Source organism: Thiomicrorhabdus sp. ZW0627, assembly GCF_029767005.1.
Lineage (GTDB): Bacteria > Pseudomonadota > Gammaproteobacteria > Thiomicrospirales > Thiomicrospiraceae > Thiomicrorhabdus.
The window spans coordinates 230687-288197 of the sequence record NZ_JARUQR010000001.1 but is presented as its reverse complement, the minus strand read 5'-3'; the positions used below and the strand labels follow the sequence as shown (position 1 = coordinate 288197).

The following is a 57511-nucleotide window of genomic DNA, read 5'->3' as shown; positions in this document are numbered from 1 at the left end:
TCAAGCTTTGTTTGCTCACCACCCGTATAAATAATCGCATCCTGAGTAAATTTTACATGAGGATTAAATGCGTAAGAGTAGTCGCCTTTCAAGCGTCCGATCACCTGGTCAATGTCGTCCGCTACGACATAGTTGGTAGATTGGTAACCGATACCGGCCTCCGCTCGCAATAATGTTTTTTCATCCTTGATGAACGTTTTACCCATACCGACAGTTAACATGGAATCTAAATCTAAATCCGCGAACTTATCTTCTTCAAAACGTGCCTGGATGAAGCTGTAATAATCCTTGTTCTTGGCGTAAAAACGATTGTATTGCAAATCGGCCACGTAACGTTCCTGAGTCTGCTTACCGTCTTCCGACTTATTGTTGATTTCAAATGCAGATTTGAATTCATAAACGTTCTGGATATAGTCGATTTTAAGTGCACCATAAATCGCGGAACTTTCAGTATTACCGGTTGTATTGGTATAACCGAGCTCTCCGGCCCCCTGTAGACCCAATTTATCACCCGCAAAGGCATTTGCACTCAATACGCCTGACAAAATGGCGCCGCTCATCATTAAAGGAATGTGTTTCATAATCGCTATTTCCAAATATCGTGGTTTTGTTTCTCGTTATCGACCAAGATGCAAAGCAATCTACGGAAGCGATAACCAAAATGAAGAAATTAAAGACCGAACAGTATATCAGAGTTTTCTAACATGTTTTACTTAGCAGTCTACGGAAAAACAGTCTTATGATAAAGCCAATTAAAAAAAATCAGTCATATACAGCACATGAAAATGAAGTTTGTTAAAATAGCGAGCTTATTCATATAACTATATTATGGAAATTGAGAATGAAATTAGATTTTTTAGATTTTGAGCAGCCTATTGCTGAATTGGAAGCGAAGATAGACGAGCTTCGCCACTTGGATGGCGCCGATATGAATCTCCTTCAAGAGATCGCAGCACTGGAAACCAAAAGTAAAAATCTAACCGAGTCCATTTTCAAAAACTTGAACGACGTTCAGATCGCTCAGCTCGCCAGACATTCTCAAAGACCTTATACGCTTGATTACATCAAAGAAATTTTTACTGATTTCAAAGAGCTGCATGGTGACCGTGCGTTCGCCGACGACTTGGCGATCGTCGCAGGTCTTGCACGTATTGATGGTCAACCTGTCATGGTCATTGGCCAAGAAAAAGGGCGCGACACCAAAGAGAAAATCAGACGTAACTTCGGCATGCCTCGTCCGGAAGGGTATCGCAAAGCTTTGCGCCTAATGAAAATGGCAGAAAGATTTAACCTACCGATCATCACGTTCATCGACACTCCAGGTGCCTATCCAGGAATTGATGCTGAAGAACGTGGGCAGAGTGAAGCTATTGCCCGTAACTTGATTGAAATGGCTGAACTGAGTGTACCAATCATCTGTACCGTTATCGGTGAAGGTGGTTCCGGTGGGGCTCTGGCGATTGGCGTCGGTGATGTCAGCATGATGATGCAGTACAGCACCTATTCGGTTATTTCGCCGGAAGGCTGTGCTTCCATCCTATGGAAAAACGCGGCGAATGCAAAAGATGCTGCGGAAGCCCTTGGCATCACTGCACCGCGCTTAAAGTCTCTCGGTTTAATCGACGAAATTATTCCAGAACCACTAGGTGGCGCGCATCGTGACCCTAAACTTGCTGCAGCAAACCTTAAGCAAGCTCTGAATCAACAGTTAAACAAACTTTCGGGCATTGCTACGGAAGAGTTGCTGGCCAAACGCTATCAACGCTATATGGATTATGGAAACTTTGAAGTGGCTTAAATGCCTGATTCCTGATCGCAACAAACTAAATACTGTTGAAACGAATAAATCACCGATGTATCCGGTGATTTTTTGTTTTTAAGGCTAGATTCTAATTAGTAAAGGCGTGTTTTGTGACCGATTCATTTTCGATTTTGACATCCGAGATTGAATGCTTTACCTCAGAGATGGCAGGTGAACACACTCTTGTTGTTGCTTTCAGTGGTGGGCTTGACTCAATGGTTCTACTCCACATCCTTTCACAAACTCCGTCCCTTCATGCCCGCCTACATGCTATCCATATCAATCACCAACTCCAATCCCACGCCGATGAATGGGGTGAGCATTGCAGGGAGTTCTGCCTACTTAACGGTATCGAATTCACAGAAACCAAAGTGGACATCGGACAAACTCAACGACAAGGGCTTGAGTCCGTTGCTCGTAAACGCCGCTACGAAGCACTAACTTCAGTGCTACAACCGGGTGACTTTCTTTTGACAGCTCACCACCAGCGAGATCAAGCCGAAACCTTTTTGCTGAATCTTGCTCGAGGCGCAGGTGTGAACGGCCTTGCCTCCATGCCTTATAAGAAAACCTTGTCGCTTTCCAAGGGTGGGCAGGCCTGTCTAATTCGACCTCTCATCAAAGTGCCATACGACGAATTGAGATCCTACGCGGAAACACACAGACTACAATGGGTAGAAGACCCAAGTAATAATGACACCGATTTAAGAAGAAATCTTATCCGCCACAAGATTCTTCCAGAATTCCGACAGGCCTGGTCAAATATCGATGCTCAGATCGAACGATCTGCACAACACATGCAAGAAGCTCATAGTTTGCTACAGGGGCTTGCCGAACAACAACTTCAGGCTCGCGGTTATGGCCGTTACCAAATCGACTTAAACCGATACGACGATCTTGATTGGGTGGCATTGAAGAACCTATTGCGGCACTGGAGTGAATCCGTGTGCGGATTCAACCTAGGTTTTAGTCAACTTCAGTGGATTCATAAACACGGTTTTGAACAACCTAGTACAAAAGCGACCTTAAAATTACCAGTTGGCGAGCTAAGGATTTACCGAAAAAATCTCTATTATCATATTGATTCTTATGCGGATTATTCCATTAGCCTTTCTGACTTAATGACACACTTCAATCATGAGTCATGCAATGAACCAAATTACACATTAAGATTATCTAAAACTTGGTATCAACAACACCGGAAAGACTTAATCGTTCGCAATATCCGAAAATCGGACGGCATCAACCGAAACACCTTGAAAAAATGGTTTCAGACCCATGCGATTCCACCTTGGATTAGACCTTATTGGCCTGTGCTGTGCCTAAACGACAAAATGCTGTCCATTTGGGGTATGCAAGGTGACATTCCTGAAGCTGAATTACAAAGTTCCCTGCAAAAACAAAAACATGAAGGTGAAACCATTGCAATATCTTTAGATGACGATATGATTCATACTATAACGACAAAACAAATAACGATGGAATAATGTCCGGATAGAAATTGCTGAGCCAGCAAACAGGCCTCTTAAATAAGCTAAATAACATTGATGGTTAGGTGCTTTTAGGCTATAATTCGCTTCCATTCTGAAACATCAAAATCTTGATTTCCAACCTTTCAATAAAGTGTGAATAAATGACTAAATTTATTTTTGTGACAGGTGGTGTAGTCTCATCCCTAGGTAAGGGTATTGCGGCTGCTTCATTAGGTGCCTTGCTAGAGGCGCGCGGCCTAAAAGTCAGTATGTTAAAAATGGATCCGTATATCAACGTTGATCCAGGTACCATGAGTCCGTTTCAACATGGCGAGGTTTTCGTTACTGACGACGGTGCCGAAACCGATTTGGATTTAGGCCATTACGAACGTTTTGTTCAAAGACACTTTACGAAAGGCAACAGCTTCTCGACAGGACAGGTCTATGAGCGCGTTATCCGCAAGGAACGTCGTGGAGACTATCTTGGTGGAACCGTTCAGGTCATTCCGCATATTACGGATGAAATTAAGCACCGTATCTTGAAAGCTGCGGAAGGTTATGACGTCGCACTGGTTGAAGTCGGCGGGACTGTGGGGGATATTGAATCTCTACCATTTCTAGAAGCAATCCGTCAGCTAAGCATTGAAGTAGGGCGCGACCGTGCCATGTTTATGCACCTGACGCTTCTTCCTTACATCGCAGTAGCAGGTGAAGTTAAAACCAAACCAACTCAGCACTCTGTTAAGGAGTTGCGCTCAATCGGTATCCAGCCGGATATCTTGATCTGTCGCTCCGAAATTCCGTTGGCGGAAAACGAAAAGACTAAAATTGCGCTTTTCACTAACGTTGAAGAAAAAGCCGTTATTAATTCATTGGATGCAAGAACCATTTATGAAGTTCCTCGCATGCTTCATGAACAAGGCCTGGACGACTTGGTTGTGAACCGTTTTAGGCTGGATCTGCCGGCACCTGATCTTTCAGATTGGGATGCCGTCGTCAACGCCCAACTTAACCCTAAGCGCTCGGTTGAAATTGCCATGGTCGGTAAATACGTCGACCTGACTGAAGCGTACAAATCGCTGATCGAAGCGTTGATTCACGCTGGAATTCATACCAAAACCAAAGTCAACATCCATTACATCGACTCGGAAGAGATCGAAAAATCCGATACTTCCTGCCTGGAGTACATGGACGCGATTCTGGTACCGGGTGGGTTCGGCGAACGTGGCGTGGAAGGAAAGATTTCTGCGATACAGTTCGCACGTGAAAATAAGATCCCTTATTTGGGTATCTGTCTTGGTATGCAAATGGCGGTTGTCGAATACGCCCGCCACGTCGCAGGACTCAAAGATGCGCACAGTAGCGAACTGAACCCGAACACACCACATCCGGTTGTTGCATTGATTACCGAATGGACTGATGAAAACGGTCAAAAGGTTCAGCGTGACGAAGAGACCGACCTTGGCGGTACTATGCGCCTTGGTAGCCAGAACTGCCGCTTGAACGACGGTTCTAAAATCAAGGAAATTTACGGTAGCTCAATGATCAACGAACGTCACCGCCATCGTTATGAAGTGAATGACGGCTACATTTCTAAGCTAGAAGAAGCTGGATTGGTTTTCGCCGGACGTTCAGAAGACGGAACCTTGGTTGAAACCATTGAAATCCCTGAACATCCTTGGTTCGTAGCTTGCCAGTTCCACCCGGAATTCACTTCAACTCCGCGTAACGGACACCCATTATTCACCGCTTTCGTTGAAGCGGCCAACCAGCATCAGCAATCTCAGGGAGCCTGATTTAATGAAATTATGTCACTTTGAAGCAGGCATTGATCAACCTTTATTCTTGATTGCGGGTCCTTGTGTTATCGAATCGGAACAACTCGCCATCGATACAGCTGGCCAGTTGAAAGAGATGACGGACGAGCTTGGTATCCCTTTCATTTTTAAATCGTCCTACGATAAGGCAAACCGCACATCGACCAATAGCTTTCGTGGTCTGGGAATCGAAGAAGGGCTTCGCATTCTGCAAAAAGTCAAAGACGAGATTGGTGTACCAGTTCTGACAGACGTACATGAAGATACGCCGCTTGAGGAAGTGTCGGATGTTGTAGACGTTCTACAGACACCTGCTTTTTTAGTACGCCAAACCAACTTTATTCAGCGTGTCTGTAGCCAGGGCTTGCCGGTCAATATCAAAAAGGGGCAGTTTCAAGCACCTTGGGATATGGATCAGGTTGTCGCCAAAGCGCGTGAAGTAGGCAATGAAAACATTATGGTTTGTGACCGCGGAACCTCTTTCGGTTACAACACACTGGTGTCGGATATGAGGGGCTTATCGACCATGCGCCGCACGGGTTGCCCGGTCGTATTCGATGCCACACACTCGGTACAGCAACCTGGTGGACAAGGAAGCACTTCCGGCGGTCAAAGAGAGATGGTTCCGGTTTTGGCGCGTGCAGCTACAGCGGTTGGAATTTCCGGTTTATTTATGGAAACCCATCCAAATCCGGAAAAGGCATTGAGTGATGGCCCAAACATGTGGCCGATTGGTAATTTAAAACCTTTGCTGACCACCTTGAAACATATAGATGACTTGGTTAAATCTGAAGGGTTCATTGAAAATTCAATTTGACAGTAAAATTGTCATCCGTTTGTTATATAACCGTTTTAAAATAACCAGATATAAAAAATTTAAGTTAAACAGGAAAAAAGAATGTCATTAATTAAAGATATTAAAGCGCGCCAGGTGATCGATTCACGTGGTAACCCTACCGTTGAAGCAGATGTTTATTTGGAAGATGGTTCTTTCGGACGTGGTATCTCTCCATCCGGCGCCTCTACGGGTTCACGCGAAGCGATCGAACTACGTGACGGCGACAAGTCCAAATTTGGCGGTAAAGGCGTTTTAACTGCGGTTAATAACATCAACACGGAAATCAAATCCGCTCTTATCGGTAAAGACGCTACTAACCAGTCTGATATCGATAACACCATGATCGAACTTGACGGTACCGAAAACAAGGGTCGCCTGGGTGCAAACGCTATTTTGGCCGTTTCTATCGCAACAGCACAAGCGGCAGCACAGTCAAAAGGCCTACCGCTGTATGCATACCTTAAGACAGATGATTACAAGATGCCTGTTCCGATGATGAACATTATCAACGGTGGTGAGCACGCTGATAACTCGGTTGACTTCCAGGAATTCATGATCATGCCGGTTGGCGCACCTTCTATGTCTGAAGCAATTCGCTACGGAGCAGAAGTATTCCACGCACTTAAAAAAGTATTGCACGACAAAGGCTACAATACAGCAGTAGGTGATGAAGGTGGTTTCGCGCCAGACCTTAAGTCAAACGAAGAAGCGATTACCGTTATCCTTGAAGCCATCGAAGCAGCTGGCTACAAAGCAGGCGATGACATCATGATTGCTATGGATGCAGCATCTTCCGAACTGTACAAGGACGGTAAATACTTCCTAGCTTCTGAAAACAAAACTCTGACTTCAGCTGAAATGGTTGATTTCCTAGGTGAGTGGGTTAACAAATACCCGATCATCTCGATCGAAGACGGTTTGGATGAGTCTGACTGGGACGGCTTCAAACTACAGACTGAAAAGTTCGGTGATCGTCTGCAGATCGTTGGTGACGATTTGTTCGTTACCAACCCTAAAATCCTTAAAGAAGGGATTGAAAAGGGCATCGCTAACTCTATCCTGATCAAAATTAACCAGATCGGTACTTTGACCGAGACTTTCGAAGCGATTGCAATGGCTAAGAAAGCGGGTTATACCGCGGTTGTTTCTCACCGTTCCGGTGAAACCGAAGACACTGTCATCGCCGACATCGCAGTGGCAACAGGTGCAGGACAGATCAAAACCGGTTCTTTGTCACGTACTGACCGTATCGCCAAGTACAACCAATTGATCCGTATCGAAGAAGCTTTAGGTTCAGAAGCGGTTTACCCTGGTAAAGCTGCATTCTATAACTTGAAGTAATCTGGCGCTTTGATGAGTCCATATTCAGGTCGGAACACAGAAGTTTTATGAAACGTCTTTATCTGATCTTAGGACTCATTCTTGTTATTTTATTAGCTCGCTTGCTCTCATCTAACGGTGGGGTCGGCGAGCTTTTTAGTTTGCAGAATCAACTTATGCAGCTTGAAGATCAGTTGGCCTACCAAAAGAGACAAAATTTAGAGTTGTCCCAACAAGTAAAAGACCTGCAAACCCAAGACAGCTCGGTAGAAACTTTAGCAAGACAGACGTTGGGCATGATCGCCAAAGACGAGGTTTTTGTAGAAGTGATTGAAACAAAACCCAGAAAAGAAAATAGCCTAACAGAAGAAAAGGCAGAAGCCTCGTTGCAAAATGACGGTGTGCCGACAAACAACCAAACAGTTTCACAATAATTCATTTCGAAACTTGCTTCCATTTCGAACAGGCCTGTTCGAAATAAAAATCAACTCTTCACATTAAGTCCATGTTTTAAAAGTAATATTAGCGTGCTTTTAACAGTACATACACGCTACCTGTACCACCGTCTTTAGGTTGTGCGCTACAAAATGCAATCACATTCTTCAGTTGACGAAGACGCTTATTAGCCAAGTTTTTCAGCACAGGTGCATCGGTTTTCGAGTTATACCCTTTACCATGTATGATTAAAACACTGCGCTTGTGCGCCTGATAGCAACGATGCACAAAAGCCTGAAGAGACTCGTCCGCAGAAATTTCGGTCATGCCATGCAGGTCAAGTTCGGCTTCAATCGGAAACTCACCTCGCTTAAGCCGGCTTAATTCCTGAAGACGTAAACCCTTACGGTGATACATCAAACTCTCGAACGCACCCACCGTATCAGCTGTATCAAGCGTCTCAATCACATCCACCTCGGAAACTGCCTGGCGTTGCTTCTGCCTTATTCCCTTCAAGGCTTTTCGATAACGGGCCTGTTGCTGATCGGCTTGATGATGGGACACCTTAGCATTACGGTTAAGCGGTTCCACACCGCTCATCGCTTCAGTAAATAAGGATTTATCTTCTGCTGACAACTTAGACACTATATAATCTTCTTATTATAAAAATTATGGATATGGGTTATTTTACCTGATGAACATTCTGCTCTCCAACGACGACGGTTATTTAGCTCCCGGTATTAAGGTTCTCTTTGACACTTTACGTCAACAAGTCGATTTTAAAGAGCTGGTGATGCTGGCTCCAGATCGTAACCGCAGTGCAGCGAGCAACTCCCTGACTCTACTGGAACCTTTACGCATCCAGAGCCAATCTACCAAAGAACTCCCTAATAACTGCCGCATCTTCAGCGTCAACGGCACACCAACCGATTGCGTTCATCTCGGCATCAACGGTGCTCTAGACTTTCAGCCGAATATTGTCCTTTCAGGCATAAACGACGGTGCCAACATGGGAGACGACGTCCTTTACTCTGGGACGGTCGCTGCCGCGACAGAAGGGCGTTTTCTTGGTAAACCGTCCATTGCGATTTCTTTATGCGGAGACCGTCATTACGAAACCGCAGCTTATGTACTCGTTAAATTTTTAAACCAACTTCCCTCGATCAGCTCGGACACCATTATCAATATCAACGTGCCCGACATCCCGCTAAAAGAACTGAAGGGTATCAAGATCACCCGCTTGGGTAAACGTCACTGCTCGGAACCGGTGGTGAAACAAACCGATCCGCGTGGCAAACCGATTTATTGGATCGGTCCCGCCGGTGATGCGGCCGATGCAGGCGAGGGTACAGATTTTTATGCGGTAGAGCACGGCTACGCCTCTATCACACCGCTTAAGATCGACCTTAGTCACTACGAGATGATGGAAACACTACAACAATGGGCAAAAACGAATCCTTGAACCTGAACGCACTACTGGCTCAACAATTTCTGTCGCAACCAGCGAAATACCCAAACAGCGCCTTTCAACGCCACCAAGGTGTCGGTATGACGTCTCAAAGGACGCGAGACCGTCTCATTCGCAGGCTCGTTGACCTCGGTATAACGGATCAGTCTGTACTTAATGCGATGCGTGTCGTTCCAAGGCACCTTTTTTTGGATGAAGCGATGGGAACCCGCTCTTACGAGGATACAGCTCTACCGATCGGTTACGGTCAAACCATTTCACAACCCATCGTTGTCGCCACGATGACTCAATGGCTACTCGCCGACAGAACCAATGAAACTATGAATAAGGTTTTAGAAATTGGTACCGGTTCCGGCTATCAGACGGCCGTATTATCATTGTTAGTCGATAAATTGTTTAGTGTTGAACGTATCGAGCCTTTGATGAAAAAAGCCAAAGATGTCATTGCATCCTTGGATCTGAGCAACATTACTTTCGACTTGAGTGATGGGCACTGGGGATGGCCATCCAATGCACCTTTCGACGGGATCATTTCAGCCGCAGCGCCTGAAAAGCTTCCTGAAGAACTCATCACCCAACTTAGAACCGGAGGCAGACTTGTCATGCCGATTGGCGAAAAAGAACAATTATTATATGGATTCATCAAAACTTCGACAGGTGTCAAAGAAACCTGCTTGGGCGAAGTACTGTTTGTTCCGATGAAACAAGGGATTGAAGCGTGAGCCTGTTTTCTACTCTTTACGATAAAACTATAACCTGGGCTAAACACCCGAAAGCCCCTTGGTATTTGGGCGGCATGAGTTTCGCCGAATCTTCATTCTTTCCGATTCCACCCGACGTCATGCTCATGCCGATGGCTCTGGCGAAACCGGAAAAAGCGTTCCAATACGCATGGATTGCAACCATTTTCTCACTGATAGGTGGCCTTTTAGGTTATGCCATCGGTTACTGGCTCCTAGAGCTTGTGTGGCCAATGATTCAGTCAATCGGCTACGAGGCACGCTATCATGAAGTTGAAGGATTCTTTGAGGAGTATGGCGTTTGGATCGTATTTGTAGCCGGTTTCAGCCCCATACCTTACAAACTGTTTACAGTTACCGCCGGAGCCACTAACATGGCGCTATTGCCATTTTTACTGGCTTCGTTGGTCGGTCGCGGCGCACGCTTCTTTTTGGTCGCATGGGTGATGAAAGTCGGTGGCGAACGATATCAGGAAAAAATCCGCAAATGGATCGATTGGTTGGGGTGGCTTGCTGTTGCTCTGATCGTATTTTATTTGATCGTAAAACTCACATAAACCATGGCGAAACGATGACTTTCGAATCCCTTCAATACATACGAAAATCAAAGTCCATACAAAGCAAAACGGTGGTAATGGCCTCCACCGTACTTTCCTTCTCTCTTTTGTCAGGTTGCAGCAGCACACCAAGTTCCAATGATTCGGAATATTTACGGTTAGGACAATCTCATTATAGCTCAACAGGCAATGGGCATTCCCGCTGCGGAACGCAATACAAAGTGAAGAGAGGGGATACCTTGAGTACGATCGCGGTCAAATGCAAGATCAACATGGATCAGCTTGCCTACGCAAATGATCTGCTCCCACCTTATACGATCTACCTTAACCAGAAATTAGTGATTCCGCAAAACGGTTCTACGGCAAAAAAACACTTCGAGAGGTCTTTGATTTCCAAGAAATCTGCCTCTTGGAAGTGGCCTATGGACACTAAATTACAATATCAATACAAGAGAGATCCTTCAGGATTGAATTCACTTGAAATCTACGGCGTTCCGGGACTTCCGGTCAAAGCCGTCGAACAAGGCGAGGTAGTCTACGCTGGCGACGGAATCGCGCATTTTGGTTTGCTGGTCATGATCAAGCACCCCAGTGGCTATCTGAGCACTTACGCCCATAACAGCCGCTTACTTGTCAAGGAAGGTCAAGCGGTCAAATCCGGCCAAACAATCGCTTCCCTAGGCGCCAGCGGCGAAACCGATCGACCAAAGCTTTATCTGGAAGCCCGTTATCGAGGCCGAAAGGTCGATGTGAAAAAGCTCTTCAACGGACACTGACGGCTTTCACATCAATCGTTTTCGGGCTCCATGATCAAAGCCAGAACTACCTCTCTATCCTCGGTCGTCAGCACGTTATAAGTACGACAAGCGGCGACATTGTTCATCACTTCCAGTCCGATTCCTTTACGTGCACAATGGGCAAACAGCCTCGGCTCAGGAAAAACTTGTTGTTCACCAGTTCCTAGAATGATGACTTCTGGATTCAGGGACATTAACTGATCCAGATGCCGCTCCTCCAATTTGGAAATATGGTTACAAGACCATTCCCTGACTAATTCCTTCTGATTCAGAAAACAGCTTTGATTGACGACCTGATCGTTGATTTTAACCTCTCCGGATTCGTATCGTTTTACCGCATAAACGTTCGAGTCGCGGTGTTCGGTAAATTTCATAAATTATGGTCCCGTTTTAGATATTTGAAGGCTATCTCAGCATTCGCCACAAATCCGCTATTAAAGCGGATTTAATGATGATTATCAATTGACGAAATGAAATGTTTCTGTATCATTAGTCGTTTATAAAAAATTTCTATTTTACCGCTTTTTTGCGTGGCTTACAGAAGGCTAATTTTCGTGATAGAAGAGTTCCAAAGAATTAAAAGACTTCCACCTTATGTGTTCAACATCGTCGGCGAATTAAAAGCCGAGGCTCGTAGAAGAGGTGAAGACATTATTGACTTCGGTATGGGGAACCCCGACCAAGACACTCCGAAACATATCGTTGATAAATTGATCGAAGTCGTACAACGTGAAGGGACGCATCGTTACTCAGTTTCACAGGGAATTCCGCGTTTACGTAAAGCGATCTGTAACTGGTACAAAAAAAATTACGACGTCGACTTGGATTCAAACACCGAAGCGGTCGTCACGATCGGATCGAAAGAAGGGCTGGCCCACTTGGCTTTAGCTACTGTGGATAAGGGCGATACCGTCCTTGTCCCGAATCCTGCTTATCCGATTCATCCATACGGTTTTGTAATCGCGGGTGCCGACATCCGCCATGTACGCATGACCCCGGAAGTGGACTTTTTTGATGAGCTAGAGAAAGCCATCAAGGAATCCTGGCCAAAACCTAAGATGCTGGTTTTGAACTTTCCTGGTAACCCGACAACTCAGACCGTTGAGCTGGAATTCTTTGAAAAGGTCGTTGCCATTGCTAAAGAGCACGGCATCTGGGTCATTCACGACTTGGCTTATGCAGACATTGTTTTCGACGGCTATAAGGCGCCATCGATTCTGCAAGTCGAAGGGGCGAAAGACATCGCAGTCGAGTTCTACACTTTATCGAAGAGTTACAACATGCCTGGATGGCGTGTCGGATTCATGGTTGGTAACCCGACTTTGGTCAACGCTTTGAAGCGCATGAAATCCTACCTGGATTACGGTACGTTCACGCCAATTCAGGTTGCTGCGATCGCTGCACTTGAAGGCCCGCAGGAGTGCGTTCAGGAAATCTGCGACATGTACAAGCTACGTCGCGATGTACTTTGCCAGGGATTGAACTCGATCGGCTGGAATGTCACACCGCCTAAAGCGACCATGTTCGTATGGGCACCGATTCCTGAAGAGTATAAGTCGATGGGATCGATTGAATTCTCTAAAAAATTGCTGACTGATGCCAAGGTGGCCGTCTCTCCGGGAATCGGCTTCGGTGACTACGGTGACGACTATGTCCGTTTCGGCCTGATCGAAAATGAACACCGTACGCGCCAGGCGATTCGAGGAATTCGTGACATGTTCCGCAAAGACGGATTGATTAAACAAGATTAAACAAAATCACACATAGCAAAACAAACAGGAAACAAGTAAAAATGAAAGCAGTCAAAATTGGTCTATTAGGGTTGGGTACCGTCGGTGGCGGTACCGTTGAAATCCTGCAAAAGTCATTGTCGGAAATTCAGCGACGCCTAGGCCAGACGATTGAAGTTTCCATTATTGCTGTACGTGACCTAAACCGTGCGCGTCCGGTTGACACGACCGGCATTAAAGTGACCGATCAACCAAGCGATGTCGTCAACCATCCGGATGTCGACATCGTCGTCGAACTGATGGGCGGTACCACACTTGCTAAATCACTTCTTGAAACAGCCATTCAGAACGGCAAGCATGTCGTTACCGCCAATAAAGCATTGATTGCAGAATACGGAAACGAACTGTTTGCTCTAGCTGACAAACACAACGTCATCGTTTCTTATGAAGCGGCCGTAGCAGGCGGCATTCCAATCATTAAGGCGATGAGAGAAGGACTGGCAGGTAATGAGATCGAGTGGGTAGCCGGAATCATTAACGGTACTGGAAACTACATCCTTACAGAAATGAAACAGCCGGGTGCCGACTTTGCGACCGTTTTGAAGACTGCTCAAGAACTTGGTTACGCCGAAGCGGATCCGACCTTTGACGTTGAAGGGATTGATGCAGCACACAAACTGACTATCCTGGCTTCCATCGCCTTCGGAATTGAACTTCAGTTCGACAAGGTCTATACCGAGGGCATCAGTAAGGTAAGTGCAGACGACATCCGTTTCGCCTCTCAGCTAGGTTATGAAATTAAGCACCTAGGTATGGCTAGCCGCACCGAGAATGGCTACTCGTTGCGAGTGCATCCTACAATGGTTCCTAAATCGGTACTGATCGCCAACGTTAACGGTGTAATGAACGCGGTTATGGCTTATGGCAACCATGTCGGACCGACTATGTATTACGGCCCGGGAGCCGGGGCAGGGCCGACGGCGAGCGCGGTTGTAGCTGACATTATCGATGTTATTCGCTGGCAGGATCAACCGAAAGAGGATCGTGTGCCGGCACTTGGTTTTAAGGCAGACCACCTAGAGCAGGCACCTGTTGTTTCAATTGATGAAATTGAATCGGCGTATTACATTCGTTGTTTCGCTTTGGATCACGCAGGTGTTTTAGCGAAAATCACCACGATCCTTGCCGAATACAACATCAGTGTTGAGCATATGCTTCAAGAACCGAGTACCAGCAACAAAAACGATGCAACTCTGGTTATGATCACCAATACTGTCAAAGAGTCGGATCTCAATACCGCATTGGCCTCCTTGCAGGCGCTGAAAGAAATCGACGGCGAGATCATGCGTATTCGTGTCGATTCATTAGGCTGAGCGCTTAAATCTATTTAATAGAGGCCGGTTTATAACCGGCTTTGTTATGTTGGATTCGAATTAACTGTATAATTCCCGCTAATTAATATTTTTGTGTTGGACATCTTCTTATGAACTTTATTGAAACACGTGGCAACGACGGCCAATTTCCTTTAGAGATCACTTTTTCCCAAGCGATCCTGAGCCCAATGTCATCTTTCGGAGGCCTTTATTCTCCTAAAAGCCTGCCGAAGCTGGGTCTTGCATTCCTTGAAAAGCACCTGTATTCGGACTATAAGACTCTGGCACGAGCCATTTTGGACGAATTTGAAATCGATATCGAACCGGAAATCATCACGGCCGCATTGAACCTTTACGACCATTTCGATGATCCGAAGAACCCGGTTCCTGTCGTCAAAGTCAGAGAAGACCTGTATGTCAGTGAACTTTATCACGGTCCAACACGTGCTTTCAAAGACATGGCGCTTCAACCTTTCGGAACCGTGCTTTCGGCTATCGCACAAGCCCGTAAAGAAAAATACCTGATTCTGGCGGCCACTTCCGGTGACACCGGCCCGGCTGCTCTGGATACCTTCAGAAACAAAGAAAACGTACAGGTTGCCTGTCTTTATCCGGAAGGCGGTACATCCGATGTACAACGCCTACAGATGGTAACCGAAGATGCCGACAACCTGAAAGTCATCGGCATCAAAGGCGATTTTGATGACGCGCAAAGCGCATTAAAAATGTTACTGACTTCTGAGTCATTTAAAGAGAAGCTCAAGGATAATCAGGTTTCCCTGTCAGCAGCCAATTCTGTTAACTTCGGACGCATCATCTTCCAGACCATTTATCACGTCCACAGCTATCTTGAATTGATTCGCCAGAGTGCGATTCAGCTAGGGGATAAAGTCTACCTGAACGTCCCGAGCGGAAATTTCGGTAATGCGTTGGGTGGATACTACGCTTACAAGATGGGCTTACCGGTCGAACAGATTCTGATCGCATCCAACAACAACAACGTTCTGACTAAGTTCATTCAGACCGGTGTCTATGACTTGAGAAACCTGGAAGTCATTCCGACAACCTCACCGGCAATGGATATCCTTAAGTCCTCCAACATTGAACGCATTTTGTTCGACCTGTTCGGAGCGGCACGTACCAAAGAATTGATGTTCGCTTTGGATAAAGAAAAGCACTATGAACTGACAGCGGATGAATTGGCGCAAATCCAATCCATTTTCGCAGCGGATTTCTGTACCGATGAAGAAGGGGAAGCCTACATCAAGCAAGCGTTTGAAGAAGGTTACCTGATGGACCCTCATACGGCGACTTGTTTCAAATCTTATGAAACCTGTCGAAAACAACCATCATTGAAAACCATCGTCTATTCGACGGCGGAATGGACTAAGTTCTCACCGGTCATCGCCAATGCGATTTCTGGCGTAACCGATCTACACGACATCGATGCACTGAAGATCATCGCCGAAAAAGCCCAGGTTAAAATCCCGGCTAAAATCCAGGCCTTGTTTGATCAGCCGGTCAGCCAGTCCACGGTCATCGATAAAAATGATATAGAAACAGAAATATTGAACTTTCTTGGATAAGATTATCCTAAATTTTCAATAAGATAGAAGTTTCATATCAAGTCATTTAAAACCGGGATTCCCCCGGTTTTTTTGTTATGAAAAACCTGACAACAACCCTATAATTACGACCATAGCGGACTCAAGGTTTAAAAGGTTCAACATCATGTCAAAAGCAGTTACTTTCTGGCTTCCCGGCCTTTTGGACAGCCAAAGAATCCAGGAAGCCGGCCCGGCATTCAAAAGCAAGGATTTTCCGGCCCTACAGATCCTGTTCAAAAAAGCAGATCTGTTTCCGTTACAGTCCAACCTGGGCAAACCTCAAAACCGTGACTTCTACAGCACGGCCTGCCAACTTTTCCATCAATCAAGTACCTTGCCAGTTGCCGCAACTCTGGCGTCCCAGCTCTTTGACGATTTCACAGCCGATGATTTCTGGCTTAAAATCGATCCGGTACAAATGGTTCCGGATCGCGACACATTGGTACTGATTCCCGGTAAGGATTTAGAGATTAAAGAGAGCGAAGCCAAATCCTTGATCGAAAGCTTCAATCAACACTTCGAACAGGACCGTGTTCGCATCGAATACGGCAGCCCTACGGATTGGTTCCTACGGATCAAACAACCTATCGACCTGCACACCCAATCGTTAGAAGCGGTCAGCTATCGATCGATCGAAGGTAACAACCCGACTGGCAACGCTGCACAATACTGGCGCCAATTGCTTAATGAAGCCTCTATGCTGTTCTTTAATCACGAAGTCAATGAATCGCGTCGAAATGATGGCTTAGCGGAGATTAATGGCGTGTGGCTCTGGGGAGAAGGGCAGTTAAACCACAATGCCCTGTTTAAACGTGAAAACGCCATGATCTGGTCCAACGACCACTATTTGAAGTCAATGGCAGCGCTCTGTGACGCACGTTCAACTCCTTTTCCACAAACCCGACAGGCCTGGTCTCTGGAGGAGGGTGAGCAACACCTATTGATGCCGGATACCATTTACTACAAACTCGAACATCTCAGCATGGAAGAGTGGCTTGAAACCCTCGACTGGCTAGAAAACGAATGGATGAAGCCACTGCTGGCCTTACTGAAGGAAAAAAAGATAAATTCTTTATTGCTTGAACTCGGTGATGGCTACCGCTATCACATTCAGCCGCAGCACCTTAGGCGCTTTTGGAGAATCAAGAACCGCCTTTAATCGTGTAAAACTCATAAGAATGAATTGTTTCACAAAAAAAGCCCATTCTAGATGGGCTTTTTTATTAAATCACATGGGTGGTTAAGGATTAATTGTCCGGCGTACAAATTTTATTATTTATTACCCCTAATGAAGTTTTATAAAACAGCCAGCCAATCATGACAACCAATCCGACCATAATAACAGCACCAATCCATTGATATCCGGTACTATGGAGTGCGGTTCCCATCATGAATGAAGAGATCGCCATCGCCGCCAACGGGAAAGTATAGGCCCACCAGGAAAGCGCGAAACTCAATTTACGGAATTTATTGATTGAGAAAAGCAGAAACAGCGTAAAGAACAGAGCGAAGAAATATAAAATACGGGCAAACGCATCAACTTCCCAATGATTCAACGTCAGATAAGAAATGCAACCTACCGCTGGTGGAGCGATAAAAATAAACAGCGTCGGCATCAACTTTTCCGGCAACGGCGGATGGAAGATAAGACGGTATAGTAAAACCGCTTTCAAAAGCGGCCAAAAGACAATTCCTATTGCAAAGAAGAACCAACTGATGTCACCGGGAACGTGCTGTACACCAGCTATCGGTACAATGATGTTACCGACAATCGGAATAAACCAAGCGGGATTTGAATGTTCGATCTTGAATAAATCGTGGTAAATCCAGCTATACAGCAGCCACAAGGTCAGTACTAATTGCAATGACGCCCCCAGTAGCCATAGATTGAACGAGGTTTTGACCTGCTCCAACTCCCAGAATCCGACACTTAGCAATAACAGACTAATGGAGATGGTTGGTATGAAATTCATCTTCACCGGGTGCTTCATCTCCGCCCAAAACGCATCTTTGAAACGTAATACTTTATATAGATAACTCGCCAGGAGAACAGCGAATAAAACAGCAGTGAACATTAACAGGTATTGACCGGTAGCCGGACCCCATTCGATTACCGAACCGGATTTCATAAAAGCGATGCTTAGTCCCGCAATTCCCATAACCATGCCGAAAAAACTTGCAGGAAAATACTGCAACTTCTGCAAACCTGAATTTGCCTGATTCATGAATAACCCTCTAATTTTTCAATGTGAAAGATGACGCAAACCATCTTCCCAAAAGAAAGCAGAATAGACAATCATTCAGGCTGAATTAGACGCTTTTTTGCATCCATTGCAGACGCAATTGGAGTTGTGTGCGTCCACCGAAATGATTCAGACCGGGCTGATAGACACAAGTCACGCGATCTTTAGGACGAAACGGCATAACGTCGTCCTCGTGCTGCTTGGCATTGAAGTAGATAGCTTGAAGCGTCTTTCCGTTATCGGTGCGTAGTCTGCAAGACAGGTGAACCTTGGTTTGTCCGACTTCTTTGATCTGAACAATTTCGAACTCACCTGAAAAGCTAGGTTGTGGCCATTCCCGTCCGTAAGGTTCCAATATATTCAAATGATAAATCAATTCAGGAACGAGTAAATGGTCTTCCAGCTGACCGTCGGTTTCCAGAAGCGGAACAGGGGGCTTGTCACCCAATTGGTTTTGCACCGCTTGTTCGAAAAGCTCCGCGAAGACGGAATACTTCTCGATTGGAATCATGCAACCAGCAGCCCCCTTATGTCCGCCCATCGATCTGAATAGTGCGTCATCCTGTTCAGACATCCACTGGAAGGCTTCACGCAAATCGACGTCTGAGACGATCCCACGGCCACTGCCCGCCAGGTAGCCGTCATTCAAATCCGTCAGAATAACGGTCGGCAAACCGAACTTCTCACCAATTCGTGTGGCAATAATGCCCTGAATCCCAGCATTACCCTGCAAAGCCACGGCCAAAGTATATTTTTGCGGATGATACAGTTCACCGGCTTTTTGTTGTGCGTCTTCCAACATTTGCTGCTGTTGCGAGCGGCGATCCTGATTATCCGCATCTAGCTGATCAAGGTAACCTTTGGCCTCATTTTCCGTCTCTGCCGTCAGGAAATGATAAGCCGTCGTGACATCACTTACCCGGCTAGCGGCGTTAATACGTGTAGCGACCTGAAACGCCAGATACTCGGCATTAAATGGTTCTCCCTGATTGTCATTAAGCGCTTTCATCGCACGCCAGCTTGGCTGGTCGAATTGGTTGATGAACTGCAAACCGGCGTTGACGATTGCTCGGTTATTAGGGCTTTTAAGACTGACACTATCTGCAATCGTTCCCAATGCAACATTCATAGAGAGCGCCTTGAGGGAAGGGCTGTCAGGTTGAAGATAGCCTCGTTGAACCAAGGCTTGTCTCACCTGCGTCATAACCAGAAAGATCACGAAACATCCTGCAATGGTTTTATCGTATTCACAACCTTCCTGCTGAGGGTTGACGGTACAGGCTGCGCTCACCGGCACACCCTCGATCGGCATCTGATGGTGGTCAGTTACGCAAACATCGATACCAGCCTGTTTTAGCCGTTGAATCCTTGGCTCGTCGCTCGATCCCTGGTCTGCGGAAATCACCAATGAAATCGGATCCTCGATTGCCAAGATACGTTCACACACTTCATCGGTAATGCCATAGCCGGTTTTACGATCCCCAATTACATGGATTACACGTTCCTTTGGGACACCGAAGTAATCAATTAAAGCTGTAACGGCAACCCATGCGGAAGTCACGCCATCGGTATCGTAATCGGTCGCTAAAACGATCGCACCGTCCGATTGAATCGCATCAGCAATCAACTGGGCGGCCTGTTGGGAGTTTTTTAAAGCGTCGGGATGCTGGATATGTTTTAATTTAGGAAAAACCGTTTCCGGTAACTTTTCGATGGTGTCCGTTCGTTGTGCGACCAATCTGGCTTGGATATCCGACAAACCCAGTTTGATACAGGCTGAATGGACTTCTTGGGAAAAGGGACGTTGAACGATTTCAGGTGTTTTAATCATAAGGAAATTTTAACAGAATGCAGCAATGCGGTGGCGTCTATCTACACGGCTTTTTAAGCAGCGGCAACAGCCAGAAAGGGCAGTGGCTCAAACAGCGTTTGAAAAACGTTACCGCATCTAACAACCAAGCTGTCTCCTGCAAACTTTTCACGCCCAGTTACTCCATGCAGAATCCCTCGCAAAGCGTCGATTTCCTACAGGCGTACATTGAAGATACAGGCCTTCCAAGTTCCCATGTCCCGTGGTTCCTAATCGGTTCCTCGATGGGTGGATTCTATGCACAGTACCTAGCCCAACAATATCGTGTGCCTTACATCATGATCAATCCTGCACTGGACCCAGTCGGCCTGATGAAAGACTACATGGGTGAACATCAAAACCCTTACAGTGGTGAAACGATAATAATCGATGAAACCTATCGAAACGATCTGGCCAATTACTACTGCAAGCCCAATGATGAAATACCGTGCTTGCTGTTATTGGATGAGAAGGATGAAGTTATTCCGTATCGACAATCATATGAAATGTATCGAACCGGAAACCCGAATCATGTAACACGACTGTTCAATGGGGGAAGTCATGCTTTCGAGCATATGTCGGAAGCGGAAGAAGAGATTAGAAATTTTTTAAAAAAGAGTGTGACTAAATAGGCTTGTAAGTCCTGAGAGCTAAAAGTTTAGCTATCAAGCCATGACATCAAGCAGGGTACCAATCATACCGTCATAGGTTTTCAAGGCTTTAGTCGAAGCTTGAACCTGCTTTTCGACCTGTGTATTGTCGACCAAGGCTTCCATTTGCTCGCCACTTTGCGGATTAACGATTTTCTGGGTGTTATCCGCCAAGCGTTCAAAACCTTGATTGATCCCCGTTAAAGCGATCGAGGCGGGATTGTTCTGAACATTCATATCTTGTTACCGTCGAATTCCATATTAATCATTTTTACTTTTCCGCAATCGCATAAGGTGATTCGGTTTTAACTGTGTACTCTACAAATACATTACCCAGTTTTTCACTACCTTCACGATCGATTACAACACTCATAGTATCATCTTCCCAACGGTAACTGGAATACGTCAAAGTGCCTCCCCAGCCTTTTGTCTCAACTTGTAACGGTTGCCCCAAATCAGGAATCAGTTGCAGTGCAACCTCTTTGGTACTGATTGCTGTACGTCGATTACTGTTTTCGGTCGAATAGGGGCGGTAAAGTCTTTTCACGGAAGTGACATTCCCTGCGTTATTGTAGTGAAACTCGACATAATAACTGTCACGAATGCGCGACTTAGTAAAAAACTTGTCGATATTTCGCTGCCGCACCGTTGAACGTGCCTGGTCAAAACCGCCGATTGCCCAAAGATGTTCACGTACCTTATTGAGGTCAGCGGATTTCAGCTCGAGCCCAAGAAAGCGCACTGCACTTAAATCAACAGACGCGTCGGATTTCGTCGGATTACCAGCAGCTTTGGCTGAAGACATTGCCAATAATCCAATTCCGAAAATTTTTACCCAAAGTCGATACATACCTTTGTCACTCGCCAGCCTTGAAACCGTTTTAGAAACGATCATTGATAAATTTCTTTATCAGGTTAACGGCAGTTGCAGGAATTCTTGAATCTTATTTCTAGGAAAAACCTTACGCAACCCTTCTGCCGAAAGCGTTAATGAAGGCTCCGATTTACTCGGGGGCTCAATAAATTCAAGCTGTCGATTCATCACCGCTTCATCAGCATCCGAAGGACTCAAATCAGCAAGAGAACGCTGGCGAATGGAGACTTCAGCCGTATCAGTATCAGTTTCAATATAAATTAGGTAGGGCTCACACCCCAAAGAACGCGCGGTTTCATAAAAAGGGAGACGATGTTCCGATTTTAAGAAGGTCGCATCGACAATGACCGATTGCCCTTGCTCAAGAAGCTGTTTAGAAAGCGCTAGCAACTTCGCATAAGTCTTGCGACTCATCTCTGCCGAATATAAAGTGGATTTCTCTTCCTCCGGGACACGAGTTGTCTGGGAAATGCCATAGAGCCGCTTACGTTCAATATCTGAACTGATCACTACAGCATCTAGTTCCGACAGCAGTTGTTCGGCAAAATGGCTTTTTCCAGAACCGGAAACACCTTGCAACACTATCAACTTATTGGAAGAAGACGTAAGCGCATAGCCTTCCGCCTGCTCGATATACTGTAACGTTATCGTTCTATAGTGTTGATATTCAATTGAATTTTTAGGAATCTGCCCCAAGCGTAGTGCGGAAATCTTCGCCCGAACCAAAGCACGGTAAACCTGATAAAACCTCAGCAATTTCAAAGCAGCATAATCTCCGGTAAACCCAAGATAGGTGCTCAAAATTCGTCTTCTTAAAGCTTGTTTATCCCTAAAATCCAAATCAATTAGTAGAAAAGCCAAGTCACTAATCACATCTATCCAACGGAATTCATCGTTAAACTCGATTCCATCAAACAGAGTGGGGCGGTCATCAATTAACGTGATGTTATCGAGATGAAGATCACCATGGCATTCACGAACAAAACCGAGTTTCTTGCGATTGACCAAGTCCTCTTGTAGATCTGCAAAACGTTGATGAGTCCAATTCAGGAGATTTTCCAACCGTGGCTTGTATTCCGAGGTACAGTTTTCAAGCAGTGTCGGGAAATTATCCAACATCGGCTGTAGGATGGTTTTAGGCTCCCCAAGATGGGAGTCACCCTCAACAATCCGTGCATTGAGATGTAATTGACTGATTTGCTTGGCTAGTTCCCGTTCCTGTGCTTTCGACAGGTCATGATCACTTAGATAGCGCCCCAATACACCGTTGGGGTCGAACTGATTCATCTTAAGCAGATATTCAATCGGTTTGGCGGATGAACCACCAGCGAGATTCTGATCAAACGTAATTCTTCCATTCGTATCCAAAAACAGAGGAACGACATCCAGATAGAGATTTGGGGCCGTACGTTGATTCAAACGTAATTCTTGTTCGCAGAAATGCTTGCGCGAATCAAGTTGTGTGAAATCCAGAAAACCGAAATCGACCGGTTTCTTAAGTTTATAGGCATAAGGGCCCGTTAAGAACACCACGGAGATATGGGTTTCGATGGTAGTGATGACTTCAACAGAGTGGGGATAGCTTTCAGGCAAACACAGACTGTCAATGAGTTGTTCTGTATTCAAAATCGATACTTTATAAGAAAATTAAACAAAAAAGCCAAGTTGATTAGACTTGGCTTATCAAAACAGAAATGCGGAGCGAATTATGCAACCCCTTGCTTCTCGCGAATCTCTTGTTTACGTTTCATTTCAACTGTCAATGTAGCAGTAGGTCGAGCTTCCATACGCCCTAAACCAATCTCTTCACCGCTCATTTTGCAATAACCGTACTCACCGCTTTCAATGTCTTTCAACGACTTATCGATTTTAGCAATCAGCTTTCTTTCACGATCACGGGTACGAAGTTCCAGTGCGAACTCTTCTTCCTGAGAGGCACGATCGTTTGGATCTGCCGGTGTTTCCGAATCTTTCTGCAAGTGAGAAACCGTAGAATTGGCTTCATCAAGCAACTGTTGCTTCCAGGCCAATAGTTTTTTTCTGAAATGTTCCAGCATACGCGGACTCATGTATTCCTCACCCTCTTCAGGCACGTAAGGAGGGTAATCCTCAATAAAGTCTGTCTGAATATCCATCTGTTTTTCTCCCAAAAAGACGGAGTCTTTTTGTCGTATTAGTTTATCTATTATTTTTTGTTTTCAGAATTTCATATAAGTCCCGTAAAAAGCAGGGGTGGCATTTCCGGCCTTAGAATAAAATTCCTAACAGCATTTTATAGCAGGTTTTATATGAGGCAACAAGCAAAATTTTTTTTCGATTAGCACAATAAAACTCTAATTTTTGTCGACAAGAAAACTTGTATTACTTGCTATTCGTCCCTATATCTATGAGAATTCTTCAACAATTTCATCAAGTACTAGGGGATTAATCCTTATGGCAACATTACAAGCACTATTATTCGACGTTGACGGAACTTTGGCCGACACGGAAAAGGACGGACACCGCGTTGCGTTCAACTTGGCTTTTGAGAAGGCAGGTTTGGACTGGCATTGGGATGAAGCCCTATATGGCGAACTGCTTGCAGTAACAGGCGGTAAAGAACGCATCCGTTTCTATCTGGAAAAGTTCAACACCGATTTCGAAAAACCTGGAGATTTTGATGATTTCGTCAAAGGTCTACACGCTTCCAAAACAGATTTTTACACCAAACTGCTGGCAGAAGGTGCGATTCCACTTCGTCCGGGCGTTGAACGTCTAATTAATGAAGCGCGCGAAAGCGGCATGCGCATGGCTGTGGTCACAACCACTACACCTGCAAACGTTACGGCTTTGTTGGAAAGCACCTTGGGACCGGATTCTGAAAGCTGGTTTGAAGTGATTGCCGCAGGTGACATCGTTCCGGCCAAAAAACCGGCTCCGGACATTTACGACTGGGCTTTGGAACAGATGAACCTAAAACCGGAAGAAGCGATTGCGTTTGAAGATTCTTCGAACGGTATCCAGTCTTCTACAGGTGCAAACGTTAAGACCATCATCACCATCAATGACTATACGAAAGAAGATGACTTCAGTGATGCGCACTTGGTATTGGATCACATGGGTGAATCCGACCAATCGTTCTCAGTCATCGCGGGTGAAAACCACGGTCACGATTATCTTGACTTGGAACTTGTCAAGAAAGTTCACGCTAACTGATATTATTAGCGTCCTCTAAAGCAAAATCACCAGGCCTGGTGATTTTGCAATTCTCTCTTTGCTCTATTAAGCCTTTTTTACCAAAGCTACACCGTCAAACTCGATACCATTCCAACCGGTCTGCATAAAATTGCGGATATTCTGGTGATCCTGGTTATCAGGGTGTTGTAGTACATCCACCATGTAATAGTCACCAAATGCATTCAATGTCATCTGTTCATCAAGTCCATTCAATTTAGCGAAAGCAAAAATCTTACACGAACCATTATTAGTTCCGGACTCGTTCACGGCATCCCCATTAGTGAAGCGGGTAGGGGTAAACTCATATTCTGCATCGATCGTTTGCATAACCATCTCAAATGCTACCGCGCCGCGGCTTAAAGAATCGATCAAATCTTGAGTGGACAAATGGCTCATACTAATTTCCTTTTTTATTATCGTTATTGATTGTTATTTGATTAATCGGGTTACGCCGAAAGAGGCATCAAGAGAAAGCGGTTTTTTATGTTCCACAGGCAGATAAACGGCCCTCAAAGCTTGCCAGAACGCATTCTGAGTTCCGCCACCGACACTAAAAACTCGCTGTAAACGGCTCGCACCCATTTGTTGCAGGCGATTATAACCGAGTTCTTCGACATGACAGAGCCCCTGAAGCAGCCCCAACAAAAAAGCCGCTTTTTCTTCAGTTGAACTGTTCTCCTTCGGCTCTGGCGACGGCAGTCTCGGCTGCATCCGAGTATCTGAGATCGGAAACCGTTCTCCGGGGTGCAAAATCGGGTAAAAGCGGTCGGTATAAAATTCCTCAAGCCGCTTAGCTGCATGATGATCCTCTAAATAGGCGACCAAATCTTTGATTTCGTCTAGACTGAAATAAGACAACAAAACGGCACCGCCGGCATTCGACGCGCCACCGACCAACCAGCTGTTACCCAAGCGATGGCTATAGATACCGAACTCCGCATTGAAGATCGGTTTTTCAGATAACAGCTTAAGAGCAATGGTTGACCCCAAGGAGGTCACGCCGTCACCCGGAGACGAAGCACCCGAGGCTAAGAACCCGGCGATACTGTCGGTTGTTCCTAAATAAACACGAACCTGGCGAGATAGCCCAAAGCGTTGTGCCACCTCGTGATCAATCTCTTGTAAAAACTCACCAGGCCTGTTCACTTTCGGAAGAAGAACATTAAGCTGTTTTGAGTGCGCCGTCTGCTCAAGTAACCTCACAACCCAGTCAGGCCAAGCCTCTGCCAACAAGTCATAACCCAATTTCAGTGCGTTGTTTTCATCGGTTAAGCCAACACTTCCCGTAAGATAATGGTTAATGAAATCAATCTGGTGACAAATTGACACCTCCGAATTGTCTGTTTTCGCCAGTTCAGATTTTTGCAAGAGAAACATCACCTTCGCCAGTGTGCTGCTTGCCCCCAAAGCACCGGTTTCAACACCTATTTTTCGCGCGCGCTCTGCAACAAGCTTCGCTTCATTCTGAGCCTGTTGATCGTCGTACATCAAAGCCTCGGTAAGCGGGTTTCCGTCACCATCACAGAGCATCACCGTTGAAGAGGTGGCATCCGCGACAATGTGGCCAATATCTTGCCAATAAGGCGATTCCGACAATTTCGCAAACAGCCTCTTCAAAGCCTCTATCCAAACCAATGGATTCTGTGCACTGCGCCGACTGGCGCAATTTCTATCCGGCATCGGCATACCGACCTGTGCGCTGAAAAGCTCACAATGCGAGTGCTTTTCGCTACTTGCCCCCATAACGGATCGATCAAGTGAAACGATGCTTCCTCGAATACCGCTTGTACCAATATCCAAGCCAAGAATGAGCTCTTTGGAAAACAAATTATGTGGATTTAATACCATATCGTTATCACCGAAAAACCGTCGAATTTCGACACACAATAAAAAAACAGTTATTTTCAACTGCTTAGACAGGCGTCGAATCAAATCTAAAAAAAGAATAGTCGCAAGTTTAACAAATCACAGCAAATGAACCGAATTTTAGCTGACTTTAAACTGGAAATTCCGTATCTATAAAAGGTACAATCTAACTAATTTGATTCTTCTAACTCTGTTTCAGGAATCACTTGATTTAGACGCATATTTTGGAGCCGTTTTCATGAATGAGTTACAGCAAGTCTTGCTGGTGTTTGCAGTGATTGTCATTGCGGTACTTTATTTTTTAAGTAAAAAACGACAGATAAAATCCAAAGACCAAGCGACTGAGCAACAACCCAATCAAGTAACGGAACAGACCATTAATCTGGATGAAGCGGAAGCCATCACAGAAAAACACGAACAGGAAAGTATCATCGATGCCTTAAATGAGCAGCATGAAGCGCTTTCACCTCAAACAGAAGCCCGTCTCCATCTTCAAGAACCGGGCGTCCCTGAAAACCAGGCACGCCTTCCTTTTGGCGACGAGTTCGAAATGGAAACAACTGCCCAGCAAACGGCTGAAGCCGAAGCTGAACAAACCAGCACAGGCCCGAAACACCACGTTCTTGAAGTTGAAGATCTTTATACGCTTGATGAAGTCGGTGTGGCGCCGGAAGTGGATTCCAAAGTCAATTTTGGAATCCCTAAAGAGCAGGAGGGTATCTCTCCCGGGATCTCGCAAGGTGAAAAGACCGAACCTCAAATTTTTGCTCTACTGGTATTAAGCACAGGCGGTTCCGGTCAAGAATTCAGTATGGACACCGTCAACCAAGCACTATTGGGAGTCGGATTGAGTTTTACCGAAAGTCAGATCTACGTCACAACTGACAACAAAGGTAATGAGATAATCCGTGTCGCCAACATCCTTGAACCCGGCACGTTCCCGGCCGAAAACTTGCACAATTACACGACACCTGGCCTTGCCTTGATTCTTGAGTTGCCGACTACCAAACGTGCTCCGGCCGCGATGCATGACCTGATCATGATGGCTCGCAAGCTGTCACAACGTCTGAATGGTCGACTCTACAACATGGAACGCCACCTGATAAAAGAATCGGACCTCCAGGCCATGCGAGATGCAGCGGTAGAATACGAATCCGAACCGCTTTAAACTCCATGTCGGCCGCATTTGCGGCCAAGCCATTTCCAGCTTTTAGATAAAAACACCATCATGAATCCAGTTGAACAACAAATCCAAGCATTACGCGATGAGATCGCCCAGCACAATTACGCCTACTACGTACTAGACAACCCGCAAATTAGCGACGCCCAATACGACGAACTTTATCGAGAATTAGTTCGACTGGAACAAGAAAACCCCGAATTGATCACCGAGGATTCACCGACACAACGGGTAGGGGATCAACCACTGAAAGGTTTCACTTCGGTCACCCATGCGGTCCCGATGTTCTCCTTGGACAACGCTTTCAGCCAGGAAGACCTGGACAGTTTTGAAAAACGAATTCAGGAACGTCTGCCGGAACTGACAGCGGTTGATTACGCCGCCGAACCTAAAATGGACGGTCTGGCGATCAATCTTCGTTACGTAAACGGCATTTTCCATCAAGCCACGACACGCGGAGACGGCACAACCGGAGAGGATGTCACCCACAATGTGCGCACCATCCACTCGATCCCACTAAAATTGCTCGGTAACGGCTGGCCCCGTATTTTAGAAGTGCGTGGTGAAGTTTTCATGTCAAAACAGACATTCGAACAACTGAACCTCACTCAAATCGAAAACGGAGAAAAAGCGTTTGCCAATCCAAGAAATGCCGCCGCAGGTACCTTGAGGCAGCTTAATCCCAAAATCACGGCACAACGTCATCTCAGCTTTTATCTATACGGCTGGGGAGAGATCAGCGCCGACTGGCAATTGCCCGAACTCTACAACAATGTAATCCAACAGTTCAAGGAATGGGGGTTACCGGCCAACCCGGACGCGGAAGTGGTTACGGGCAAACAGGGGATGTTGGATTATTATGAGAAACTCAAGGAAAAACGCGTTGAGCTGCCTTACGAAATAGACGGGATCGTTTACAAAGTCAATCGTATCCAGTACTACTCACAACTCGGTTTCACCGCGAAAGCACCTCGCTGGGCAATAGCTCGTAAATTCCCGGCCGAAGAGGTCTGGACAGACCTGCTGGATATAGAGATCCAGGTCGGAAGAACCGGCGCGCTCACGCCTGTCGCCCGCCTCAAGCCGGTTGCGGTTGGTGGCGTTATCGTCTCTAATGCAACCTTACACAACCTTGATGAGATTCGTCGTAAAGACGTTCAAATCGGCGATACTGTCATCGTTCGCAGAGCGGGAGACGTCATTCCAGAGGTTGTCGGCCCGGTTCTCAGCAAAAGAACCGACGATGCCCGTGAGTTCGTCATGCCGATCCGTTGCCCGGAGTGTGACTCCGAAGTGGTCAAAGAACATGACAAAGCCGTCTACCGTTGTTCCGGCGGATTGTTCTGCCCGGCACAGCGCAAACGTGCCTTGCAACATTTTGTTTCCCGCAAAGCGTTCGACATTCAGGGACTTGGCGATAAACTGATTGATCAGCTCGCCAACCTCGAATGGGTCAAGCACCCCGATGACATCTTCAAACTGACGGTGGAAAAACTCAGCGGTTTGGAACGCATGGCAGAAAAATCGGCACAAAATGTCATCAATGCAATCCAGCAATCCAAGCAGACCACTTTTGCACGTTTCATCTATGCTTTGGGCATTCCGGAAGTTGGAGAAGTCACGGCCAAGAACCTTGCGCAACACTTCAAACAGCTTGATGCCCTGATGAAAGCCGAACTGGACGAATTGATCTCCATTCAGGATGTCGGTGACATCGTCGCCGAAAACATTCTGACTTTCTTTAAACAACCTCATAACCTGGATGTAATCCAGGGATTACTGGATGCTGGCGTGCAATGGCCGACACCGGAAGAGGTGAAGATTGAGAAAGATTCGCCTTTTAATGGTAAAGTAGTCGTTCTTACCGGCACTTTGCAACAAGGTAGCCGCAGTGAAGCCAAAAAGAGACTTGAAGCGCTTGGCGCAACCGTTACCGGAAGCGTTTCCGCCAAGACGGACTTCGTGATCGCCGGTGAAAAAGCGGGATCGAAACTCACCAAAGCGGAATCACTGGGTGTAACCGTCTTGAACGAAGAGCAATGGCTTGAAATGATGGGAGAAAACAATGGTTAGACCACGTAACGTCAACCGAACGAAAGCCTCGACGGAAGTTCCAGATTGGGAACAAGAGGAATTTCAAAGCCGTACACAGATTAAAAAAGCCGCGCAAGCCGTCACCGACCTAGGTGAGCAGATTGCCGAAATGTCGGAAACCGACATCAAAAAACTGCAACTTCCTAGCGAGTTCGAACAGGCTATTTTGCTGTTGAAGACCATGGACAAGGGTCCGGCTATTAAGCGTCAAAAATTATTCTTGGGTAAATACCTTCGTCAGAACGAACCCCTGATTGTCGAGATCAAAGACAAACTGGCCGAAATTGAAGCCAGAACCAAACAGCAGAACGCCCATTTCCAGCAACTGGAAAAATGGCGTGACCGTATGGTTGAAGAGGGCGATGACGCTTTAGCCGAATTTCTCCAGAAATACCCTCAGGCGGATCGTCAGCAACTGCGTCAATGGATCCGCAATGCGCAAAAAGAGCGTGAAGGCAACAAACCGCCTAAATCAGCCCGTCTGATTTTTAAATACTTGCGCGGCCTGGAATGGTAACAGCTTACGGATGAAGGGTTTAACCCTTCATCCAAAACCTAAAATAGAAACAGCAACCATTTGATTTAAAAGACATTAATCCGAACAGGCCTGTTCAATTTCAAATTACCCCTTATCGGCGCCAGACTCTTTGAAAGCGCCATTCGAAAATCATCAAGCCAAATACGACCAATCCGGTTCCGATCCATACGGACGCGTTCAACACCTCATGATTCAGCCAATGTCCTAACAACAGAGCAAACACCGGAGTAATAACCGGAATGAGCGCTACCTTGATCGCATCGACTTTTTTCAAAAGATAGAAATAAAGCAGGAATCCGCCAACGGAACCGATCGAAGCCGCATAGGCAATCGCCAAACTTTCTCGTGCTCCCAACTCAGGCCAATCAAACAAGGTGGTCGGCGCAATCAGGAATTGTCCTATGACCGTCACCCACAAAGCCCCGACAACCACATGTATGGCTGATAAATCGTGATTCAAGCGCTTGACCAAGACCGTTCCATAGGAATGGAACATCACTGAAAGCAACGCCACCAGAATAGCGATAACCTGCACCTGAACATATTGATGCTGAAGGTTAGGGGCAAAAATGACCACCAGTCCAGCCAGACTGATTAGCACGCCCAAGGCTTTCTTTACGGTCATACGGCTGTTCGGCAAACAATAATGAGCCAGAACGCCTGTTACGACCGGATTCAGGGCAAATAGTATTGCAATCCAACCGGACGGCAGATACTGCGAAGCCCAGTACATAGCGGTCATACCGCCAAGAATTGGAATACTTGCAGCAAGGTAGACCCTTAAGGCCTGCCATTGAAACGAAAAACTCGCTTTGGACCACCACCATAAAACCGGCAAGATCAACAATGCTGCAAGAGCGGTACGGGCGGCAACACCGAACATCCAGTCGGATTCACCGCTCCATTTAATCGCAAGCGGCGTTGTGGTCCAGATAAGAATGATGGACAAGTAAGCGATGGCAATTTGCATTAACGGAAGGCTTTGACAAACGGCAAACGGATTGCCGAAAAAGAAAAAAAGGGAATGTTCATTTCAAAGGATTTAACGATTCTCGAACAAACCGGCAGAACGGTTCTTTTTCACCTGATCGGCCTCGAATAATCGACCGTTCATGCAGATGAAAACGCCTGCTTTGGCTGTTTGTACCGCCATCATAGCCGCACCCATGTTAAAACCGGCGTCGGACCTTCCAAGCTTGTAAGGTCGCATTGCGCCGGTCAGCACAATAGTCTTTTCAGAAAGTTCAGCATTTCCCTTTAACCAAAGAGCCGTCTCCACCATTGTATCGGTACCGTGGGTAATCACGATTCGATTGCACTCGGATTCCTGACAGGCCTGACTGATTTTCTCCCGGTCGCTACCGTCCATCTGCAAGCTATCCTTTTGCATTAACAGATCCACCGTAATCGGCAGGGTGCAATTCGATTCGAACAATAGTTCTGGGATGTTCGTAACGGGAAAAACTAATTCACCGAGAATGGCATCGTAGTCCTTGTCGATGGTGCCGCCCGTAATGAATAGCTGGATCGCTTCGCTTTCAGAATGCTGGGCACTCATGGCTGTCTCAAAATACCTGTGACGATACCCAGGATTTCAATTTCTTCATTACGCAGGATGATCGGTTCCATATCGGGATTAGCAGGCTGCAGACGCACACCTGTTTTTTCGATATAAAGTTTCTTCATAGTGACTTCTTCATTATTGATGCGTACCACAACCGATTCACCGTTTTCCGCATTTGAGCGGCGTTCGATGATGACGATATCGCCATCCTCGATGTTTTCGTCGATCATCGAGTTCCCTTTAACGCGCAGAGCAAAGGTCTCTTTCTTAACCATTGCGGAAGGAACAGCAACCGTATCGTAATCCAGTTCCATCTGAATTGGCTCACCAGCCGAAGTCCAACCCAATAAAGGGATTTCGACAAAATCCTCTTCAACCAATTCCACAGGATCCTGTGGGTGAATATGCAATTTCTGGTTTCTGGTCGGAATCAAATAGGCTAGATTGCTCATACAACACCTCAATACTTAATAGGAAGAATTAGGGTAAAACTTTCTTAAACGGTTTGACGATGACTTTTTCGTAGACGCCGGCTTCCAAGTAAGGATCGGCATTCGCCCATTCTTGAGCTTGCTCCAGTGATTCGAACTCCGCTACGATCAAACTGCCACTGAAACCTGCGTCACCCGGCTCCAAGCTATCCACTGCTGGATTGGGTCCGGCCAACACAAGCTTACCAGCTTCGTTCAATGCGGTTAGGCGTTCGATGTGGGCAGGGCGGGCTTTCAGTCTTAACGGCAAACTGTTTTCAACGTCAAAAGCGTAAATCGAATAAAGCATCAAATATTTCCTTTTCTAAACACTTGAGTGATCAAATCACTTTTTATTAACCTTGTTGATTTCATCATCCTTGCCTGAAGCAGACATATCATGTGTCATTTCAACACCATCCAACAACTCATCGGCTTCCGCCTTGGAATCAGACTCCTGGATATAACGGCTGATATAAAGCCCCTGTAGCAGTATGAATACGATAGTCATACCCATCAAGCCAAACAGCTTAAAATCTACCCAAGTATCAGTATCGTAGTTGAACGCCACATATAAATTGACGATCCCGGAAATCAAGAAGAATACCACCCACATGATACTCAAGCGGGTCCAGATAACATCCGGAAGATGAATCGCTTGATCCATCATGCGACGGATAATCGGCTTGTTACCAATTACATGACTACCCAAAAAGACAAGAGCGAAACCCCAGTTGACGATGGTTGGTTTCCATTTGATAAAGTCCTCATCCTGTAGTGCCAACGTCAAGCCACCCAGCACCAGAATCAACACCAGCGTGATGACGTGCATTTTTTCAACACGCTTGTGCTTGAAGTAGACATAACCAACCTGGACAACGGTTGCAACAATGATTACCGCTGTGGCGGTATAGATGTCGTACATCTTATAAGCGATAAAAAATAAGACGACGGGAAATAGATCAAATAGTAGTTTCATGAATTTTTTTGCTAATTTGTGTTAAGTTACTCCAAAACGTTGTCCGAATTGAAAGTAAAGACGATAATTATCCACGATTCTAGCCGTGTTTGAAGCAGATTGAAAGCTCAGTCACAAAACATTCCATAGAATTATTCTAACGCCCAAACCTCAAGTACCTGATACAGCATCATGAAAGTCGATTTTCACTGCCATACAACCGCTTCCGACGGATCACTTAACCCCAGCGAATTAATCGATCTGGCCGTTCAATACGAAGTTGAAACTCTAGCAATTACCGATCACGACACCACGTCGGGTTACAGCCAAGCTTTGGAGTACGCTACTAAAAAGGGCATCAGACTGATTCCAGGCGTCGAAGCATCCTGCGATTGGCAAGGGCATACCATCCATATCGTCGGCTTGGATTTTGACCCCGATAACGAAGAATTGCAAAAAGGCTTAGAACTCATCCGAGCCCTACGCCAAAAACGGGCAGACGCCATGATTGACAAACTGGCAGCGCGGCCCAATTTTCAAAAGCTCGATCTTGCCGACCTACTGGAACAGCAGATTGGTGAAGGCGTGGTCGGAAGAGGGCACTTCGCACAGCTCCTTATCGAGCAGAATTACGTTAAAAACAGCCAGCAAGCCTTTGATAAATATCTAAAAAAGGGCCGTGTCGGCTATGTGAAAAGCGAATGGCCCGACTTGGCGGATGTCGTCAATTGGATCAAACAAGCCAACGGCATCGCCGTCATCGCCCATCCTGGTATCTACAAATTCACCAGCCGCAAATTGAATCGCTTAATAGAAGACTTCATCACGGCAGGCGGTCAAGGAATTGAAGTCGTCAACCATCCCCGTCCATCATCGGATATGATGGGTATGGCCGAACGTGCAAAACGTTACGACTTACTTGCCTCGATCGGTTCCGATTTCCATCGGCCCGAGCACAGCTGGAGAGGGCTTGGGTGGCTTGCACCTCTGCCCGAACACTGCACCCCTGTCTGGGAACACTTCAAAAAACCGCTGTTCATAAACGGCAAACCATAAGTCTCGTTCCGCGCGACAGAGCTTTACTCACGCATTCCATAGACAGTAAGTGCTATAATAAAGCCCAATCAAAATGGGCTTAAGCCTACAAGTTAGTGAGTGTAAAAACTACCGTGCGAAAAGAGTGTCAATACATTTCCGTTCACCCTGACAATCCTCAACCCAGACTGCTTCAGCAAGTTGTTGAAATACTGGAAAAAGGTGGGGTGATTGCCTATCCGACAGAATCCGGATATGCACTCGGCTGTCTGCTCGACAACAGTGATGGTGTTAAGCGCATCCGCGGCATTCGTGGCGTAGACGAGAATCACAACCTGACCTTGATGTGCCGCGACTTGAGTAACCTATCCGAATACGCCAAAGTCGGTAACACGCAATTTCGTTACTTGAAAAGCCATTTGCCCGGGCCTTATACGTTCATACTTCCAGCCAGTCGGGAAGTTCCAAGAAGGTTACAAAGTCCGAAAAAGAAAACCATCGGCTTACGCGTCACTCCTAATACGGTGACCAATGCACTGCTATCTTATTTCGACAAACCGTTACTCAGCTCCACTTTAATCAAACCTGGAGACGAGCACCCAATGACAGATGGATGGACCATTCGCGAAGACTTGGGACATGCCTTAGATGCCGTTTTGGACGGCGGGTTTAGCGGTTTCGAACCAACCACAATCATTGAATTTACCGATGATGAGCCAGTATTGATCCGCCAAGGACAAGGGGCTTTTATAGAATGAATGAATTGACACTTATCCAAAAAATCGCTGTTTGGGCTATACCGGTTATCTTTGCCATTACCGTGCACGAAGTAGCACACGGATGGGTCGCGTCGAAATTTGGCGACCAGTCGGCACGAATGCTCGGCCGCTTAACGCTGAACCCAATCAAACATATCGACCCCATAGGAACGATTGTTGTGCCATTAGCGCTTCTCATGCTTGGTGGATTCATTTTCGGCTGGGCAAAACCGGTACCGGTCAACGCACGTAATTTTAAAAGACCGCGCCATGATATGGCCTGGGTTGCGATGGCGGGACCACTTTCGAATTTCATCATGGCCATTCTTTGGGCCATCATCATAAAAATCGGAATAGCCACACAAGGCTCTGCCCCTGAAATCGGTCAGTTCCTTGTCTACAGCGGTTTAGCAGGCGTCAGTATCAATCTGATCCTGCTTGTATTGAACCTTCTGCCAATTCCACCTTTAGACGGCAGTCACGTGGTTTCGGCACTGCTTTCTCCACGACTGGCCTGGCAATATAATCGTATAGCGCCGTTTGGCTTTATCATCCTAGTCGTCATGATGGTGATGGGATTATTAACACCGATTTTGATCGGCCCCTATACCTTTATCCAACAATTTATTTATAGCGTGGTAGGGCTTCACTAAGCCTTTCTTTGCACATACAGAGTCTTGTTATGAACCAGCAAACAGATGAAAAATTACAGAAAATTTTGGCACGAGCCGGTTACGGTTCCAGACGCGCTGTCGAAGCCCTGATTGCCCAAGGTAAAGTAAAACTTAATGGCCGAGTCGCTCAGCTGGGTGACCGGGCGACGGAAACAGACCGGATTCAGGTAAACAACCAGCCGGTAAAATCGAGTCGCCTGGTCAAACAGCCGACTCAGGTTATCCTGTACAACAAACCGGAAGGACGCCTGTGCACGCGAAGCGATGAAAAGGGGCGTGAAACCATCTTTACTCAGCTACCACGTATCCACAACGGTCGCTGGATCAGTATCGGTCGTTTGGACTTGAACACCAGTGGCCTGTTGATTCTGACCAACAACGGCGAATTGGCTAACCGTTTAGCCCACCCATCTTTCGAAGTGGAACGTGAATATTTGGTGCGAATTTTCGGTGAAGTCGAAGACTCCGTTGTCAACCAATTGAAAAAAGGAATCGTACTGGAAGACGGACCTGCAAAATTTGAACAGATCAGTCGCTTTAAGACAGATGAAGAGTCGATGAATAACTGGTTCCGGGTTACCATTAAAGAAGGGCGAAACAGGGAAGTGCGACGTATGTGGGAATCACAAGGGGTACAAGTCAGCCGCCTGCAACGCGTCCGCTATGGTGAATTCAGACTACCTAGAAACCTGAGAAAAGGAAAAACCCAAGCCTTGACTTGGAAACAGATCAACCAACTTCTGAAGAGCGTTGACTTGCCGGAAGAGGCTCGTCCTGACATGAGACAAACAAACAACGTAGACAAAAAAAGATTCGTCAAGAACTCACGCTCAGGCCAAAGAGCACTAAGTGGCAAGAAACGGACAATTCACGATCTAAGTAAGTTTTAAATAAGCCAGAAGACTGAAAGAGGGGGCTTTAAATGTAAAAAGAAGCTCCACGCACTCATATTGGTGCTACGGAACTAAGCTGCATCAGCCTCTTTCTTTTCTTCGGTTTTAGTGACTTCAACCTCTTCAACCCAGAGGATCTCACTTGAACCTTCACCTTGATCACTCCGAACCATGGAGGTTTTCCAGAACCATCCGTCTTTACCTTGGACATTAACCAACTTACCCGCCAAACGAATAATCTCTCCAGTACGGACTTCCTTAAGTTTCTGGGCAATCTGCTCGTTGGAAGGAATCAAATGCACGTTCGCAGTTTCGTTAATGATATGGTACTTAGAAACGGGGGGTAACTTGCTGTACCATGAATGCCAGCGAACACTCTGACTGAATGTAAATTGATCCACTATCCCCTGATCGGACATCAACTTCCATCCTAAAACAAAGTCCATAGGTGAGATTTTGGATGCTCTATCAAGATAATAATGCTCTTGATGCAGAACCTTGGCCTCAATTTGAAAATCGGCCACAGCAGTGATTTCATGATTTTTGAAATTAAACGTCTCCGGATAACCCAAATTCCGCTGAACCGGGTCGTCATAAGCCTCTTCACCCGGTGGAAGATGAACTGCTGGAAGCGGTTGGAAGTAATCCCACGCAAAATATCCCAGAATGGCTAAGAGGATAAGTTTTTTCATAATCTCATTCTAGCTACTATTTTATTAATTCAATGATACTAAATACGTAACACACTTTATACCACTTTGAACATGTTCGAGTGATTTAATTCAAGTCAGCCAGTAAAATGCCCCTAATAAAACCGCGTAACGTATCCCTTTACCAATCACGACCAAAAGTGTAAAAACAATCAAGTTCACCCGCATTACCCCAGCAATAAAAGTTAACAAGTCACCAAAAACCGGAGCCCAAGAAAAAAGCAGTGACCAGACACCATAACGCTGAAACCACTTCTGACTACGGTGTAAATTCTCGACTGTAAACGGGAACCACTTTCGGTCCTGATAATGCAAAAAATATCGACCCAACAGGTAATTTACGACCGACCCTAAACTGTTTCCAAGCGTCGCGCTAAACCATAAAAGGAAAGGGTCATAATCCAGAGCTAACAAACTGGACAAGAACACTTCGGATGCCGCCGGGATCAAAGTGGCAGCCAAAAATGAAATCGCAAAAAGACTAAGATAAGCTTCCATATATACGCAGTATTAGAACACACAGTATCAATGCAAGAAAGCGAATCCATTCATTTGATTTCCTTAGTGATTTGATTAGAATTGTTCACATGACCTTATTATCAAAAGTAGAAACTTCAAAAGACCAGCCTACGGCCTCATGCTCAAACTGCCTCAACATCTACACAGATGGCGGCTACGTCGAAAAAAAGGACGTTGGGGGATGGGGAATCGTGATCATCGCACCAGACAACCGACAATTAAGATTTTCAGGTTCCCAGCGAAATACTTCCAGCCTGGAAATGGAGCTTAAAGCGGCCGTTCACGCTTTGGAAGAGATCCAGAACTTTCCACTCAATGACCTGATCATTCAACTTTTCACCGACTCAAAGATACTGATTGAAGGGTTGGATTATAAAATCCGACAATACCGCCAGCAAAACTGGGTACATAAATCGGGGCGCCCGGTCGAATCCCGGTCGCTTTGGGAACGGTTTGAAAGCCTGACTCTGGCGCTCAAGGTCAACGTAAAATGGGTAAAAGGGCACAGCAAGGTAGCAGGAAACCTGGTCGCCGACCAGCTCGCCAGAGAAGCGATCCAAGGTTTGCACAGCTAGATCAATAATGCGGAGGGGGAACTTCCTGGTTAGGATCCTTAATTGTTTCCTCACGCAACGTTTTCAAATATTCGGACAACAAACGCAATTGCGTCTGCAACGTCTGAATCTCCTGATGCTGTTTGGCCACGGTATTCTGTAGTGCCTCAATCACATCATCCTGAAAGGCCTGGGTCATCTCTATGGAATGTAGCTTGTCTTGTAATTCTTGCATATCCGAACTCATCAAATCGCGCCCTCCAATGAAACTTGCATTGACAGCCATTTCGATTCCACGTCACCTTGCATAATAAGCTGCACACGATCCTCGGGGGCAGCAGCCAGTTTGATTTCGGTCTGTCTTAATTCATCCCGACGAAAATAGTGACACTCCCATACAGGCATTTCCAAATCAGAATCCAAACGTTTCAAGCGTTTTTCAATCGATGCACTGGAAGTCGTTTTCAAACGGTTAAGGGAAACAATCTCGTCTCCGGCAGCAAGGCCGGCGTCATAGGCTGCCTGTCCATTCCAGACATGCGTAATCTTGACTGTCTGATGCTCCGTATCAACCAGGTTCGCCCCCAAATGAGTCGCCATCAACGGGGCACTTTCCTCTCCACCTTTATCCGCCAAACCAGCAGCACTGCGCAAACTGAATTCGATGTTTTCGGCTTTGAAAAGTTCATTAAAAGGCAAGTCTTCGGTTCCGTATAGGTAACGCTTGAAAAATTCATCCAGCTCCAATCCCGTGACTTGAGAGCAGATGGCTTCGATCTGATACTCCTCCAAACCGGTTCCTGTACTGCCGTAAAACTCCCAAAGATGTAACAAAACATCGTCTAACGACTTTTCGTTTCTGGTTCTCTGGCGAATCCACAAATCCAACCCTAAGGCAATCAGGCTGCCTTTGGTGTAATAGCTGATGATCGCATTCGGCGCATTTTCATCCTGTTGATAGAATTTTGTCCAGGTCAGCCAGCTTGATTCAGCCACTGACTGTTCAAAACGCCCTGGCATTCTGTATACACGGGTCATCTGCTCGGCAAGCAACTGCAGATATTTCTTCTGATCGATGATTCCGGCTCTCAGTAAGATCAATGCATCATAATAAGAGGTGACACCTTCAAACCACCACAATTGATTTGTAAACGCTGGCTCTTTCAGATCGGACAGCTGATAAACCTTAGGCTGGATGCGTTTTACATTCCACAGGTGGAAATATTCGTGGCTGCACAACTCAAGAAATTGCAAATAACCTTCGGTTGCTTCCTTCATGCCAGGATAGGGCAAATCATCCCGACTACACATCAGAGCGGTCGAATTACGATGCTCCAACCCGCCGTAATCACTGCCAGTCACCATCACCTGAAACAAATAGTTTTCCATCGGCGCGGGTTCACCAAACATGCGAATTTCAGTTTCGCATATCTTAATCAGATCCTTTTTCAAACGTTCTTCATCACACTCAAATACGCCGGTTAGCACCATTCTGTGCGGTATTCCACAGGCTTCGAAATGGATATCGACGAAGTCTCCCATTTCAACCGGATAGTCGATCAAAGAACTGTAATCATCCGCATAATAAATACCGAATCCAAACTCATCGATTTCAACGGACGGCATACCACAAGCGACTTTCCAGCCGTTTGCTAGACAAAAATCAGTCGCAACGACCTTCATACGGCAAAGCTGATCGCGCTGACCGTCTACCGCCAGAAAAACCGAGGTGCCGTTGAAGAAAGCGTGAGTCTGGTCAAAGTGTGCCCCCCGCACGGATAAATCCCAGGCATAGACCCGGTAACTCAAAGTAACAGGTTCTCCATCACTGTCGAATTGCCAGGTCGATGTATCCACCGCCACCAAGTCGACACTCTCGCCATGAGCGGTTTTACCTTTCAAACCGATCAAGTGTTTTGAGAAGTCGCGAATCAGGTAACTTCCAGGAATCCAGTTCGGTAATGAAACCGTCTGAACTGGCTGAGTAGGCTTCTGTATAGTCACGCTCACCTCAAACTGGTGACCGTTTGGATCTGCTGGTGTAATCGTATATTCGATAGCGGAAGGGTGGTTGGTATGACTCATAACGTTACTACTCAATTTCTGGCTCTCTACTCAAAATAAGAAGGTGCCCGTTTTTAAGGGCGATAAAGGTTCTGACAGTGAAATATAAAACAGTCAGTGACAAAGCCGCCAGTAAAGCTACCCCCAGGTAACTGTATAGCGGCAATCGAAGGCTCTGATACATAATCAGGCTTGCTATTGCCATCACCGTCAACGGAAATACGCCTGACCAGGATGCCAAACTGAAGGGGATTTTGCTAAATCGAAACGACTGACTCAATAGCAAGAAACTTAAAAACAGGCTGGTATAAAACAGAATTCGTGCGACCAAATCCACCTCAAAAACTCCCGCCTGATTGGTCAGTGTCATATAAGCGATGAATCCAAGCGCTGGAGGCGCAATGAGTATAAACAAAGTCGGCTCCAGATAAGAGGCCAGGGGTGGGTGAAAAAACAGGCGATACAAGATCAAACTGAACATAATCAACCAAAAGGTCAAACCGATACTTAAAAAGAACCAGCCCAATTCAACCGGAAACGTTTTAGGTAGACCTAACGGGATCAATAAAAGGCCGACAATCGGTAAAAACCACGCCGGATTCAGATCGCTCACTTGCCAATGTTCCTGGTAAATCCAGCTGCTCACGATATAAATTGCAATCAAAAACTGTAAGATGGATCCAATCACAGTCAACATCATGGATAAAGCAGGGGACAGAGAATACAACATTAATCCCAGTAGAATAACGCTGATACTGATACTGGAGAAAAAATTTCCCTCGGAAGCGTTTTTAAGCTCGTTCGCACACAACTTGAAGTGGAATAACAATTTCAGGAAATAGACAATAGCAATCCCGGCAAACAGAAAAAATCCAATCCAAAACACACTGGATCCAATCCAAAAAATCACGTCGGCCAACGGCCAAACGAATCCAATCGCTTGCAACAAGGTTTCATACCCCAACGCCAGGCCCAAATATCCAACAGCAACACTAAATAAGCTAATAGGAATTCCTGCCGATTGTGAGATTAATTTCTGAAACATACTCAAAGCTATCGCTGACTGAACCGTTATGAATTTAATTGAAGATGAATTATACGTTGTATTTAAGGTTATTATAGATTGAACCGTATAAGACAAGACTTATAATCTCAATATAATCCGTATCGTACAAGGCCTATTTATAACTCATGTGGCCGTATTTCAAATTAACCTCTATATGAAGTGAGATTGATGAATTTTCGTTTTTCACCCTCCGTCATCTTTTTTGGTATTCCCATGGGGTTATTGGGGAGCGTCCTTAACGGCCGTCATCTCGAAACGATGTTCGACACTCATATTTTCTATGTTGATTGGTTACTCTGGTATGGTTGGCTAGCTCTAGCCATCGTCGGGGGGGGCTATCTATTCGGGTTCTTTACACCAAGCCGCCACAAACTCAAGGCCGAGTGGCTAAATACTTTTCAAATCTCACTGTTCCCGTCAATTACACTGTCCCTGATTTTGGGAATCGTCACCCTGTACGAAACCTTCACGCTTTCCGAAACCCAGCAGGCCTGGTTGTACACCGTCTATTTCCTAGTGGTTCTATTTCATACTTTTCTCAATGGATTATTGATCAATCGCTGGATTTTCGAACCGAGCGTTCCAATTCAAGACCACAAACCAACTTGGTTCATCCTCTTGTCCGGAAACTTCGTCGTCGTCATTTCCGGTCTGACCCTGTTTGACGCCGAACAACTTGCAGCCTGGCCGGTTTGGAACGAATTATTGTGGTTCTACTTTTCAGCAGGCCTGTTGATTTGGTTCAGTTTCGCTGTCAGTCAATTTTATCGACTGTTTTTCGAGCCCAGCCTTGAACCTGCCTTGAGACCAAGCCTTTTTATTTTTTTAGCGCCCCCATCCTTAGCAACCATCGCTTCGCTTCTATTGATCCATCCTGATCTGGCACACTCTTTACCACAAGAAAACGAACTACCGATGCTAACCTGGATGCTATACAGTTTCGCGATCTTCATGTTTATCTTATTGATGGTGTCCGCCAAGCATTTTATAAGCTGCGGTTTGACCACAACAGGGTGGGCGTACGTCTACCCGTTGGCCGCGTTCGGTTTTGCCACACAGTATATGGCGCAAATACTTAATAGTCCGGTGCTCTCTTTCGCCAGCATCGTAATTTTCTTTCTTGTTACACTTTTCATTACTTTATTATCCGGTCTATTGCTAAAGCACATCATCAAGTCGTGAGATTTAACGACCGAGCGTTTATAATAGGCCTTTATTTTGAGACACCTTTAAGGAACTTTTTGTGATTCGTACTCGATTTGCACCTAGCCCAACGGGCTATTTACATATTGGTGGGGTAAGAACAGCCCTATTTTCATGGTTATACGCCAAAAAACTTGGCGGTGAATTCATCCTAAGGATTGAAGACACCGACTTGGAACGCTCCACGGAAGAATCAGTCAATGCCATCCTTGAAGGTATGAGCTGGCTAGGTCTGGACTACGACCAGGGGCCTTTCTATCAAACTCACCGTTTCGAACGCTACAAAGAAGTGATCGACCAACTGTTCGAAAAAGGTCTGGCCTATTATTGCTACGCGACTCCAGAAGAACTGGACATCATGCGAGAAGCACAAAAAGCAGCCGGAGAGAAGCCACGTTACGACGGTCGTTACCGTGATTTCACCGGTGAGCCGCCGGAAGGTGTCGAGCCGGTCATCCGTTTCAAAAACCCAATTGACGGTGAAGTCATCATCGACGACATGGTCAAAGGCAAAGTGGTCATCGGTAACAAAGAGCTAGATGACCTTATCATCGCCCGTTCGGACGGCACGCCGACCTATAATCTAACCGTTGTTGTCGATGACTGGGACATGGGCGTTTCTCACGTCATCCGCGGTGATGACCATCTAAACAACACGCCACGCCAGATCAACCTGTACAAGGCAATCGGTGCCGAAGTGCCTAAGTTCGCACACATTCCAATGGTTCTAGGCGAAGACGGCAGTCGTTTATCAAAACGCCACGGGGCGGTCAGCGTTCTACAATACAAAGAGCAGGGCTTCCTGCCTGAAGCATTGTTGAATTATCTGGTTCGCCTGGGCTGGTCTTACGGCGACCAGGAAGTTTTCACCATCGACCAGATGGTCGAATTCTTCGATTTGGATTCCGTCAACAGCTCTCCATCCACTTTCAACACTGAAAAGCTGACCTGGGTCAACGAACAGCACATCAAGATGGCTAAGGCTGAACACCTTGCGAAACATCTTGCACCGTTCATGACGCAACACGGTTGCGACCTGTCCCAAGGGCCGGATCTGGCAGAAGTGGCAGACCTACTGCGAGACCGAGCGAAGACTTTTGTTGAAATGGCACAAGCAGCCACTTACTTCTACAACGATTTTGAAACGTTTGAAGAGGGTGCAGCTAAAAAACACTTGCGTCCGGTTGCCGAAGAACCTCTTAGAGTTCTACTAGGCAAACTTGAACAAATCGACGAATGGCAGGCTGAAGCCATTCACGCAGCCATTCACGCCACCACCGAAGAGCTTGAAATCGGTATGGGCAAGATTGGAATGCCTTTGCGTGTTGCCGTTACAGGAGGAGGGCAGTCACCTGCAATTGATGCTACCGCTCAACTGATCGGTAAATCACGATGCATCGAACGAATCCATCTTGCACTTGAATTCATAGAGAATCGAAAAGAAGCCCAATAAGGGAAAACGGTTCAGGGAGAATGGAAGGAATCATTCCATCCATTGCGATTGCGCCAAATGAAAAGGGACTGAACGGTCCCTTTTTTATTTTCTCTCCATTTTTACAATAAAAAAAACGCCTTCAAACCGTCGCGATAATCGTGAAGAATAACGGCTTACGTTAGCTTCTCGATTCAAAAATCAAGCACTTAACTTCCTTTCAGAATATTTGGGAAAAAAGTGTCACATTTTTTAAATAAATGCTTGACGGTTCCCGCCATATCTATATAATACGCACCCATCAGCTCGAGGGGCTATAGCTCAGCTGGGAGAGCGCAACACTGGCAGTGTTGAGGTCAGCGGTTCGATCCCGCTTAGCTCCACCAAGTTGATATAGTTCATATAGCTTAAAGCTGTAACTTGAACTAAAAACTGAAAGGCATTTCGGTTTGGATTTTTAAGAAATTAAGAATCAGTTTTACAATGCGTCCCGTTCGTCTAGAGGCCTAGGACACGGCCCTTTCACGGCTGTAACAGGGGTTCGACTCCCCTACGGGACGCCACTATGCGGGAATAGCTCAGCGGTAGAGCACAACCTTGCCAAGGTTGGGGTCGCGAGTTCGATCCTCGTTTCCCGCTCCATTTTTAAGTGGGTTGAATTCAAGCTATTAGGCCAGCGTTACTGAATTCAGCCGACTGTCAGCTGAAATACTGACAAACAATCTGTCCCGTTCGTCTAGAGGCCTAGGACACGGCCCTTTCACGGCTGTAACAGGGGTTCGACTCCCCTACGGGACGCCACTATNGAAATTAAGAATCAGTTTTACAATGCGTCCCGTTCGTCTAGAGGCCTAGGACACGGCCCTTTCACGGCTGTAACAGGGGTTCGACTCCCCTACGGGACGCCACTATGCGGGAATAGCTCAGCGGTAGAGCACAACCTTGCCAAGGTTGGGGTCGCGAGTTCGATCCTCGTTTCCCGCTCCATTTTTAAGTGGGTTGAATTCAAGCTATTAGGCCAGCGTTACTGAATTCAGCCGACTGTCAGCTGAAATACTGACAAACAATCTGTCCCGTTCGTCTAGAGGCCTAGGACACGGCCCTTTCACGGCTGTAACAGGGGTTCGACTCCCCTACGGGACGCCACATACTAAAAGCTCACTTTACGTGGGCTTTTTTTATTTCTAGCCTTTGAAACTCCCGACTGTTAAACTAAAACCCAATCAGTAATATTTCCGACTGAACCCACCTACAACGTTGTAGTCTCAACATACAAATAAAATCAGAATGTCATTCAACCGGATATGGTTTGCAATCTTTTCTTAATAATTCCTGGTTACAATGATTTTGATTTTTAAAAAATCTTTTTGGAGTGATTATGTCGAAAGCGGATATTGGACTCATCGGTCTCGCAGTCATGGGGCAAAACCTGGTTTTAAACATGGCCGACCACGGCTTCAAGGTCGCGGTCTACAACCGAAGCCCGGATAAGACAAACAACTTCCTGGCAGGTGAAGCGGCAGACAAACCCATTATAGGCACGTTTTCACTCGAAGAACTTGTCGACTCGCTTGAGACACCGCGTAAAGTCATGTTAATGGTCAAAGCAGGTGAAGTTGTCGATCTTTTCATCGATCAACTTGTTCCGCTTCTCGACGACGGTGACATCATTATTGACGGGGGTAACTCACTCTACATAGACTCCACACGACGTACACATGCCCTTAAAGAAAAAGGAATCCTATTCATAGGAACCGGAGTCTCCGGAGGTGAAGAGGGCGCTCGCCACGGTCCTTCCATCATGCCGGGCGGCAATCCGCTTGCCTGGGATTCGGTCAAACCGATCTTTCAGTCCATTTCAGCCCATGTAGACCAAGAACCTTGCTGTGACTGGGTTGGAGATGAAGGTGCGGGACACTACGTTAAAATGGTACATAATGGTATCGAGTACGGCGATATGCAGCTTATCTCGGAAGCTTACCAGCTAATGCGGGAAGGCCTCAAGATGACTCCAGAAGAGTGTCATCAAGTCTTTGCCGAATGGAACAAAGGAGTGCTTGACTCATACCTGATTGAAATCACGGCAGACATTCTCACATTCAAGGATTCAGACGGTTCACCGTTGATTGACAAGATTCTGGATGCCGCCGGACAGAAAGGTACCGGTAAATGGACAGGAATCAATTCCCTGGAAATGGGAGTTCCTTTGACCTTGATCACCGAATCCGTTTACGCGCGCTGCCTTTCAGCTCTTAAAGAAGAGCGTATTACCGCCTCCAAAATCTATCCTCGCAAACCAGCTATTACCGAGAACGACAAGAAAACAGTCTTGGAGGCGATACATGATGCACTTTACGCCTCCAAGATTATCTCCTACACACAAGGTTACATGCTGATGAAAGAAGCGGCCAAAGCCTATTCCTGGGATTTAAACTACGGCGGTATTGCACTGATGTGGCGAGGGGGATGCATCATCCGCAGTACCTTCCTAGGAGAAATTAAACGTGCTTTCGATGAAGCACCGGATCTGCAAAACCTCTTGCAAGACGGTTTCTTCGAGCAAGCCATCAAGAAAGCCGAAGCAAACTGGCGTGAAGCCATTATTTTCGGCATCAAACAGAGCATTCCGACACCAGCACTTAGCTCGGCGTTGGCATTTTTCGACGGTTACCGCAGTGAAACGGTTTCCGCCAACATGATTCAGGCTCAACGCGACTATTTCGGCGCACATACCTATGAGCGAGTCGACGCGCCACGAGGAGAACGCTTTCACACCGACTGGATTCAGTCCGGTGGCCACATCAGTTCAACAAGCTATGAGGTATGACTTATGCCCGGAAACAACCCCTGCACCTACATCATTTTCGGCGCAACCGGTAATCTCTCACTAACCAAGCTGATGCCTGCTTTCTATCACCTGGAAACCGAAGGGCGTCTGGCCGAGGATTTCAACATAGTCGCGATCGGACGTCGTGACCTAACCGATGCTGACTGGCAAGAACTTATTATCACCTCGATAGAAAAATCCGCTCGCGGTGGAATCAGTGAAACCACATTTTCCAAGTTCTCCAAACGTCTCACTTATTTCAAAATGGACATCAACCACAAGAACCGTTATCCGGAGCTAAGAAGCTTCATAATGGACAAAGGCTGGTCTCCTAATATGGCATTTTACCTGTCGATGAGCCCGGCGGATTTCGGCCCCGTGGTCAAAAACCTTGGAGACGCCGATCTACTCGATCAATCCGATGGATGGAAACGTGTTGTACTCGAAAAGCCGTTCGGCTACGACCTGGATTCCGCCAAAGCACTGCAATATCAGTTAAACCACTACCTGTCCGAAGAACAGACCTACCGGATCGATCACTATCTTGGTAAAGGAATGGTGCAGAACATCATGGTGTTCCGTTTCGCCAACATTCTAATGGAGCCGCTTTGGAATCGTAATTACATCGATCATATCCAGATCACCCACTCTGAAGACCGAGCAGTCGGCACTCGTGCCGGCTACTACGATACCAGCGGAGCCATGCGCGACATGATCCAAAGTCACCTATTGCAATTGATGGCGTTAGTTGCCATGGAGCCACCGGCATCTATGGAAGCCGAAGCACTTCGTGACGAAAAAGTTAAATTGCTTAATTCGATTAGGCCTATCCTGAAAAAAAACGTCAACGCACAAGCCTACCGTGCTCAATATGGCAAGGGAACCGTCAACGACCAGAGCGTCAAATCCTATCTTGAAGAAGAGGGCGTAAGTGAAGACAGTGTCACAGAAACCTACGCGGCATTGAAACTCTACATAGACAACTGGCGATGGGAAGGGGTACCGTTCTACCTGCAAACCGGTAAAAACATGCCCAAGAGTCAAACATTGATTTCTGTCTGCTTCAAACATCCTCCACAACAGTTCTTCAAGGCCTCCCAAGTCAAAAAGATGAAACCGAATTGGATCATCTTTAACATTCAACCCGGTGAGAGTATCAAAGTTGAGATGACTGCTAAACAACCAGGGCTGGAAATTAATACTCGCCAAATCAGTCTGGACGCCAGTCTTAGCCATGAAGAGGGCATTACCATAGATGCCTACGAAGAACTGCTTCTAGATGTCATCAAAGGCGACCGTTCGCTCTTCCTGCGTTATGATGAGGTCAAAGCGGCTTGGAGTATCGTTGACCCCGTTATCCAAGCCTGGGCATCAAACACAAGCTATATCGATACCTACCCATCCGGCACCTGGGGACCGAAAGACGCCGATAAACTGTTCGATCATCCTGAGCAAGGTTGGCGTCACACCACCTCTCCAGAAGAGGAAGATGAATGATCACCCTGCCACAGGACTGGCACGTATTTGATAATGCCGACTCGGTTGCACAAAAAACTGTTGAGGCTATTTTGGAGATCGCCAAAACAGCAATCGATGAAAGGAAAGCTTTCCACCTGGTGACAGCAGGGGGAACCACCCCACTAGCAGTCTACCGTCTTTTGGCAGAACGGGAAACCAAAGACAATAAAAGCCTCATAGAGTGGTCCAAGTGGCACATCTACATGGGAGACGAACGCTGCGTTCCTACAGACGATACTCAACGAAACAGCCTGGCCTTACATGAGGCCTGGCTCAAATTCAGCAAGATACCTAAAGATCAAATTCATTACATGCCGGCAGAACTCGGCGCAGAACAAGCCGCTAAAGCCTATGAAAGTACCGTCTCTGGCATTGAATTCGACGTTGTTTTATTGGGAATGGGCGAGGATGGTCATACAGCCAGTCTATTTCCAGGGCGTAATCATGAAGCCGAGGCGGGGCGCCTGGTTCAAACCGAATTTCACTCACCGAAACCGCCGCCTGAAAGAGTCACTTTATCTCAGGAATGCCTAAGCCACTGCCGACACCAGATCAAACTGGTAACAGGTAAAGCTAAAGCCGAAGCGGTTGAGAAATGGTTGGCTGGCGAAGAATTACCGATTGCCCAAGCGAAAGGAAAACAGACGCTGGTATTCATCAGTCAGGAGAGTTTGCCGCAAGTCTGAACGCGGCAAAAGCGCTTCAGAAAACCCCGTTAAATCTTTGAAATAGAAGCGGATTCCACATTCTGAATCCTTTCAATATGATCTAAAAGCTCCCCTAAATGGATTTGAGGCTCGACCTCGAGCGTCAATTTCATCTCCACTGTTCGCTCGGCACTGTCAGTATGGGTCTCTGAAGTAATCAGGTTAATATCCAGATCGGTCAACACAGACATGACATCACGCAACAGACCTTTTCTGTCAAAAGCGGTGATCGACAAGTCCGCAGTGTAGCACTCGGCCTCAGCCTCGGCATAGCTCCACGATACCTCGATAATTCGCTGCAACTCTTCATGGGTCAGATTGAGAATATTCGGACAATCGCTTCGGTGCACGGTAACGCCTCGACCACGGGTGACATAACCGACAATATCATCTCCCTTCTCAGGCTGACAGCAGGGGGCAAGATTCGTTTTAAGCTGCGTTGCACCAACAACGTAAACCTGTTGGTCTTCCGGAATATTTTCCGGCTTGTGCAAACCTTTAGGGCGGTACGATTTCTGCTCAGGCTTAAGGTTTTCCTGAATCGCATTGGCCAATTGGCGTTCATTCAGCTGACCTTTACCAATCGCTTCATACAGGTCGTCTTCATTTTCGTACTTGAAGCGTCTGGCGATAACTTGCGCCTTGACGGTAGTGGCATGCAAACGTCTAATTTCACGATTGAACACGCCTTCACCGGCTTGAATGTTCTGCGCCCGGTTCTGCTTATTGAACCAGCCTTTCACCTTGGTACGAGCACTACTACTGTTCAGATAACCTAAATTGGGGTTCAGCCAGTTTCGGCTTGGACCACCATTTTTGACGGATAAAACCTCGACCTTATCCCCGGTCTTCAAAACCGTCGTCAGAGGCTGAATTCGCCCGTTGATCTTAGCCCCTCGGCACCCATGTCCCAGCTCGGTATGAATAGTGTAAGCAAAATCCAGTGGGGTAGAGCCCTGTCTCAACGTCATGATTTCGTTCTGAGGTGTCAAAACATAAATATGCTGGCTCTGAAGTTCCGTACTGATTTCCTTGAAAACCTCCGGATCATCCGCATTCTCAAGTAATTGGCGGACATTCGCGATACTTTTCTCAAGGTTTTTATCAATATTCTTACCGCCTTCCTTATAACGCCAGTGTGCCGCGACACCATATTCCGCATGGCGGTGCATATCAAAAGTACGAATCTGAATTTCAACTGTCTTTCCTTCCGGCCCCAGAATCACCGTATGAATCGATTGATAGCCATTGTCTTTCGGAGAAGTGATGTAGTCGTCGAATTCTTCCTTGATATAACTCCAATGACTGTGGATTAAGCCCAACACTTCATAACACTGTTTGACGGAATCGACATAGATCCGCACGGCACGAAGATCGAAGAGTTCATCGATCGGCTGCTTCTTGCGCTGCATCTTTTTCCAGATACTGTAAATATGCTTTGGTCGACCAGTGATCTTCGCTTCAATATTCTGCGATTCCAATAGCGTTTTAAGGATCTCGATTACCGAATCGATATAGGCTTCACGCCCCAGACGGTTGGAATCGAGTTGCTGGGCAATTTCGCGATACTGGTCCGGCTCTAAAAAGCGGAAAGAAAGATCTTCCAATTCCCACTTGAGTTGTGCAATCCCCAAACGGTTCGCCAAAGGCGCGAAAATCAATTGAGTCTGCTCGGCAATCTGTTGGCGGACACTTGGCTCTTCAAACTTGAGTTGTCGTAGACGGGCGACACGATAAGCCAATTTGACAACCATAATGCGAATGTCGGTCGTCATCGCCAACAACATCTGTCTCAAACGCTCATACTGGATATCCGACTTGTTAGGTGAATCCAGTTCCTTGAACTGGTTCAGGTAACGGATTCCCTCAACCAGTTCCGCCGTCGAATCGCCAAAGTGCTTTTCAATATATTCCTTGTCATAAAACTCGGCGACATTACCGTCGCTCAACAAAGTGGCGACCAATGTATCAGCATCCATGTTTAATTCAGATAGGATTAAAGCGACATCCACGCTTCTGACAATCGACTTTTCAGGCAGCCCCATGGCCTCAACGGCGATATTGCATGCAAGCTGGCACTTCTCCAACTGACCGCCAGTCAGCTCACTCGGCTTGAATAACAATTTAAAAAGTTCGGTTGCCTTACTCGTCATGAATACGTCTTTTTCAGTGTTTTAATCAATTAGGTTTATTTTATAGTCTGAACAGAAAGAATCCATATTTTTTATGGCTATAAGCCCATTTAAAGCTTATCACTCGGCATTTTTAAGATTTTTCGCCTCCTCAATCGAGACAGCCAGCATTAAATCCTACAGAAAAGCACCACAAAGCACGCCGCACGGACTCATTTTTTAAGGCATAAACGATTATAATAATCTCAAATTGCTTCCCGGCTAACCGGAAGCACTGAACTCTGATTAAAACCCGTCTAGGCTCATTCAACCATACCAGCCAAGACAAACAAGAAGTAACGTCAAATTGCAAAATCCTAATTCCCCGACTATTGCCGATCCAAACACATACAGCAGCAGTGCCAAAGGCTTTTCCGTCGCGCCAATGCTCGACTGGACGGATCGTCACTGCCGTTATTTTCATCGCCAACTAACTCAGCAGGCCTGGTTATATTCCGAAATGGTCACGACCGGCGCCATTATCTACGGAGACAACCTGCCTCGATTTTTGGGACACAGCCCGGAAGAGGCACCGGTTGTCCTGCAACTGGGGGGAAGCGATGCGAAAGACCTTGCGACCTGTGCAGGACTGGGAGAGGAGTGGGGCTATTCAGAAATCAACCTGAATGTCGGCTGTCCAAGCGACCGCGTACAGAACAACATGATCGGTGCCTGTTTAATGGGGCATCCGCAGATTGTCGCAGAGTCGGTTTCTGCAATGAAAGCGGCAGTGCAATCGATTCCCGTTACCGTTAAATGCCGTATCGGAATCGACGACCAGGAAGATTTTGAAACGCTGCATTCATTCATAGCAGGCCTGGTCGAAGCGGATGTAGACGGCGTCGTCATTCACGCCCGTAAAGCTTGGCTACAGGGGTTATCACCCAAAGAAAACCGTGAGATTCCACCATTGCATTACGACTGGGTGCATCGGATCAAATCCGAATTCCCGCAGCTTGAAGTTGCAATCAACGGCGGCATCAAAACATTGGAAGCCGGACTAGAACACCTCAAGCCTTACGAAGGATTTCCTCCGGTAGACGGCGTCATGCTTGGAAGAGCCGCCTACGAACAACCTTATATCCTAAGCGAAGTCGACCGCCTCTACTACGGCAGACTCGATCCCGCTCCAAGCCGCCTTGACGTCGTTGAGAACATGAAACCCTACATTGAAAAACACCTGATGGACGGTGGGAAACTTATTCAAGTCACACGCCATATGTTAGGATTATTTCATGGACTCCCTGGTGGCCGACTATGGCGTAGATACCTCTCTGAAAACGCCTTCAAGAAAGAAGCCGGAATAGAGGTACTCGAACAGGCCACTCAAAAGGTAACCGCTGAAATCGAACGCATGGAAGAAAGGCAGAACACCACTCTATGACTTTTCTAGATGTTCCTTTTAAGGAAAAAGACCAAGCCAAAGCATTAGGCGCACGTTGGGACAGCGTCAGCCGTAAATGGTATGTACCCAGCGAACTTTCCGAGCAGCTGGATCAATTTGAACGCTGGCTTCCGATCGATCAAAAAACCCAACCGTCGTCAGCTGATACCCGACAGGGTGATCTTTTGAATGAAGAGGAACAGAAGGGGACTCGTCTATCGATTGTTCTCAGAAACATCCAATCGGCTTTGCGCCGCAGCTTTCCTGGCGCGCTTTGGGTCATTGCGGAAATCGCCAATATCAATCGCAATCGAGGACATGTATATCTCGAACTATCCGAAACGAATGAACAAGGTCAAACCCTAGCAAGCTGTCGTGCAATGATCTGGCAATCTCAAGCGGAACGTTTGCTCAACCGTTTCCAGCTTGAAACAGGAAGCGAGCTGGCTGTCGGCCAGAAAGTGCTTCTACTGGGAGAGGTCAATTTTCACGAACAATACGGTTTCTCATTCGTCATCCAGGATATCGATCCGAGCTTTACATTGGGTGAATTAGAAGCAAACCTTAATTCCATTCGTAAGCAATTGATTTCAGAGAAATTATACAACCTAAATAAACAACTCACTCTGGCCGACGACTTCTTTAGAATCGCCGTGATCGCACCGCCGGGAGCGGCCGGTCTTGGGGATTTCAGAGCCGATGCGGACGCCTTGCAGCAAGCCGGCCTGTGTGAGTTCAAATACTTTTATAGCGCCTTCCAAGGCGAACAAGTTGAGCCTGAAATGCTCGCCGCCTTTGATGCGATTCAATCACTGCATTCAGCTAACCCATTTGAGGCGCTAGTGATTATTCGCGGTGGCGGTGCCAAGCTCGATCTGAACATGCTCAACCTGTATCCGATCGCTAGAAAGATCTGTGAAGCCAAACTGCCTGTATTGACAGGAATCGGCCATGAACGCGACAACACCATTCTCGATGAAGTCGCACACACACGATACGACACGCCCAGCAAAGTGATTGCCGACGTTCGCCAGCACATCTTCCAGAAAGCGCATCAGGCCAAACAGAACTGGATTCAAATTGAGCAGGCCAGCCGACTGAAAGTCAGACAGCTAGAACACCAACTGGATCAATTCGACCATCTGCTACAAACCAACAGTCAGGCCTGCCTGTATTATTGGAAAGACAAGCTGGAACCTTTAAAATACCAACTGCAAAGACAAGGAAGGCAGAAGCTTCAAGCTACTGGAGATCGCCTGCAGCAGCTTCACCAACACATCAACGCAACCGTTATCAAACAGGTCGATTCGGTCAAAATGACCTTGGAGCAAAACCAAAAAACCGTGCTCAACGAAGCACAACGCAGCTTGGAATACCAACATGATCAAATCATACAGTGGATCGCATTCATTCTAAGTTCAGGCCCTAAAACCCAGCTTAACCGAGGGTTTGTCATTGCCAAAAGCGAGCAGGGTGAGCCCATCAAAACCGCAAAACAAGCGAAGGAAACAGGGCGTTTAAACCTGCAATTCATTGACGGCGAAATACCGGCGGAAATCAGCCCTGATGCCGAAATCAAACCTAACACGAATTAAACACAACCGATTGCAAACAAGGATTAACGAAAGGATTTTTCCATGAGCCAGACATCTGAAAGTTTCAAGGCAAACTACGCTAAATTGCAGGAAATCGCACAAAAACTATCGAATACACAAGAAGTCGACATCGACGAATTGGTTCCGATGGTGGATGAAGCCACCCGTGCTTATCAGCTCTGCAAATCTCGAATTGAAGCAGTTGAAACCGCTTTGAGCAAGCGTCTGGACAGCGAACCTGAAAAATCCGATAACGAAAGCGAATAAATTCATGACTGAAACAGCCACTATTTACCACAACCCACGTTGTTCAAAAAGCCGTAACACCTTGAATATCCTGCAAGAACACGATCTGGAAATTCGAGAAGTCCGATACTTGGATACACCACCAAGTAAAGAAGAACTGAAACAACTGTGTGATCTTCTGAACAAGAAGCCGGTTGAAATCATACGCACAGGTGAAACCTTATTCAAAGAGTTGGGTCTAGACAAGAACGACGACCGCAGTGACGATGAATGGCTTAATATCCTGATCAACAATCCCAAGTTGATTGAACGGCCAATCGTAAAGATAAACGGTAAAGCGGTCATAGGAAGACCACCTGAAAATGTTTTGAGCATCATCAACTCGTAAACAATCATCATCCGACTGAGAAGCTCATAACTGGAAAATCATTTCATTCCAAAGTTCCGAAACCGAACAGGCCTGTTTAGTTTCGGATTAATCCACATTTACACCTTTGAAACCAACTATCCGAACTTAATCACTAAACACTCCAATAGAAACTCATAGAGTCTCAGTTTTCACTAAATAGCAGAAGAGGCCACAAGTACCATTTTAAACAAATCATCAATTTAACATAATATATATTATACGAACATTTATAAAAACCTTAAACCGCCCCAAACCCTATAAATTCGCGCCTCAGCAACCACTTCACTCAACCATAAATAATTCAATAATTACTTATTATGGTTACGCATCATTTCATGCAAACAACCACTAAATTCTACTGACATAAAAAAACCGGGAAATTCCCGGTTCTACATTTATCGTTCAACCAATCTCTTCAAGATCCGATAATCGGCAACCCGACAAACAAGATCAACTCGATTGCACCGACAAGAATCGGATACCAGGCATGCTCTGTTTTTTCGCTCAACGCCTTCAAGCCCATGAAAATACCGGCGATCGCCAAGAAATAAGATACCGGCGCCAACAGGATCGAAATAAACAACAACGGCGCCAATGCAACCAACACCCAGCTCGCCGTCAGACTGTTATTAGGATTGTATCGCTTGGTATTACGCATGTCGTCCGGTGTCGAACTTGCCGACTGAAGTCGCGCCATCACTGTATTGACATCCGCATCCGACAGCTCATCCTGCACAACCTCAATATCCGTCATACCGATGGTAATCTTCTTATTTGTGTACAACGCCTTAACCAAGTCATCCCAGCTTGCATTTTCCGGTAGTTGATCAACAATCTCATGCGCTTCTTGTTTAATAGACATAAAACTCCTCCAGCCGAGTTAATTCATGTTTTAAGTATTTATTTGTATATGATTATTTTCTATTTTATAGCATTATTCAAAAATCGAGCCAAAACTTACCAAAACGGTCACATTTATTTAAAAAACCCTATGGCAACCGTTACCTTTTGCCCGAATATAGATTATTATATCTTTAACTTGCGGTATTTTACTAGCCGGCTTTCACCTCAATCGAAGCCTAGCAAAACCAAGCCAGATAAAGAAAAACAGGACGTATTTTTAATACCTTAAAAACGATGTAATTTGGAGTACAACTGCATGGCACTGATGCCCGGTTTGCAAATCAATATTGGCCAACAACTCAAGTTAACGCCACAGCTTCAACAATCAATCAAGATTCTGCAGTACTCTGCACTTGAAGTGCAACAGACGGTTGAAGCAACGCTTGAGACCAATTACATGCTTGAGGTTGAAGAAGATAGCCTTTCCGAAGACGACCTACTTGGCGAACACCAGGAAATGGATTCCGCCCAGCCCAGCGACGATGCAAGAGATGAACAACCGCTCGACATCAACACCAATGACAAGATATCCGACGAGCTTGAAATTGACTGCAACTGGGATGAAGTCTATTCGGATTACTCCGCCGCCAAAACCAGCACCTCTTCCGACGAATACGTCAGCGCGGAAAATTACACGTCTGAAGAAAAGACATTGCACGACCATCTTTACTGGCAATCCGATATTTACGTATGGAAAGAAAATCAGGATCTAATTGCCGACTTCATCATCGACGACATCAATGACGAAGGTTACCTGACCACCCCTCTTCCCGATTTACTGCAATCCTTGCAAAGCCAATTCCCTGAAATTGAATTCACCTTAGAAATGGTTGAAGAGGTACTGACTGTTATTCAACAGTTCGAACCGACCGGGGTCGGTGCCCGAAACGTTCAAGAATCTCTGCTGCTGCAGCTGATGAACATGGCACAAACACCTTATGTCGTCACAGCAAGACAGTTGATTTCAGAGCATTTTGATTGGCTTTCGTTTCACGACCATAAGCGCATCAAGAAACTCTACGGCTTGAACGATGAAGAACTCACCAGACTTTTCAAACTGATTCAGTCTTTAAACCCGCGTCCAGGGCGTGATTTTTCATCGACCAATTCGGAAATTATCATTCCCGACCTGCGTTTGAAACGCACCAAAGAAGGCTGGTTAGTTGAATTAAATAGCGACGCTTTCCCAAGATTGAAAGTCAATAGTGCCTATATCGAGCTGGCCGGACAGCTTGATGACAATGAGCAATCCAAGAAAATCAAAGAACAACTAATCGAAGCAAAAGGCCTGATAAAGAGCATCCACAGTAGAGGTGAAACCCTGCTTAAAGTCGGCACCTTCATCGTCGAAAAACAACAAGCTTTCTTTGAAGAAGGTGAGTTGGC

At 46.2% G+C, this 57511-nt stretch carries 57 protein-coding genes and 7 tRNA genes (2 of these 64 cut by a window edge); 41 read left to right on the top strand and 23 right to left on the bottom strand.

Translation table 11 applies throughout. The features are described 5' to 3' along the window. Positions 1-581, bottom strand: partial view of a DUF481 domain-containing protein gene (locus tag QCB45_RS01460; RefSeq protein ID WP_279418761.1) — the 5' portion only. 142 nt of this gene lie to the left of the window's left edge; the window shows 581 of its 723 coding nt (coding positions 1-581); its start codon is at positions 579-581; its stop codon lies off the left edge, out of view. Between the two features lie 260 nt (positions 582-841). Here QCB45_RS01460 and accA point away from each other — a divergent pair, with 260 nt between their 5' ends. The 6 genes from accA (at position 842) to QCB45_RS01430 (ending at position 7682) form a co-directional block, all read left to right on the top strand. Then, a complete protein-coding gene (gene accA, locus QCB45_RS01455; RefSeq protein WP_279418760.1) occupies positions 842-1798 on the top strand; it encodes an acetyl-CoA carboxylase carboxyl transferase subunit alpha in 957 nt (318 codons plus the stop codon). 113 nt (positions 1799-1911) lie between these two features. Further along, positions 1912-3288: a tRNA lysidine(34) synthetase TilS gene (tilS, locus tag QCB45_RS01450; protein ID WP_279418759.1), complete on the top strand. Its 1377-nt coding sequence runs from the start codon at positions 1912-1914 to the stop codon at positions 3286-3288. Between the two features lie 146 nt (positions 3289-3434). Beyond that, complete coding sequence (locus tag QCB45_RS01445; RefSeq protein ID WP_279418758.1) at positions 3435-5069, top strand: CTP synthase; 1635 nt, start codon at positions 3435-3437, stop codon at positions 5067-5069. 4 nt (positions 5070-5073) lie between these two features. Next, positions 5074-5907: a 3-deoxy-8-phosphooctulonate synthase gene (kdsA, locus tag QCB45_RS01440; RefSeq protein WP_279418757.1), complete on the top strand. Its 834-nt coding sequence runs from the start codon at positions 5074-5076 to the stop codon at positions 5905-5907. Positions 5908-5988: 81 nt separating this feature from the next. Beyond that, entirely contained in the window at positions 5989-7269 is a 1281-nt protein-coding gene (gene eno / locus QCB45_RS01435) for a phosphopyruvate hydratase (protein ID WP_279418756.1), read from the top strand. Positions 7270-7316: 47 nt separating this feature from the next. Continuing rightward, positions 7317-7682, top strand: a complete 366-nt coding sequence (locus tag QCB45_RS01430) for a septum formation initiator family protein (RefSeq protein ID WP_279418755.1) — start codon at positions 7317-7319, stop codon at positions 7680-7682. An 88-nt stretch (positions 7683-7770) separates the two neighbouring features. On the opposite strand, the gene QCB45_RS01425 is transcribed toward QCB45_RS01430, so the two are convergent. Then, the gene (locus QCB45_RS01425) at positions 7771-8328 is read right to left on the bottom strand and encodes a Smr/MutS family protein (RefSeq protein WP_279418754.1); all 558 of its coding nucleotides are present in this window, start codon (positions 8326-8328) and stop codon (positions 7771-7773) included. Positions 8329-8377: 49 nt separating this feature from the next. Here QCB45_RS01425 and surE point away from each other — a divergent pair, with 49 nt between their 5' ends. From surE to QCB45_RS01405, 4 genes are read left to right on the top strand one after another with little or no spacing between them, the layout of a single operon-like run. After that, complete coding sequence (gene surE / locus QCB45_RS01420) at positions 8378-9145, top strand: 5'/3'-nucleotidase SurE (RefSeq protein ID WP_279418753.1); 768 nt, start codon at positions 8378-8380, stop codon at positions 9143-9145. Continuing rightward, positions 9124-9873 (top strand): protein-L-isoaspartate(D-aspartate) O-methyltransferase, encoded by a 750-nt coding sequence (locus QCB45_RS01415; RefSeq protein WP_279418752.1) that lies wholly within the window; start codon positions 9124-9126, stop codon positions 9871-9873. The genes surE and QCB45_RS01415 overlap by 22 nt, the downstream gene beginning before the upstream one ends. Continuing rightward, on the top strand, positions 9870-10448 hold the full coding sequence (locus QCB45_RS01410; protein ID WP_279418751.1) for a DedA family protein: 579 nt from the start codon (positions 9870-9872) through the stop codon (positions 10446-10448). The genes QCB45_RS01415 and QCB45_RS01410 overlap by 4 nt, the downstream gene beginning before the upstream one ends. Then, positions 10331-11224 carry a peptidoglycan DD-metalloendopeptidase family protein gene (locus QCB45_RS01405; protein WP_347710065.1) on the top strand — a complete coding sequence of 298 codons (894 nt, stop codon included), beginning with the start codon at positions 10331-10333 and terminating at the stop codon, positions 11222-11224. The genes QCB45_RS01410 and QCB45_RS01405 overlap by 118 nt, the downstream gene beginning before the upstream one ends. 11 nt (positions 11225-11235) lie before the next feature. Here the strand turns inward: QCB45_RS01405 and QCB45_RS01400 are convergent, their stop codons facing one another. Continuing rightward, the gene (locus QCB45_RS01400; RefSeq protein WP_279418750.1) at positions 11236-11619 is read right to left on the bottom strand and encodes an Mth938-like domain-containing protein; all 384 of its coding nucleotides are present in this window, start codon (positions 11617-11619) and stop codon (positions 11236-11238) included. Between the two features lie 180 nt (positions 11620-11799). Here QCB45_RS01400 and alaC point away from each other — a divergent pair, with 180 nt between their 5' ends. The 4 genes from alaC to QCB45_RS01380 all read left to right on the top strand — a co-directional run bounded on the left by alaC (position 11800) and on the right by QCB45_RS01380 (position 17114). Next, positions 11800-12996: an alanine transaminase gene (alaC, locus tag QCB45_RS01395; protein ID WP_279418749.1), complete on the top strand. Its 1197-nt coding sequence runs from the start codon at positions 11800-11802 to the stop codon at positions 12994-12996. A gap of 41 nt (positions 12997-13037) precedes the next feature. Continuing rightward, entirely contained in the window at positions 13038-14348 is a 1311-nt protein-coding gene (locus QCB45_RS01390; RefSeq protein WP_279418748.1) for a homoserine dehydrogenase, read from the top strand. A gap of 110 nt (positions 14349-14458) precedes the next feature. Continuing rightward, positions 14459-15934 (top strand): threonine synthase, encoded by a 1476-nt coding sequence (gene thrC, locus QCB45_RS01385; RefSeq protein WP_279418747.1) that lies wholly within the window; start codon positions 14459-14461, stop codon positions 15932-15934. A 145-nt stretch (positions 15935-16079) separates the two neighbouring features. Next, positions 16080-17114: a hypothetical protein gene (locus tag QCB45_RS01380; protein ID WP_279418746.1), complete on the top strand. Its 1035-nt coding sequence runs from the start codon at positions 16080-16082 to the stop codon at positions 17112-17114. Between the two features lie 88 nt (positions 17115-17202). Here QCB45_RS01380 and QCB45_RS01375 read toward each other — a convergent pair whose 3' ends face one another. Both QCB45_RS01375 and QCB45_RS01370 read right to left on the bottom strand, forming a co-directional pair. Continuing rightward, the gene (locus QCB45_RS01375; RefSeq protein ID WP_279418745.1) at positions 17203-18180 is read right to left on the bottom strand and encodes an SLAC1 anion channel family protein; all 978 of its coding nucleotides are present in this window, start codon (positions 18178-18180) and stop codon (positions 17203-17205) included. Positions 18181-18265: 85 nt separating this feature from the next. After that, positions 18266-20029 (bottom strand): DHH family phosphoesterase, encoded by a 1764-nt coding sequence (locus QCB45_RS01370; RefSeq protein WP_279418744.1) that lies wholly within the window; start codon positions 20027-20029, stop codon positions 18266-18268. 17 nt (positions 20030-20046) lie between these two features. On the opposite strand from QCB45_RS01370, the gene QCB45_RS01365 reads away from it, so the two are divergent. Then, positions 20047-20679, top strand: a complete 633-nt coding sequence (locus QCB45_RS01365; protein ID WP_279418743.1) for a YqiA/YcfP family alpha/beta fold hydrolase — start codon at positions 20047-20049, stop codon at positions 20677-20679. Positions 20680-20712: 33 nt separating this feature from the next. On the opposite strand, the gene QCB45_RS01360 is transcribed toward QCB45_RS01365, so the two are convergent. From QCB45_RS01360 to dksA, 4 genes are all read right to left on the bottom strand, one after another. Then, complete coding sequence (locus tag QCB45_RS01360; protein ID WP_279418742.1) at positions 20713-20934, bottom strand: hypothetical protein; 222 nt, start codon at positions 20932-20934, stop codon at positions 20713-20715. A 34-nt stretch (positions 20935-20968) separates the two neighbouring features. Beyond that, a complete protein-coding gene (locus tag QCB45_RS01355; RefSeq protein WP_279418741.1) occupies positions 20969-21592 on the bottom strand; it encodes a hypothetical protein in 624 nt (207 codons plus the stop codon). Between the two features lie 15 nt (positions 21593-21607). Further along, positions 21608-23197 (bottom strand): bifunctional aminoglycoside phosphotransferase/ATP-binding protein, encoded by a 1590-nt coding sequence (locus tag QCB45_RS01350; RefSeq protein ID WP_279418740.1) that lies wholly within the window; start codon positions 23195-23197, stop codon positions 21608-21610. Positions 23198-23277: 80 nt separating this feature from the next. Next, on the bottom strand, positions 23278-23706 hold the full coding sequence (gene dksA, locus QCB45_RS01345; protein WP_279418739.1) for an RNA polymerase-binding protein DksA: 429 nt from the start codon (positions 23704-23706) through the stop codon (positions 23278-23280). Between the two features lie 298 nt (positions 23707-24004). Here dksA and QCB45_RS01340 point away from each other — a divergent pair, with 298 nt between their 5' ends. Then, a complete protein-coding gene (locus tag QCB45_RS01340; protein WP_279418738.1) occupies positions 24005-24766 on the top strand; it encodes an HAD family hydrolase in 762 nt (253 codons plus the stop codon). 66 nt (positions 24767-24832) lie between these two features. Here the strand turns inward: QCB45_RS01340 and QCB45_RS01335 are convergent, their stop codons facing one another. After that, on the bottom strand, positions 24833-25183 hold the full coding sequence (locus QCB45_RS01335; protein ID WP_279418737.1) for a HopJ type III effector protein: 351 nt from the start codon (positions 25181-25183) through the stop codon (positions 24833-24835). Between the two features lie 33 nt (positions 25184-25216). After that, positions 25217-26635: an FGGY-family carbohydrate kinase gene (locus QCB45_RS01330; protein WP_279418736.1), complete on the bottom strand. Its 1419-nt coding sequence runs from the start codon at positions 26633-26635 to the stop codon at positions 25217-25219. 256 nt (positions 26636-26891) lie between these two features. Here QCB45_RS01330 and QCB45_RS01325 point away from each other — a divergent pair, with 256 nt between their 5' ends. From QCB45_RS01325 to yjgA, 3 genes are read left to right on the top strand one after another with little or no spacing between them, the layout of a single operon-like run. After that, on the top strand, positions 26892-27821 hold the full coding sequence (locus tag QCB45_RS01325) for a cell division protein ZipA C-terminal FtsZ-binding domain-containing protein (protein ID WP_279418735.1): 930 nt from the start codon (positions 26892-26894) through the stop codon (positions 27819-27821). Positions 27822-27881: 60 nt separating this feature from the next. Next, the gene (gene ligA / locus QCB45_RS01320; protein ID WP_279418734.1) at positions 27882-29906 is read left to right on the top strand and encodes an NAD-dependent DNA ligase LigA; all 2025 of its coding nucleotides are present in this window, start codon (positions 27882-27884) and stop codon (positions 29904-29906) included. Beyond that, positions 29899-30444 (top strand): ribosome biogenesis factor YjgA, encoded by a 546-nt coding sequence (yjgA, locus tag QCB45_RS01315; protein ID WP_279418733.1) that lies wholly within the window; start codon positions 29899-29901, stop codon positions 30442-30444. The genes ligA and yjgA overlap by 8 nt, the downstream gene beginning before the upstream one ends. 112 nt (positions 30445-30556) lie before the next feature. On the opposite strand, the gene QCB45_RS01310 is transcribed toward yjgA, so the two are convergent. From QCB45_RS01310 to QCB45_RS01290, 5 genes are all read right to left on the bottom strand, one after another. Next, positions 30557-31435, bottom strand: coding sequence for a DMT family transporter (locus QCB45_RS01310; protein ID WP_279418732.1), 879 nt, complete (start codon positions 31433-31435; stop codon positions 30557-30559). Positions 31436-31507: 72 nt separating this feature from the next. Next, the gene (locus tag QCB45_RS01305; protein WP_279418731.1) at positions 31508-32023 is read right to left on the bottom strand and encodes an asparaginase domain-containing protein; all 516 of its coding nucleotides are present in this window, start codon (positions 32021-32023) and stop codon (positions 31508-31510) included. Further along, positions 32020-32481 (bottom strand): transcriptional repressor LexA, encoded by a 462-nt coding sequence (lexA, locus tag QCB45_RS01300; protein WP_279418730.1) that lies wholly within the window; start codon positions 32479-32481, stop codon positions 32020-32022. The genes QCB45_RS01305 and lexA overlap by 4 nt, the downstream gene beginning before the upstream one ends. A gap of 28 nt (positions 32482-32509) precedes the next feature. Beyond that, positions 32510-32809, bottom strand: a complete 300-nt coding sequence (locus QCB45_RS01295) for a YciI family protein (RefSeq protein WP_279418729.1) — start codon at positions 32807-32809, stop codon at positions 32510-32512. 36 nt (positions 32810-32845) lie between these two features. Further along, positions 32846-33478, bottom strand: coding sequence for a septation protein A (locus QCB45_RS01290; protein ID WP_279418728.1), 633 nt, complete (start codon positions 33476-33478; stop codon positions 32846-32848). Positions 33479-33649: 171 nt separating this feature from the next. Here QCB45_RS01290 and QCB45_RS01285 point away from each other — a divergent pair, with 171 nt between their 5' ends. The 4 genes from QCB45_RS01285 (at position 33650) to rluB (ending at position 36814) form a co-directional block, all read left to right on the top strand. Next, positions 33650-34513, top strand: a complete 864-nt coding sequence (locus tag QCB45_RS01285; RefSeq protein WP_279418727.1) for a PHP domain-containing protein — start codon at positions 33650-33652, stop codon at positions 34511-34513. 95 nt (positions 34514-34608) lie between these two features. Next, complete coding sequence (locus tag QCB45_RS01280; protein WP_279418726.1) at positions 34609-35250, top strand: L-threonylcarbamoyladenylate synthase; 642 nt, start codon at positions 34609-34611, stop codon at positions 35248-35250. After that, a complete protein-coding gene (locus tag QCB45_RS01275; RefSeq protein WP_279418725.1) occupies positions 35247-35903 on the top strand; it encodes a site-2 protease family protein in 657 nt (218 codons plus the stop codon). The genes QCB45_RS01280 and QCB45_RS01275 overlap by 4 nt, the downstream gene beginning before the upstream one ends. 29 nt (positions 35904-35932) lie before the next feature. Beyond that, entirely contained in the window at positions 35933-36814 is an 882-nt protein-coding gene (rluB, locus tag QCB45_RS01270; protein WP_279418724.1) for a 23S rRNA pseudouridine(2605) synthase RluB, read from the top strand. Positions 36815-36888: 74 nt separating this feature from the next. Here rluB and QCB45_RS01265 read toward each other — a convergent pair whose 3' ends face one another. Together QCB45_RS01265 and QCB45_RS01260 are read right to left on the bottom strand one after the other, a co-directional pair. Continuing rightward, positions 36889-37509, bottom strand: a complete 621-nt coding sequence (locus tag QCB45_RS01265; protein WP_279418723.1) for a hypothetical protein — start codon at positions 37507-37509, stop codon at positions 36889-36891. A 90-nt stretch (positions 37510-37599) separates the two neighbouring features. Next, positions 37600-38025 (bottom strand): DedA family protein, encoded by a 426-nt coding sequence (locus tag QCB45_RS01260; RefSeq protein ID WP_279418722.1) that lies wholly within the window; start codon positions 38023-38025, stop codon positions 37600-37602. A gap of 89 nt (positions 38026-38114) precedes the next feature. On the opposite strand from QCB45_RS01260, the gene QCB45_RS01255 reads away from it, so the two are divergent. Continuing rightward, positions 38115-38621 (top strand): ribonuclease HI, encoded by a 507-nt coding sequence (locus tag QCB45_RS01255; RefSeq protein ID WP_279418721.1) that lies wholly within the window; start codon positions 38115-38117, stop codon positions 38619-38621. A 1-nt stretch (position 38622) separates the two neighbouring features. Here QCB45_RS01255 and QCB45_RS01250 read toward each other — a convergent pair whose 3' ends face one another. The 3 genes from QCB45_RS01250 to QCB45_RS01240 are packed head-to-tail and all read right to left on the bottom strand — an operon-like array spanning position 38623 to position 41805. Continuing rightward, positions 38623-38835 (bottom strand): SlyX family protein, encoded by a 213-nt coding sequence (locus QCB45_RS01250; RefSeq protein ID WP_279418720.1) that lies wholly within the window; start codon positions 38833-38835, stop codon positions 38623-38625. Between the two features lie 11 nt (positions 38836-38846). Further along, the gene (locus tag QCB45_RS01245) at positions 38847-40700 is read right to left on the bottom strand and encodes a M61 family peptidase (protein WP_279418719.1); all 1854 of its coding nucleotides are present in this window, start codon (positions 40698-40700) and stop codon (positions 38847-38849) included. Beyond that, complete coding sequence (locus QCB45_RS01240; protein ID WP_279418718.1) at positions 40693-41805, bottom strand: SLAC1 anion channel family protein; 1113 nt, start codon at positions 41803-41805, stop codon at positions 40693-40695. Before QCB45_RS01240 ends, QCB45_RS01245 begins: the two co-directional genes overlap by 8 nt. Before the next feature lie 93 nt (positions 41806-41898). Here QCB45_RS01240 and QCB45_RS01235 point away from each other — a divergent pair, with 93 nt between their 5' ends. From QCB45_RS01235 to pgl, 12 genes are all read left to right on the top strand, one after another. Further along, positions 41899-42912, top strand: coding sequence for a hypothetical protein (locus QCB45_RS01235; RefSeq protein WP_279418717.1), 1014 nt, complete (start codon positions 41899-41901; stop codon positions 42910-42912). A gap of 61 nt (positions 42913-42973) precedes the next feature. Then, a complete protein-coding gene (gene gltX, locus QCB45_RS01230; protein ID WP_279418716.1) occupies positions 42974-44386 on the top strand; it encodes a glutamate--tRNA ligase in 1413 nt (470 codons plus the stop codon). A 289-nt stretch (positions 44387-44675) separates the two neighbouring features. After that, positions 44676-44751: transfer RNA gene (locus QCB45_RS01225), tRNA-Ala, on the top strand. Positions 44752-44852: 101 nt separating this feature from the next. Then, positions 44853-44928, top strand: a tRNA-Glu gene (locus tag QCB45_RS01220). A 4-nt stretch (positions 44929-44932) separates the two neighbouring features. Beyond that, positions 44933-45007 (top strand) — tRNA-Gly (locus QCB45_RS01215). Positions 45008-45090: 83 nt separating this feature from the next. Then, positions 45091-45166 (top strand) — tRNA-Glu (locus tag QCB45_RS01210). A gap of 31 nt (positions 45167-45197) precedes the next feature. Beyond that, positions 45198-45273: transfer RNA gene (locus QCB45_RS01205), tRNA-Glu, on the top strand. Positions 45274-45277: 4 nt separating this feature from the next. Then, positions 45278-45352: transfer RNA gene (locus tag QCB45_RS01200), tRNA-Gly, on the top strand. 83 nt (positions 45353-45435) lie between these two features. After that, a tRNA-Glu gene (locus QCB45_RS01195) sits at positions 45436-45511 on the top strand. A 232-nt stretch (positions 45512-45743) separates the two neighbouring features. Next, positions 45744-47192: a decarboxylating NADP(+)-dependent phosphogluconate dehydrogenase gene (gene gnd / locus QCB45_RS01190; protein WP_279418715.1), complete on the top strand. Its 1449-nt coding sequence runs from the start codon at positions 45744-45746 to the stop codon at positions 47190-47192. Between the two features lie 3 nt (positions 47193-47195). Next, positions 47196-48689 (top strand): glucose-6-phosphate dehydrogenase, encoded by a 1494-nt coding sequence (gene zwf / locus QCB45_RS01185; RefSeq protein ID WP_279418714.1) that lies wholly within the window; start codon positions 47196-47198, stop codon positions 48687-48689. Continuing rightward, positions 48686-49396: a 6-phosphogluconolactonase gene (gene pgl, locus QCB45_RS01180; protein ID WP_279418713.1), complete on the top strand. Its 711-nt coding sequence runs from the start codon at positions 48686-48688 to the stop codon at positions 49394-49396. The genes zwf and pgl overlap by 4 nt, the downstream gene beginning before the upstream one ends. Positions 49397-49425: 29 nt before the next feature. Here the strand turns inward: pgl and QCB45_RS01175 are convergent, their stop codons facing one another. Further along, positions 49426-51570: a bifunctional (p)ppGpp synthetase/guanosine-3',5'-bis(diphosphate) 3'-pyrophosphohydrolase gene (locus QCB45_RS01175; protein ID WP_279418712.1), complete on the bottom strand. Its 2145-nt coding sequence runs from the start codon at positions 51568-51570 to the stop codon at positions 49426-49428. 325 nt (positions 51571-51895) lie between these two features. On the opposite strand from QCB45_RS01175, the gene dusA reads away from it, so the two are divergent. From dusA to arsC, 4 genes are read left to right on the top strand one after another with little or no spacing between them, the layout of a single operon-like run. Then, positions 51896-52972 carry a tRNA dihydrouridine(20/20a) synthase DusA gene (gene dusA, locus QCB45_RS01170; RefSeq protein ID WP_279418711.1) on the top strand — a complete coding sequence of 359 codons (1077 nt, stop codon included), beginning with the start codon at positions 51896-51898 and terminating at the stop codon, positions 52970-52972. Then, a complete protein-coding gene (gene xseA, locus QCB45_RS01165; RefSeq protein WP_279418710.1) occupies positions 52969-54567 on the top strand; it encodes an exodeoxyribonuclease VII large subunit in 1599 nt (532 codons plus the stop codon). The genes dusA and xseA overlap by 4 nt, the downstream gene beginning before the upstream one ends. Positions 54568-54609: 42 nt before the next feature. Then, positions 54610-54834 (top strand): exodeoxyribonuclease VII small subunit, encoded by a 225-nt coding sequence (gene xseB / locus QCB45_RS01160; protein WP_279418709.1) that lies wholly within the window; start codon positions 54610-54612, stop codon positions 54832-54834. Positions 54835-54838: 4 nt separating this feature from the next. Further along, a complete protein-coding gene (arsC, locus tag QCB45_RS01155) occupies positions 54839-55201 on the top strand; it encodes an arsenate reductase (glutaredoxin) (RefSeq protein ID WP_279418708.1) in 363 nt (120 codons plus the stop codon). Between the two features lie 436 nt (positions 55202-55637). Here arsC and QCB45_RS01150 read toward each other — a convergent pair whose 3' ends face one another. Then, positions 55638-56084 (bottom strand): hypothetical protein, encoded by a 447-nt coding sequence (locus QCB45_RS01150; RefSeq protein WP_279418707.1) that lies wholly within the window; start codon positions 56082-56084, stop codon positions 55638-55640. Between the two features lie 297 nt (positions 56085-56381). Here QCB45_RS01150 and QCB45_RS01145 point away from each other — a divergent pair, with 297 nt between their 5' ends. After that, positions 56382-57511, top strand: partial view of an RNA polymerase factor sigma-54 gene (locus QCB45_RS01145; protein WP_279418706.1) — the 5' portion only. It continues 367 nt past the right edge of the window; the window shows 1130 of its 1497 coding nt (coding positions 1-1130); it begins with the start codon at positions 56382-56384; the stop codon falls past the right edge of the window.

Bases quoted from the DNA above. Each gene is read 5' to 3' on its own strand.
- accA (WP_279418760.1), top strand. From the start codon at position 842: ATGAAATTAGATTTTTTAGATTTTGAGCAGCCTATTGCTGAATTGGAA.
- QCB45_RS01445 (WP_279418758.1), top strand. From the start codon at position 3,435: ATGACTAAATTTATTTTTGTGACAGGTGGTGTAGTCTCATCCCTAGGT.
- kdsA (WP_279418757.1), top strand. From the start codon at position 5,074: ATGAAATTATGTCACTTTGAAGCAGGCATTGATCAACCTTTATTCTTG.
- eno (WP_279418756.1), top strand. From the start codon at position 5,989: ATGTCATTAATTAAAGATATTAAAGCGCGCCAGGTGATCGATTCACGT.
- QCB45_RS01430 (WP_279418755.1), top strand. From the start codon at position 7,317: ATGAAACGTCTTTATCTGATCTTAGGACTCATTCTTGTTATTTTATTA.
- surE (WP_279418753.1), top strand. From the start codon at position 8,378: ATGAACATTCTGCTCTCCAACGACGACGGTTATTTAGCTCCCGGTATT.
- QCB45_RS01415 (WP_279418752.1), top strand. From the start codon at position 9,124: ATGGGCAAAAACGAATCCTTGAACCTGAACGCACTACTGGCTCAACAA.
- QCB45_RS01405 (WP_347710065.1), top strand. From the start codon at position 10,331: ATGGGTGATGAAAGTCGGTGGCGAACGATATCAGGAAAAAATCCGCAA.
- QCB45_RS01400 (WP_279418750.1), bottom strand. From the start codon at position 11,619: ATGAAATTTACCGAACACCGCGACTCGAACGTTTATGCGGTAAAACGA.
- QCB45_RS01390 (WP_279418748.1), top strand. From the start codon at position 13,038: ATGAAAGCAGTCAAAATTGGTCTATTAGGGTTGGGTACCGTCGGTGGC.
- thrC (WP_279418747.1), top strand. From the start codon at position 14,459: ATGAACTTTATTGAAACACGTGGCAACGACGGCCAATTTCCTTTAGAG.
- QCB45_RS01380 (WP_279418746.1), top strand. From the start codon at position 16,080: ATGTCAAAAGCAGTTACTTTCTGGCTTCCCGGCCTTTTGGACAGCCAA.
- QCB45_RS01375 (WP_279418745.1), bottom strand. From the start codon at position 18,180: ATGAATCAGGCAAATTCAGGTTTGCAGAAGTTGCAGTATTTTCCTGCA.
- QCB45_RS01370 (WP_279418744.1), bottom strand. From the start codon at position 20,029: ATGATTAAAACACCTGAAATCGTTCAACGTCCCTTTTCCCAAGAAGTC.
- QCB45_RS01365 (WP_279418743.1), top strand. From the start codon at position 20,047: ATGCAGCAATGCGGTGGCGTCTATCTACACGGCTTTTTAAGCAGCGGC.
- QCB45_RS01360 (WP_279418742.1), bottom strand. From the start codon at position 20,934: ATGAATGTTCAGAACAATCCCGCCTCGATCGCTTTAACGGGGATCAAT.
- QCB45_RS01355 (WP_279418741.1), bottom strand. From the start codon at position 21,592: ATGATCGTTTCTAAAACGGTTTCAAGGCTGGCGAGTGACAAAGGTATG.
- dksA (WP_279418739.1), bottom strand. From the start codon at position 23,706: ATGGATATTCAGACAGACTTTATTGAGGATTACCCTCCTTACGTGCCT.
- QCB45_RS01340 (WP_279418738.1), top strand. From the start codon at position 24,005: ATGGCAACATTACAAGCACTATTATTCGACGTTGACGGAACTTTGGCC.
- QCB45_RS01335 (WP_279418737.1), bottom strand. From the start codon at position 25,183: ATGAGCCATTTGTCCACTCAAGATTTGATCGATTCTTTAAGCCGCGGC.
- QCB45_RS01330 (WP_279418736.1), bottom strand. From the start codon at position 26,635: ATGGTATTAAATCCACATAATTTGTTTTCCAAAGAGCTCATTCTTGGC.
- QCB45_RS01325 (WP_279418735.1), top strand. From the start codon at position 26,892: ATGAATGAGTTACAGCAAGTCTTGCTGGTGTTTGCAGTGATTGTCATT.
- ligA (WP_279418734.1), top strand. From the start codon at position 27,882: ATGAATCCAGTTGAACAACAAATCCAAGCATTACGCGATGAGATCGCC.
- yjgA (WP_279418733.1), top strand. From the start codon at position 29,899: ATGGTTAGACCACGTAACGTCAACCGAACGAAAGCCTCGACGGAAGTT.
- QCB45_RS01310 (WP_279418732.1), bottom strand. From the start codon at position 31,435: ATGCAAATTGCCATCGCTTACTTGTCCATCATTCTTATCTGGACCACA.
- QCB45_RS01305 (WP_279418731.1), bottom strand. From the start codon at position 32,023: ATGAGTGCCCAGCATTCTGAAAGCGAAGCGATCCAGCTATTCATTACG.
- lexA (WP_279418730.1), bottom strand. From the start codon at position 32,481: ATGAGCAATCTAGCCTATTTGATTCCGACCAGAAACCAGAAATTGCAT.
- QCB45_RS01295 (WP_279418729.1), bottom strand. From the start codon at position 32,809: ATGCTTTATTCGATTTACGCTTTTGACGTTGAAAACAGTTTGCCGTTA.
- QCB45_RS01290 (WP_279418728.1), bottom strand. From the start codon at position 33,478: ATGAAACTACTATTTGATCTATTTCCCGTCGTCTTATTTTTTATCGCT.
- QCB45_RS01285 (WP_279418727.1), top strand. From the start codon at position 33,650: ATGAAAGTCGATTTTCACTGCCATACAACCGCTTCCGACGGATCACTT.
- QCB45_RS01275 (WP_279418725.1), top strand. From the start codon at position 35,247: ATGAATGAATTGACACTTATCCAAAAAATCGCTGTTTGGGCTATACCG.
- rluB (WP_279418724.1), top strand. From the start codon at position 35,933: ATGAACCAGCAAACAGATGAAAAATTACAGAAAATTTTGGCACGAGCC.
- QCB45_RS01265 (WP_279418723.1), bottom strand. From the start codon at position 37,509: ATGAAAAAACTTATCCTCTTAGCCATTCTGGGATATTTTGCGTGGGAT.
- QCB45_RS01260 (WP_279418722.1), bottom strand. From the start codon at position 38,025: ATGGAAGCTTATCTTAGTCTTTTTGCGATTTCATTTTTGGCTGCCACT.
- QCB45_RS01255 (WP_279418721.1), top strand. From the start codon at position 38,115: ATGACCTTATTATCAAAAGTAGAAACTTCAAAAGACCAGCCTACGGCC.
- QCB45_RS01250 (WP_279418720.1), bottom strand. From the start codon at position 38,835: ATGCAAGAATTACAAGACAAGCTACATTCCATAGAGATGACCCAGGCC.
- QCB45_RS01235 (WP_279418717.1), top strand. From the start codon at position 41,899: ATGAATTTTCGTTTTTCACCCTCCGTCATCTTTTTTGGTATTCCCATG.
- gnd (WP_279418715.1), top strand. From the start codon at position 45,744: ATGTCGAAAGCGGATATTGGACTCATCGGTCTCGCAGTCATGGGGCAA.
- zwf (WP_279418714.1), top strand. From the start codon at position 47,196: ATGCCCGGAAACAACCCCTGCACCTACATCATTTTCGGCGCAACCGGT.
- pgl (WP_279418713.1), top strand. From the start codon at position 48,686: ATGATCACCCTGCCACAGGACTGGCACGTATTTGATAATGCCGACTCG.
- QCB45_RS01175 (WP_279418712.1), bottom strand. From the start codon at position 51,570: ATGACGAGTAAGGCAACCGAACTTTTTAAATTGTTATTCAAGCCGAGT.
- xseA (WP_279418710.1), top strand. From the start codon at position 52,969: ATGACTTTTCTAGATGTTCCTTTTAAGGAAAAAGACCAAGCCAAAGCA.
- xseB (WP_279418709.1), top strand. From the start codon at position 54,610: ATGAGCCAGACATCTGAAAGTTTCAAGGCAAACTACGCTAAATTGCAG.
- arsC (WP_279418708.1), top strand. From the start codon at position 54,839: ATGACTGAAACAGCCACTATTTACCACAACCCACGTTGTTCAAAAAGC.
- QCB45_RS01150 (WP_279418707.1), bottom strand. From the start codon at position 56,084: ATGTCTATTAAACAAGAAGCGCATGAGATTGTTGATCAACTACCGGAA.